Source organism: Streptomyces rimosus (assembly GCF_008704655.1).
GTDB lineage: Bacteria > Actinomycetota > Actinomycetes > Streptomycetales > Streptomycetaceae > Streptomyces > Streptomyces rimosus.
This window is the reverse complement of the sequence record NZ_CP023688.1, coordinates 8,522,013-8,579,683: the sequence shown is the minus strand read 5'-3', so window position 1 is coordinate 8,579,683 and position 57,671 is coordinate 8,522,013. Positions and strand designations below refer to the sequence as shown.

The window sequence follows — 57,671 nt, the reverse complement described above, 5'->3', positions numbered from 1 at the left end:
AAGGGACTGGTCAGGGACATCGGGACGGGTCGCGGGGGTGCGCGCCGTCCAGGGCGAGGGGGTGCCCGAAGGCGCCGGGCAGGGTGCAGACGGCCGCCGCATACGTGGCGGCGTACCCGGCCGCGTCGGCGAGTGGGCGGCCCCGGTGGAGGGCGAGGTGCAGGGCGGCGATGAAGGAGTCGCCGGCGCCGAGGGTGTCGGTGGCCCGGACGGGCACGACCGGCTGGTGGTGCGTGGTGCCCCCGTACGACAGCAGCGCGCCCCGGGCGCCGCGCGTCACCACGGCCAGCTTCGCGCCGAGGCGGTGCGCGCGGGCCAGCAGCCCGGCGGCCTCGTCCTCGTCCGCGTCGGGCCGGGAGAGGACGGCGCTGCGTACGAAGGGCAGCAGCGGTTCGGCGTAACTCCAGGGCCGGTCCGAGAAGTCGAAGCTCACCGGGCAGGCGGCGGCCAGCCGCGGCAACTGCTCCTCCATGCCGCTGCAGTCGCCGGTGTGCACCAGGTCGAAGCCGCGCAGCCAGCGCAGGTCGGCGTCGTCCAGGGTGAACAGGGAGATCGTCTCGTCGCAGTCGCCGAAGGTGCGGTTGCCGTCGTCGTCGAGGTGGACGGTCGCGTAGGCGTTGGGTCCCGCGGCGATACGGGCCCGTTCCGTCGATACGCCTTCGGCCGCCAGGGCCGCCCGTACGTGCCGGCCCGCCGCGTCGCTGCCGGTGACGCCGAGGTACGCGGCCTCGGCGCCGCAACGTGCCGCGTGCACGGCGACGTTGAGGGCGTTGCCGCCCGGGTACATCAGTCCGCGCCGGGGGTAGCGATCGACGACGTTGTCGCCGAGTCCGCAGATGCGCATACCGCTCTTTCCTCCAGTTGGCTCCGGTGGGGGCCGGCCCGGCGCGCGGGCACGCGCCGGGCCGGGCGGGTACGGAGCGGACTCAGTACTCGACCTGGAACATGTAGCGGCGCTTGTCCAGGTCGTGGCCGCGCACGGACTCGTAGTGGCGGGCCAGCCGGGTGCCGAAGACGTCCAGCGCGATGGGCGTGATGTCCCCGCGCAATTCCTCGGGCACCCCGGGCAGCGAGAAGATCCGGGAGTCGACGTAATGCGCCTTGCGGGTGTACTTGTCGAGGAACCGCCGGGTGCGCTCGGCCATCGGGCGGGTGGCGTCCTCGCCGAGGAAGAGGATCACGGGCTGGTCCTCGGTGACGACCTCGAAGGCGCCGTGGAAGAACTCACCGGCGTGGTAGCTGCCGCCGTGCTTCCACTGCATCTCCATCAGGTAGCACATGGTGAAGCCGTAGCCCGCGCCGTAGTTGGGGCCCGCGGAGAGCACGTACGTCACCGGCTCGTCGGCCAGTGCGGTGGCGATGGAGTGGGCGAGCGCCTCGCCCTCCTCTTGGGCGGTGTAGAGGGCGTCGGGCAGCGCTTCGTACGCCTTGCGGATGGCCGCGTAGTCGCCTTCCACGCCCGTCTTCTCCAGCAGCGCGTACGCGAGCTGCCCGAAGAGCACGCCCTTGGGGGCGACGACGGTGTCCTCGCTGCGGTACGTGAAGGCGATGTCCGCGGCCTGCGCCAGCGGGCTGTCGTCGTCACGGGTCAGCGCGGCGACCTTGGCGCCGGTGGACTTGGCGTAGTGGGCGGCGGCGACGGTCTCCTTGGTGGTGCCGGTGTGCGAGGAGACCAGGACGAGGGAGCCCTCGCCGAGCAGCGCGGGCTTGCGCAGGTTGAACTCGTCGCTGTTCATGTGGAAGACCGGGAAGCCGGCGCGGGTCTCCAGCAGGAAGTGCACCGGGTAGGAGGCGGTGAGCGAGCCTCCGCAGCCGACCAGGAAGACATTGCGCAGGCCGCCTTCGACGACCTCGGCCACGAAGGCGCGGGCCGTTTCGTGCTGGCTCAGGGCGAAGGCCACGGCCTCCTTGAAGTCCTCGGTGATGGGCTTGAGGGGCAGGGTTGCGGTGGTCACGCGGATCCTCTCCGAGCAGGTTGGGAACGTTCCCAATGCAGACCGGGAACGCCCCTGGACGCGAGATTGGGAACGTTCCCATCGGGAATGCTGGGAACCTTCCCACCGTCGTGGGCGGAGCGTCAATACCCCTGCACAGCCGATAGCCTGGCGGCGCCATGACGACGAACCGACGCAGCGGCCCGCACCGGCCCGCCACCATCCCCGACGTCGCCCGCGAGGCGGGCGTCTCCCGCTCCACCGCCTCGCGGGCCCTGGCCGACTACGGCTCCGTCAGCCCCGAGGCCCGCGAACGCGTACGGGCCGCCGCCGAGAAGCTGGGCTACCGCCCCAACCAGCTCGCCCGCTCCATGATCACCGGCCGGACGCACACCCTGGGCGCGGTGATCGCCGACATCCAGAACCCGTTCTTCGCGGGCGTCACCCGCGGCATCACCGACGCCGCCCGCGCCGCCGGCTACCAGATCCTGCTGGCCAACACCGACGAGGACCCGGCCGCCGAGCGGGCCGCCGTCAAGACGCTGCGCGACAAGCACGTCGACGGCCTGATCGTCGCCCCCGCCTCCACCACGGACACCGGCCACCTCAGCGCCGCGCACGAAGGCGGCTGCCCGGTCGTGCTCCTCGACCGCCGCGTGCCCCGCCTCGGCCTGGACTCCGTCACCGTCGACAACCACGGCGCCGCCCGGGACGCGGTCCGCCGCCTGCTCGCCATGGGGCACCGGCGCATCGCCCTGGTCAGCCTGGTCGGCAACGACGCCACCGACGACCCGGTGGACCCCGGCTCCACCGGCCTGGCCCGTATCGAGGGCTACCGCGCCGCGCTGCGCGAGGCGGGCGTCGAGGACACCGAAACGTACCTGCGCACCGGCGCCTTCCACGGCCAGGACCCGGCCGTGCTCGCCCGCGGCCTGCTGGACTCCCCCGAGCCGCCGACCGCCGTGTTCGCCACCGACAGCCTGATCGCGCTGGGCGTCCTGTCCGCCGCGCGCGAGCTGGGACTGCGTGTTCCGGAGGACCTGTCCGTGGTCACCTTCGACGACACCGACTGGGCGCGCGCCCTGCGTCCCCGGATCAGCGTCGTCGCCCAGCCGGTCCAGGAGCTGGGCGCCACGGCCGTACGGTCCCTGATCGCCCGCGTCCAGGGCGGCGGCCACCGCCCCGAACACACCACACTGCCCACGGAGTTCATCGAGCGGGAGTCGGTGGCGCGGGCGACGCAGCAGCGGAAATAGCCTCACGGGGCAGGGCAGTTGGGTCCGATCTTCGGAGGAATTCCGGTCGCCACCGTCCCGTCATGGCCATGATGTACGGCATGAAGCCGGTCAAGCGGTGTCTCCTGCTCGCCTTCCTGGCCGCCGTCGCCGTCGGCTACGTCCAGCTCCTGTGGTACGGGCCCTGGTGGATCGACGGGGCCCATCTGCGCACCCGCGATCTCCAGGCCGCCGACGGTGTGGTCATCACCGGCTTCCGCACCGCGCTGGTCGCCCTCGGGGCCGGGCTCATCGCGGCGGCCGGCCTCCTCTACACCCACCGCACGCTCCAGCACACCCGGGAGAAGGACCGGGAACAGGCGGAGATCGCGCGGGAGGGGCAGGTCACCGACCGGTACGTGGAGGCGATCAAGCTGCTCGGCTCGGCGAACCTCACCGAGCGGCTGGGCGGGATCTACGCGCTGCAACGCATCATGCACGACTCGCGCAAGGACCATCCGACGGTCGTCAACGTGCTGGCGGCGTACGTCCGTACGCACAACGCGGCCCCCGGCGACGGGACCGGCGGGCACCAGGACGCGGACCGGGCCGGGCCCGGCCACGCCCACCCGCTGCCCGAGGACCTCCGGACCGCCCTCGCCGTGATCTCCGGCCGCCCGGCACGCGAGCTGCCCGACGAGCGCGTGGACCTGCGCGGCATCGACTTCCGCCGGGCGGACCTGCGCGGCATGAACTTCGAGAGAGTGGACCTCGGGGGCGCGGACCTGCGGGAAGCGGATCTGCGCGGGGCCTCGCTGCGCGATGCCGACCTGTCCGGTGCGGGCCTTCGGGAGGCGAATCTGCGGGGCGCCGGCCTGGTACGCGCCCGCCTGGCGAAGGCCGACCTCCAGGAGGCGAACCTGCGCGACGCCCTCCTGTGGTTCGCGGACCTGCGGGACACGAACCTCCAGGCCGCCGATCTGACCGAGGCCGACCTCGAAGGCGCCGACCTCACGAGGGCCAACCTGCGGGGGGCGAACTTCCTCTACGCCGACCTGAGCGAGGCGGAGCTGGAGGCCGCCGACCTGCGCGGTATCGATCTGGAGAACACGGACCTCAAAACGGTGCCGCTGTCGGACCACGGCTACCTGGCCGCCGACCAGCTCGCACGGGCGCGCCTGCGCCGCTCGACCCGGCTGCCTCCGGAGCTGGCCAGGGACGCCGGGGTACTGGCCCGCGTGGCGGCGTGCGAGGCGGCCGGGCGGGTGTGAAGTCGGTGGGGCGGTGAGCGCCGTACGACGCGGGTGTGAAGCCGGTGGGGCGGTGGACGCCGTACGACGCGGCCGGGGCCGTACGCGTACCCGTCAGGCACCGTACGCGTACCCCTCAGACATCCGCCTCGATCTCCCGCGACGACGGCGACCGCTTCCCCTTGCCCACACCCGCCGCTTCGGCCGCCGCGTGCAGCGAGCGCAGGGCCAGCAGGAGCACCCCGATGTCGTCGAGGAGGACCGGGTCGGGCAGCAGATCGACCGGGGAGAGCACATAGAGCAGCGCTCCCCAGTACGCGAGCTTGTTCTCCAGCGGTACGCCCGCCTCGCGCAGGACGGCGCGGGCACGGACCACCTTGACCAGGAGCACGATCGCCGCGCCGACCATCACCGCCAGCAGGACCGCGACGATCACCACGACCGCCCACATCTCACCGCTCATTCCTGACGTCTTCCCTCCCTCGCCCGTGGAATACCGGCCGCGCCCGGCATTCTTCCGCCGGCACGGACGGCACCCATGTCAACGAGTGATCAGGGATGGCGAAACGGCTCGCGGGACGTACGGGGCCAGAGTTTCCCACGGGCCCGACGGCCGCCCCGGTCGTCAGTGCAGCAATTCCGGATCGGGTTTCCGCTCCTCGCGGATGATTTCCCGTTGTTTCGCCGGTGGCGCGCCGGACATTCTGCCCCGCGAGTGGAATCGCATTTCCTCCACGCTCTTCTGCATGGACACCCGGAGTTTCTTGCCCAACGGCCTTTCCACGAGCCGGTGCACCGCCCAGGAAAGGGCCAGCATGAATGCCACGATCCCGGGCAGCAGCACGGCCGCGGGCACCCGGCTGCGCAGCAGGTCGATAAGGGTGAAACCGACATACATGTGGAGCAGATAGAGCGGATAGGTGAGCGATCCGGCGGTGGACAGCCAGCGCCACTGGAGTTTGTCGAACCACCCCAGCGCGATGGCGGCCATCAGCGCGAAGGCCAGTAGCACGGCCAGGCGTACCGGCCAGCCGTGCGCCATGTCCGCCTTCGCGCCGAGATTCATCACCAGCCGCCCGCGCAGATAGTGCTGGGCGAGCAGGAAGGAGACCGCGACGATCGCCCACAGCAGGACGGTGGGCCGGAAACGGTGCATGAGGTAGAAGGCGATGCCCGCGATGAAGTACGGGGAGTACGGCGCTATGGCCCACACCGACAGCAGGTCGCTGTTGGACTTCAGCGCCACCACGCCGGCCACCGTCCACAGGCCGCAGAACAGCACACACCTGCGGTAGGTGACCCCGCGGAACACCACGATCGCGAACAGCAGATAGAACTTCAGCTCGATGAACAGCGTCCAGTAGGCGTCGTCCACGTCGGGGACGCCGACCCCCTGCTGGAGCATGGTGAGATTCGTCAGCACCGTCTCCCAGTTGTCCGCGCTGCGGACGTTCGGCCACACGGTCAGGACCGCCGCGGTCAGCAGTACGGCGACCCAATAGGCCGGATAGAGACGGGAGACGCGGGATGTCACGAAATCGCCCAGGGAACGCCCCCAGGCGCTCATACAGATGACGAATCCGCTGATCAGGAAGAAGACTTCGACGCCGAGCCAGCCGTACTCCGACAGGTGGTAGACGACCGGGGAGAAAGCGTTCGGGTCGTCGCCCCAGCCGTCGCGCAGGGTGATGTAGTGATAAGCCAGGACCATCAGGGCGGCCAGCAGCCGCAGTCCGTCGAGGACACGCAGTCTGGGCCGCCGCGCCTCCCCCTGCGGGCCGGGAGGGTGTTCTGGCGCGGCGTAAAGCATCCGGGTCCTTAACGACGGTGCGGCGGCAGCCTGTCCGAGTTTCACGGTAAACGACGGGAAATGCGCGAACGGATCGCGGAGTTTAGCGTACGACACCACACCTGCCCCATGTCCACAACGTCGACGAACTTCCTGAAGTCGCCTTCCTGCACAGGTCAGCGCGGTATCGCCGGGCAGCGCCGGTGGCGTTCGTGAGAAAAGGATGAGAAATCGGGGCGGCGGCGAACCGTACGGACGAAAAAGGAGTCGGGGCGGAAACCGGCACGCTCCGGCAACGCGCGCCCCCGGCATGCCGATCCGCACTGCGGCGTGCGCCGCCCGGGCTCCGCCCGCCCCGCCCCGGGCGCCCCCAGGTGCTCCCCCGCCCCGGCCGCCCGCCGCCCGAACCCGGAGCGGCTCCTTCCAGTTATGGCGAAGTTGTTGCCAGCAGCCTCAGTTGCCCCAACAATGCGCACGTCAAAGCCGAAGGAACTTCGGCCACAGATTCTGAGAGGACCCCCACATGAAAAGCCCTCTCGTCGGTGCCCTGGCCACGGCCGTCCTGGGTACCGCCGCCCTCGTGGGCACCGCCGGAACCGCCGGCGCGGCCACGATCACGGACGCCACGGCCACCACGGCCAAGGCGATCCCCAGAGCCGTGAACTATGCCGGCACCGTGGCGCTCAGCAACTGTTCCGGATCGATCGTGCGCATGCCCACTTCGACCGACAACGATCCGGCCCTGGTCCTGTCCAACGGCCACTGCCTGGAGAGCGGCATGCCGGACGCGGGCGAGGTCATCGTCGACCAGCCCTCCAGCCGCAGCTTCACCGTGCTCAGCGCCTCGGCCGGCAACCTCGGCACGGTCCGCGCCACCAAGGTCGTCTACGGCACGATGACCGACACCGATGTCTCGCTCTACGAACTCTCCTCCACCTACGCCCAGATAAAGCAGCGCTACGGCATCACGGCGCTGGACATGGCCACCACCCACCCGGTCAAGGGCGCCGCCATCGCCGTCGTGTCCGGGTACTGGAAGAAGACCTACAACTGCAACGTGGACGGCTTCGCCTACCGGCTGAAGGAGGGCGACTGGACCTGGAAGGACTCGGTCCGCTACACCTCCCCGTGCAACGTCATCGGCGGCACCTCGGGCTCCCCGGTGATCGACGTCGCCTCCGGCAAGGTGGCGGCCGTCAACAACACGATCAATGAGAGCGGCCAGCGCTGCACGCTCAACAACCCGTGCGAGGTCGACGCCAACGGCCGCGTGAACGTGCGCCGCGGCATCGGCTACGCCCAGGAGACGTACGAGATACCCAAGTGCTTCGGCACCGGCAACAAGCTGGACCTGAGCCGCCCGGGCTGCGTCCTGCCCAAGCCGTAGTCCGCGCACCGGCGGGCACCCCGCGTGCCCGCCGGTCCGGCCCCTTCCTCCCCCGCCGGGCCCCCTCCGTACGCCGGACGGCCGCCGTGTTCACCCGGCGGGGTGAGGCACCCCGGGGTCCGTCCGACGCGTCCGCCCGCACGGGCGGTGGTGTGGCACGGTCGGACCATGAACGCGGCATCCGACATCCGGTCCCAGGCCACCACCCTCGCCCGCGATCTCGGCGGGACGTGGCAGCCGGACGACGCCGACCGCAATCTCGCCCTCACCCTGGTCCTCGCCCGGGACGACAACGGCGGCCGGCTCACCGCCCGGATCATCACCCACATCCTGCTGAACGCGTCGTGGGGCCTGAAGCCCATCGGCGCCATGTACCAGCTGATGGCCTGCACCGCCGAATTCCTCGACGACCCCGGACAGCGCGAGTCGGACACCGGCCGAGAGGCCCTGGACGAGGTCAACCGCCTCCTCGACAGGGTCGCCGCGCTGCCCCCGGACGGCATCTGACCGCAGCCGCCGGATCTGACCGCAGTGCCGCCGGATCTGACCGGAGCGCTACGGTTTCGACCGGACGACCTGTACGGCGGCCCCGGTGGCCCGTAGGGCGGCGACTTCCCCGGCGGGGGTGGCGGTGTCCGTGACAACCGTCCCGTAACGGGCGGCGGTGCCGTACGCGTACGTGGCGCGCTTGCCGAACTTGGCGTGGTCCACGAGGAGTACGGCCTCCTCGGCGGCGGCCAGCATGGCCTCCTTGACCTCGACGTACTCCCGCAGTGGATGGAACAGCCGCCCGTCGAGGACGGCGGTCGCTGACGTCAGCACCAGATCGGCGTGCAGCCGGGCGAGGGCGCCGCCGACCTCCGGGCCGGTGCAGGAGTTGAACTCGCCGTGGTACCGGCCGCCGAGCAGGGTGACGTCCACGCCGGGCACCGCACCCAGGCGCTGGGCGAGGCCGACCGAGTTGGTGAGGACCGTGATCCCGTCGGCCGGGTCCCGCCGGGCCAGCAGGCCGGCCAGCGGGTAGAGCGTGGTGGAGTCGTCCATCAGCACGGTGCTGCCCGGCGTGATCCGCCCGGCCACCGCGGCACACAGCGCGGTCTTGGCCGCCAGCCCCGCGCCCTCCCGGAAGCGGGTGGCGGTCTCCATGGTCAGCGCGGGGAAGGCCACGGCCCGGCCGCGCTCTTTGCGCAGCAGATGGCGGGCGGCGAGGTCGTCGAGGTCGCGGTGCATCGTCATCAAGCTGACGTCGAAGCGGTCGGCGAGCGCGTCGATGCGCAGGGCGCCGTGGTCGGCGACATAGCGCAGGACGGCCTGCCGCCGCTGTTCGACGCCGGCCTGCGACAGCCGTGCCTTGGCGGCCATGCGGCGCTCCTCCTTCTCCGTGCCGTGGTGCCCGGCGCTCAGCCGGACCGCGGGCACACCACGGGCTTGATCGTCGTACGGTCCCGGGCGGCCGCGGTGAGCGCCTGCTCCGCATCCGCCAGGCCGTACCGGTGGGAGACCAGCCGGTCGAGCCGTACGTCGCCGGAGGCGGCCAGCGCGATGGCGGCCGGCCAGGTGTTGGCGTACCGGAAGGTCCCGGTGACCTCGATCTCGAAGTTTTGCACATGGGCCAGCGGCAGCGGCACGGTGTCGCCGCCCATGCCGACCAGCACCGCCCGGCCCGCGCGCCCGACGGAGCGGATCGCCTCGTCGGCGACGGCCGGGACGCCGGAGCACTCCAGGAGGACGTCGGGTTCGTAGCCGGTGTCGGCGAGCCGGGTGCTGCGTACGTCCACCGTGGCGGTGGCGCCCAACTCTCGCGCCAGATCGAGCCGTTCGGGGGCGATGTCGGTGACGACGACCTCGACGGCACCGAAAGTGCGGGCCGTCTGGACGGCGACGAGCCCGATCGGCCCGGCCCCGGTGACCAGCACCCGCGCGCCGGGCCCGATCCGTCCCTTGCGCGCCGCCCACACGCCGACGGACAGCGGCTCCAGCAGGGCGGCGGTCTCGGCGGTCAGGGTGTCGGGGACGGCGTGGGCGAAGTGCTCGTCGATGGCGACGTACTCGCACAGCGCGCCGTCGACCGGCGGGGTGGCGTAGAAGGACACGTCGGGGCACAGGTTGTAGCGGCCGTGGCGGCACTGCCCGCAGGTGCCGCACGGTACGCCGGGTTCCAGGGAGACCACCTGTCCCGGCCGATGGCGGGTGGCGCCGGGGCCGAGGGCGACGACCGTGCCGCCGGGCTCGTGGCCGAGGACCATCGGGGCGCGGACGACGAAGTCGCCGATCCGCCCGTGCTCGTAGTAGTGCACGTCCGAGCCGCAGATGCCGACGGCTTCGACGCGGACCAGCACCTGCCCCGGCCCGGGGCGCGGCACCGGCCGCTCCTCGATCCGCAGGTCCTTGGGCGCGTGCAGGACGGCGGCACGCATGGTTGCGGGGACGTGGTCGGGCAGCGGAGCGGGCATGGCGGCGTCCCTCGGGAGTCGGCGGGCGGGGCGTACGGATGACGGTCGCCCAGCATTCTTAGCAGATCTCTCCAGCATTATTAACACAAATTGCGTGATGTTTCCGGAGTGCGGTACGGATCGCCCACGGCGCCGTCACGTCCCTCGCCCCCCTATCCGATCCACAACGGTCAAACCGTGCTCGGCTTCTTGCGCTCGGGCACAGAGCGGCAACGTCATCGGGCAGTACCGGTCACATCCGGCGGTGATCGCCTGCGCCCTGATAGACAACAGCGGTCATGAGGCAGGCTCCTCCGACCGGCCGGGTGCGGACATGCCGTCCGCGCGCTGTCCGGAGAACCCGTGGGGCGGCCACGGGTGCCGTCGAGGAAACGACGAGGTGCCATGGTCCGGTGTGACAGCGGTGCGACCGGTTCCCGCCCGGAGGAGAGCGGACGCGCGCCCGGGGCCGCGTTGAGTGCCGTACGTGTCGAGGAACTTCTGATCAAGCACCTGGGGTGCGACGAAGCCCAGGCCCGCGCCTGCGCGAGCGGCCTGCTGGGCACCCCGGCGGCGGATGCCCCCGGCCTGCTGCCCTCCGCCCGGACGGTGTACGGCGCCGGCCGCCTGACCGGGGCCGTCGAGGACCGCGCCATCCGGACCACCGGAGTGAAGGCCCGTGCGGGAACGGTCCCGCACGACTTCGGGCCGTACGACGGCACGGCGGACCTGGCGGCCGCCCGTAACCCCGTCGAGCTGGCGCAACAGCTCCTTGAGCGGACCGAGGAAACCGGCGCCACGGCGGTGCTGCTGGCCGTCGTGGACGAGGACGGCGGACTCCGGACGAGCGGGGCCGCCGGGTCGGCGGCACGGACGGACAGCGACTGGTCGCAGATACCTCTGCACTGCATACTCCCGCTGGCCCGGATGTCCGCGGCGGACCAGCAGGTATGGCTCGACGACGAGGCCGGTGACCGCAGCCTGACCTGGGTGTCGGCGGGCCGCGACCGGCCGGGCGGGCCCCGCGCCCCCGGAAACGGCGGCAGACCGGGCACCGCGGTGTGCGTGGTCAGCGTCATCTGGTCCGGCCCCGAGCGCCCGGCGCCCACGGCCCGCGACCGGCTGGAGGCGCTGGCCGACCGCGCCGGGCAGCGGCTGCGCGGGCTGGCCGCCCTGAAGCCGCCGGACGAGGGCGTACGGACGGCCTGGCTGGACGCGGTCATCGACGCGGTTCCCGTACCGGCCGCGCTGCTCCGCCCACTGCGCGACGGGCTCGGCCGGGTCGTGGAGTTCACGATAGAGCGCTGCAACGCACGCGCCATCGACATCCTGGGCCGCACGCCGGACCAGATCACCGGCAGCCGGCTGCTGGAAACCTTCCCCGGCATGATCCTTTCCGGGATCTTCGACGCGTATGTGGCGGTCCTGGAGACCGGCGTCCCGCTCGACCGGGGACCGTTCTCGTACGAGGAGCCCTTCCAGGGCGTCACGCGTCCGGCCGTACTGAGCGTGCGGGCCCAGCGTGCGGCCGGCGGCCTGCTGGTGACATGGCAGTTCCACGACGGGCAGACGCACACGAGCACCCGGATCGACGACGACGAGCGGCTGGTCAACCTCGGCTGGGCAGAGTGGAAGCCGGCCACCGGCGGCGTGACGTGGTCCCGGCGGATGTACGACATCCTCGAACGGCCGCCGGAACTCGGCCCGTTGCCGCTGGACGCACTGTCCGGGTACGTCATCGAGGAAGACCTGCCGACCGTCGTGAAGGCCGTGCAGTCACTGGCCCGCGCCCCCGGACCGGTGCGCTTCGAGGTCCGTACGCGCGCTTCCGACGGCCCGCGCCACGTGAGCGTCAGCGCCGAACTGCTCCGCGACAGCCTGGGCAACCTCGTGGCCCTGCGCGGTGTCGTCCAGGACGTGACCGACGTCCGGCGGACCGAAGCGGCGCTGGAGGCGACGCGGCGGGAGGCCGAGAGCCAACAGCTGCGGATGGCGGAGGAGCTGCAACTGGCGCTGCTGCCACGGGCGCACACCACTTTGCCGGGGCTGCGGGCGGCGATCCGGTACCAGCCCGCCGAGAACTGCGCCCGCGTGGGCGGCGACTGGTTCGAGGCCACGCCGTTGCCCGACGGCCGGGTACTGATCGCCATCGGCGACGTGCTCGGGCACGGCCTCCAGGCGGCCGCCGGCATGGCGCAGCTGCGCAACGCGCTGCTCGGGATCGCGTACACCGGCGCCGACCCGGCCCGTATCCTCGACTGTCTGAATCTCGTCGCCTTCCACGGCCACGACGAGTCGCTCAACGCGACCGCGGCCGTAGGCCACTTCGATCCGCAGCGACGTACCCTGACCTGGGCCCGCGCCGGTCACCCACCGCCCGTCCTGGTACGCGGCGACCGGGCCACCGAGCTGGTCACCGACGACGGGACCTCGCTGGGCGCCAGCCTGGACCCCGGTTACGCGTGCAAGACGCTGACGCTGCGCCCCGGCGACCGCGTGATCCTCTACACCGACGGCCTGGTCGAGCGCCGCTCCGACCGGTCCGGCAACCGCGAGGACCTGCTGCTGTCCGCCGCCCGCCAAGGCGCGCACGGCGACCCCGAGGCGCATTTGGAGACATTGCTCTCCGTTCTGCACACCAATCCGGAGGACGACACGTGCGTCATCGTCCTGCATGTGGGGAGTTGAGCGGGGGCGCCCGCACGGCTGCCGCGGACCCGTCAGGGCGAGGGGTTCGGCCAACCTTCGCCGACTTCGGCAAGTTGGCGTTTTCGATCGGCTGTTCGCGGCTAGGTTGTGCGGTGGGTCCGATGCCGCATTCCCCCGTGTGCGGCATCGGACTCGCCACGCCCCGGGCGGCCATGGGCCGTCAACCGCACGCGGCCTCCCGCAGACCGGACTTGACCGGTCGGGGCCTTCGGGCCGCCGCCCGTGCTCGGGATCGACTTGACCGTCCTGCCGTCCCGCACCACCGTCATGGTCTGCGTGTTCATGTCGACGGTGGAGACCTGCGAGCGGCCGACGGTGAAGTTCACCGTCTTGGACTGCACACCGGTGACGCCCTGGCCGCCCTCGACCCCGTCCAGGTCGATCTTCAGCATTCTCACGAGAGCTCCACACCAAGAGTCGACAACGAGCTGCCACAACGGCAGCCGCCGACCGTACGCACCTCTCCTGAACCCGCCCCCACGTACGGGCTCTCCTGTGGCCGCTTCGCGAACTCTGGTCAATCGTCTAGCAATCAATCACCTGTCCGTACATCATCTTGACTGGTTCAGACCAAACGGGTTGAGTACCTGCACCTGTCGATCGCGTCCGCCAAGCGGAGCGTGATCCTCGATGCCCGTCGCGCGTCGGACCGTCCGTCGCCGATCCCACGCGGCCCTGCCGCACTGAGGAGTGATCAGGTGTTGCTGAAACAGCGTGTCGCCGCCGTGCTCTCGGCCGCCTCCTGCGTCACCGCTCTGTCCGCCGCCGCCCCGCACGCCGTCGCCGCGCCCGTCTCCGGGGCCGCGGCGTCCGTCGCGAGCTGCAACTTCACCATCTGGACGGCCGGTAAGCCGTATGTCACCGGCAACATCGTGAAGTACACGAACGGCCAGTACTACCGGGCCACGCACGACAACCCGGGTTACGACCCGGTCATCAGCACCTGGTACTGGGAGCCGTACAACTGCGGCGGCGGGACCAACCCGTCCGGCGACTTCGTGGTGAGCGAGGCGCAGTTCAACCAGATGTTCCCGAACAGAAACCGGTTCTACACGTACAACGGGCTGAAGGCGGCCCTGAGCGCGTACCCCGGCTTCACCAAGACCGGGAACGACACGATCAAGAAGCGGGAGGCCGCCGCCTTCCTGGCCAACGTCGGCCATGAGACGGGCGGTCTGGTCCACATCGTGGAGCAGGACACGAACAATTACCCGCACTACTGTGACCCGAACCGGCCGTACGGCTGTCCCGCCGGACAGGCGGCCTACTACGGGCGCGGGCCGATCCAGCTGAGCTGGAACTACAACTACAAGGCGGCGGGTGACGCGCTCGGCATCGACCTGCTGCACAACCCGAACCTGGTGCAGAACGACGCGGCCGTGGCCTGGAAGACGGGCATCTGGTACTGGATGACGCAGCGCGGCCCGGGCTCGATGACGCCGCACGACGCGATCGTCAACGACCGCGGCTTCGGCGAGACCATCCGCAGCATCAACGGCTCCATGGAGTGCAACGGCGCCAACCCCGGTCAGGTACAGAGCCGGATCAACTCCTACCAGAAGTTCACCCAGATCCTGGGCACGAGCACCGGCGGCAACCTGAGCTGCTGATCCCGTCCCGGCACGGCTGACTTCCCGCCCGCCTCGTCCGTCCCGCCCCGGCCGGCCGGACGGGGCGGGCGTGTTCGATGGCCTCAGCGCTCCTCCAGCACCGCCCGGATCACATGCCGGGCGTTGCCCGCCATCGCCGGGTTCGTCTCCCGGTAGTACGGCAGCGCGATCAGCGCCTGCGAGAGCGTACGGGCCCGGCCGCGCGCCCACGTCGCGTCGTCCACGCCCAGCGCCTCGCGGAAGACCTCCCGTGCCCCGGCCGGCAGCAGGTTCCACGCCGGGAACAGATCGCAGGCCGGATCGCCCGCCCCCGTACACCCGAAGTCGATCACCGCGGTCAGCCTGCCGCCGCCCACCAGCAGATTGCCCGGCATCAGATCGGCGTGCAGCCACACCGGTGGGCCGTCCCAGGCCGGGGCCCGCACCGCGTCCTCCCACACGGCGGTCACTGCATCGCAGTCGACGCCCTCCTCCGGGATTCCGCGCAGCTCCTCGATCGCCGCCCGCGTCGGCGCGTCGAGCGCGGCGAGCGGCCCGCCGCGGTAAGCCGCCGGGGCCCCGGGCAGCGCGACGCCCCGCATCGCCGCCACGAATCCGGCCAGGTCCTCGGCCAGGAACACGGGTTCGTCCAGCGCCCCAGCGACCGGGTTCTCCCCGGCCAGCCAGCGGTACACCGACCACGGCCACGGATATCCCTCGGCGGGCTCCCCGGCGGCGAGCGCCTCGGGGACGGCCACCGGCAGCCGGGGCGCGAGGCGGGGCAGCCACTCCTGTTCCAGCGATACGTCCGCGGCGCCGCCCCGCGTCAGCGGCAGCCGTACGGCCATGTCGTCCCCCAGCCGGAACATCGCGTTGACCGTGCCTCCGGATGGGAACCGCCGCACCGGCAGCTCCGCCCATCGCGGGAACTGCCCGGCGACCAGCCGCCGTACGAGGCCGTCGTCGACGGGGTGCGGACCGGGAGGCGTCTGCCCTGGGCTCATGGGGTGCTACCCGATCACCGGACGCCCTCCCGCGTCAAACGTTTTTTCGGCCCATACGTGCAGCTCAGAAGCCGTTAGGGCTGGCCGTGGGCGCTCGGCGTGATCTTCACTCACATGGGTACGAATGCGCGCTGCTCCCATCCGCCGCTCCGGCGCCTCGCGACACTGGGGAAGCCACTCGGTGTGACGGCAGTGGAAGGTGGTGGCGACTGTGACGACGGAACAAGATTCGAACAACCGGGACCGGGGCCCGATGGTGGCCGGTGTGCGCAACGAGGTGTCCGCGCCGGTCGAGGGCCATGTGGTGCAGGCCGGCGTCGTCCACGGAGACGTCCATCTGCACCCCGTACGCGAGCGCGGGCCCGTACCGCACCAGCTGCCCGCCGCACCGCGCCGCTTCACCGGCCGGACCGGCGAACTGACCGCGCTGACCGCCGCGCTGGACGAGGCGGCGGAGTCGGGCACCACCGTGATGATCTCCGCGATCGGGAGCACCGGCGGCATCGGCAAGACCTGGCTCGCCCTGTACTGGGCACATCAGCACGTCGACCGGTTCCCCGACGGCCGGCTGTTCGTGGACCTGAGGGGCTTCACCCCGCTCGGTGAACCGATGCCCACGGCGGAGGCGGTCCGCGGCTTTCTGAACGCCCTCGGTGTGGACCCATCCGGCGTACCGCCCGACCTTGACGCGCAGGTGGGCCTCTACCGCAGCCTGGTCGCCGACCGGCGCATGCTCATCGTGCTGGACAACGCCCGCGACACCGCCCATGTGGCCCCGCTGCTGCCGGGCGGTCCGGCCTGCACGGTGCTGGTGACCAGCCGCCGTCACCTGGCCGGGCTGGTCACCACCCACGGCGCCCGCTCCCTGGACCTGGACGTGCTGTCCGAGGCCGAGGCCCGCCAGTTGCTGGCCGATCACCTGGGAGCCGAGCGGATCGCCGCCGAGCCCGAGGCGGTACGCGCGTTCCTGACGTGCTGCGACGGGTTGCCGCTGGCGCTGAGCATCGTGGCCGCCCGTGCCACCACCCACCCCGGCTTCCCGCTGAGCGTGCTCGCCGAGGAGCTGCGGGACCACGCGACCCGGCTCGACGAACTGGACGCCGGCGAGATCCCGCTGAACCTGCGCGCCGTGTTCTCGTCCTCGTACCACGCGCTGTCCTCCGAGGCGGCCGTGCTGTTCGGGCTGCTCGGCCTGGCACCGGGCCCTGACATCAGCCTGCCCGCCGCCGCTTCCCTGGCCGGGCTGCCGACGGCTCGGGTCCGCGCGCTGCTGCGGGAGCTGGAAACCGCCCATCTGGTGTCCCAGCCGACGCCCGGACGCTACCGGCTCCACGACCTGATCCGCCTCTACGCCTGCGACCAGGCCCACCTCCACCAGGCCGAGGACCACCGCGACAGCGCGCTGCGGCGGCTGGTGGAGTTCTATCTGCACACGGCCCACACCGCTGACCAGCTGCTCGATCCGCACCGCGAGTCGGTCGTCCTAAGCCCGCCCGCCCAGGGCTGTCTGCCCCACCCGCTGCATGACAAGGCCAAGGCGCTGGCGTGGCTGGACGTCGAGCACCCCTGTGTGATGGCCGCTCAGCGTCTGGCCGTCGAGCGTGAGTGGCACACGCTGGTGTGGCAGCTGGCGCCTACCCTCCACACGTACCACTGGCGGCGCGGCCTTCTTCCCCATCAAGTGGCCGTCGCGCAGGCGGGACTGACCGCTGCCCTGCGCCTGGACGATCCGGCCGCCCAGGCGCCGGCGCACCGCCTGCTCGCCGAGTCCTGCGCGCTGGTGGGCCGGCACACCGAGGCGCTCGAACATCTCCAGGAGTCCCTGACCTTGGCCGAGAGCGCCCACGACCTGCCGAGCCAGGCCCATACGCACCGCGTGCTCGGCTGGTCCTGGGGGCAGCAGGGCCGTATCGGGCCCGCGCTGGACCACGCGACCCGGTCCCTGGGCCTGTTCCAGACGATCGGCGACGAGGAGTGGGAGGCCCGCGGGCTCAACCAGTCCGCCTGGTATTCCGCGCAGTTGGGCCACTACGAGCAGGCGGCGGCCTACGGCGACAAGGCGCTGCTGCTGCACCGCCGCCACGACAACGGCAACGGCGAGGCCCTGTCGCTGAGCGTCCACGCCTACCTGGGCCTGTGCACGGGCCGGTACACCGACGTACTGGAGAACGGCCGGCGCGCCCTGACGCTCTTCCGCGAGATCGGCAACACCTTCCACGAAGCCGTGCTCCTCGAAGGCATCGGCCAGGCGCACGCCGCCCTGGGCCAGGCCGTGCAGGCCGCCGAAGCCTGGCAGCAGGCGTTAGAGCTGTACCGGACCCAGCACCGTTCGGACGAGGCCGAGCGTCTGCAACGCCAGCTCGCCGAGCTCGCCGGGCGGGAGACCGGAGGCGCGAACGGGAGCGCCACCGCAGACCACCGTCCGCCCCGGGGCACGTAAATCCGCCCCCAAAGCGTCAACAATGAGCAAAAATCCGGGCGGGACCGAAGGATGCCCCACCGGGTCGACGCAACACCCCGCCCCGCCGGGCGAGATGACGGCGCAACCCCGCTCCTTACTGGGCTGTACGCCTCCTTCCGCCGAGCGCACCGCCCGGAAGCGGAGACTCCCCTCCCCTGCTGAACGGCCGGTTCCGCCACCGGTATTCACGGGAGTTGACTTTTCAAACACCGCGATCGCTGGAAAAGATCTTGTAGCAACAGGTATCTTTTCGGCAAGGCGTCGCCATCGCGGTTCTACGGGGGACAACGGGGCGGCCTACGGGGGAACGGAACGGGGGAACTTCCAACTCTTCTGCATGCCTTGATCACCACGTGTGACCACGATTCCGCATGCGTTTTCACCGGACGAATCCGGCAGCTGCGCATGCCCGCATTCCAGCACCTTGGATTCCAGTGATAGCAGAAGAAGTGTACGACCTGATCCCGGATGATCTCTTCATCCGGGCCGACGAACTGGTACCGGGAAGCTCGGTCTTCCTGAAAATCGAGGGCCTCAATCCGGCCGGCTCGGTGAAACTCAAGACGGCCGTGGCGCTCGTCGCCGAGGCCGAGAACACCGGCCGTCCCTTTCCCGCCACCCGGCTCATCGAATCCACCTCCGGAAATCTCGGGGTGGCGCTCGCCATGGTATGCGCGGCGAAAGGGTACGCCCTGACGTGCGTGACCGATCCCAACGCCAACGCCCAGTCCGTGCGCCTCATGGAGGCACTCGGCGCCGAGGTCGTGGTGATCGACGTACGCGACGGCAACGGCGGCTATCTGCAATCCCGCATCAACTACATCCACGAACGCCTGCGGCGGGAACGGAACACGTACTGGCTGAATCAGTACGCCAATCCGGCCGGCCCGCGCGCCCACCGGGAGCGGACCGGGCGCGCGCTCGTCGAGGCGCTCGGCCCGGTCGACTACGCCTTCATCGGCGCCGGGACGACCGGCACGCTCATGGGCTGCGCCGCGTACCTGCGCGACCACAGCCCGGCGACCCGCGTCATCGCGGTCGACTCCCTGGGGTCGGTCTCCTTCGGCGGCCCGGCGGCCCGGCGGCACATTCCGGGGCTGGGCACCAGCCGCCGCCCGGAGATCCTCGACGAGAAACTCGTGGACGACGTGGTGCTCGTCCCCGAGGACGAGGCCGTGGAGATGTGCCGCCGCTTCGCCGGGCAGCGGGGGCTGCTGCTCGGCGGCTCCACCGGCACCGTACTGGCCGCGGTACGCAAAGCCGCTCCGGACATTCCGCCGGGCAGCGTCGTCGCGGCGCTCTCCCCGGACTTCGGGGAACGGTATCTCGAAACGCTCTACGACGACGTATGGGTGGCCGAACGCTGGCCGCACCTTCTCGATCCGGAAACGGAAATGGACCAGGCGCGCGCCTGAGAACAGGACTTTCGGCATGTTCACCTTCGACGTGGTGCCGGGCGACTCCGTACTGAAGATCCTGCGCGACCGGCGCGGCGAGGTCCTGGACCTCGTCGCCCGGACCTACCGCAGTCATGAGGCCGGTGCGACGGTCAACCCGGACAGTTATTTCCTGCGGTTCCCCGAGAAGCCGGACTCGCGCATCATCGCGCTGCCCGCCTTCCTGGGCGCGGACGTCCAGATGGCCGGCATCAAATGGATATCCAGCTTTCCGCGCAACACGGAGAACGGGGTGCCCCGCGCCTCGGCCGTGCTCATCCTGAACGACTACGAGACGGGTTATCCGATCGCGATCCTGGAAGCAGCGAACATCAGCGCCGCCAGGACCGCGGCCTCGGCCGCCGTCGCGGCGACGGCCCTGCGCCCGGACGGGTACGAGGGCAGCCGTATCGGCGTCGTCGGCGGCGGCGTCATCGCCCGCAACATCTGCGACTACCTGCACGCCGCCGGCTGCGCTCCGGACGCCTACGTGGTCCACGACCTGCACGAACCGTCCGCCCGGGCGCTCGCCGGGCACATCGGCGACACCCAGGGACGCCCCGCGACCGTCACCGGTGACCTGGAGACGGCGCTGGACGCGGAGACCGTGGTGTTCGCGACGACCGCGCTGGAGCCGTACGTCCACCGGCAGTTCGAGGCCGGGCAGCTGGTGCTGAACATCTCGCTGCGCGACCTGGCCCCGGACGTGATCCTGGGCGCGCAGAACGTCCTCGACAACGTCGAGCACTGCATGAAGGCCAATACGTCGCCCCACCTGGCCGAACAGCTCACCGGCAACCGCGACTTCGTGGCCGGGACGCTGGCCGGGGTGCTCGACCAGCAGGTGAAGCTCACCGCGGACCGGCCCGTGATCTTCTCGCCGTTCGGGCTCGGCGTCCTCGACCTGGCCGTGGGCGCCTTCGCCCTCCAGCAGGCACGCGCCGACGGTACGGCCGTCAGCGTGCCCAACTTCTTCGGGGAGACGCGCCGGTGGTGACTTCCGCACCCACACAACGCCCGCCCGTCCTCGCCGTCGTCGGCATGGGCCCGCGCGGCCTGGGCGTCCTGGAACGCCTGGTCAGCCACTGTACGGAACGGCCCTTCCCGGTCACCGTCCACCTCATCGACCCCCAGCCGCCGGGCCCGGGGTTCCACCTCGCCGACCAGCCCGACCACCTGCTGCTGAACACGGTGTGCTCGCAGGTCACCGCGTTCGCCGATCCGCGCATGGTGGACGGCCCGACCGCGACGACCGGCCCTGGCCTGTACGAATGGTGCCGGTCGCGCGACCTGCGCCTGGCGGCCGACGGCTACACCGTACGAGAAGGCCGGGGCCGGGAGATCGAACCCAACGACTACCTGCCCCGGCGGCTTCTGCACACCTACTTGACCTGGGCCACCGACCGGATCCGGGCCGCGGCGCCCGCATGCATGCGGCTGGTGTGGCACCGGTCCACCGCGCTCGACATCCGGCCGGGCGCGGCCGGGCGAGAGAGCGTCCTGCTCCCGGACGGCACGGCCATCGACGCCGACGCGGTCTTCGTCACCGTGGGACACCACTCCCTGTACCACCCGGAGCGGACCATGGCGGAACCGCGCCTGGTGTCCCGGCCCTACCCGCTGCCCGATGTGCTCGACGGCATCGCTCCAGGTGAGCGGGTGGCCGTCCTCGGCATGGGGCTGACCGCGATGGACGTCATCGCGTCGCTGACGCTCGGACGCGGCGGCCGGCACGAGCGGATATCCACCGCAAGCAGCGGTCTTCGGTACATACCCGGCGGCCGGGAACCGCTGATCGTCCTGACGAACCGTACGGGCCTGCCGTCCCGCAGCCGCCCGCACCTCAACCCCGGCCGGCTGCGCTTCGTACCGCTCGCACTGACCGAGGCGGCACTCGACGCGCGGCGGGCGGCCCGGCCCGGCGGCCGGCTGGACTTCGCCGAGGACGTCCTGCCGCTGATCGAGGCCGAGATGGAGCTCGCCTACTACCGCACGGTGGCCGGCGGGCAGCTGGACGACTTCGCCGCGGCGGGCGCCGAGTTCGCGCGCCGCGCCGAGCGCTCCGGCTGGCGGGCGCTGCTCAAGGAGAGCCGCGAGCGGTACGGGCCGTACCCCCTGCGGGGCGTGCTCGGCGTGCGGGCGGCGGAGGGCCCGTGGGCCGACACGCAGGAGTACGCGCGGTGGTTCGCCGGCCAGGTGGCGGACGACCTCGGCGAAGCCCGTACGGGACTGGGCCGCAGCCCCCTCAAGGAGTCCCTGGAGGTGCTGCGCGACCACCGCGACGTGCTGCGCGCCGTCGTCGATCCGCCGGGGCTGGACGACGCCTCGCTGGACCTGTTCTTCGGCACGTTCACCGCCACCGTCAACCGGCTGGTGATCGGCCCCCAGCTGGACCGCTCCGCCGAACTGCTCTCGCTGCTCGACGCGGGGGTCCTGCGGCTGGGCCCCGGGCCGCGCCCCAAGGTCCTCGCCCCGTCCGGCAACGCCGCGTCCTGGCGGCTGGAGTCCACCTGCCTGGAGCGGCCCGAGACCGTCGAGGTCGATCATGTGGTGGCGGCGCACGTCGCCGAACCGCCCGCCGACCAGTTGCCCGGCTCGCTGCTCGGCACGCTCGTCGCGGCCGGCCGGGTCGTCACCCTCGCCCAGCGCGGGGGCAGCGCCACCGGCCTGCACGTCACCCGGGACGGCTGCGGCATCGACCCCGCCGGAAGCGTGCAGCCCCGGCTGTACTTCCTCGGCCCGCACACCGAGGGCTCCAGCTACTACAACCACTACGTTCCGTCCCCCGGCGCCCCTTCGCGCGCGCTGCGGGACGCCGAACTCGCCCTGCGTACCGCACTCGACCAGCTGACTGCGAGGCCCTGATGAACGTCCGTGACACCTTCACCCCCTGGCGGCAGGACTACCGCCCGGCGACCCGCGCCGCACAGGGCGACGGCTGGCGCTCGCCGGCCACCGGGTCCATTCCCCCGCCCATCGAGCTGGGCGCGACGTTCGCGCGCGACGAGCGATACCGCTCGCCCGCCGGGCTGGCGTACCTCCGCGACCAGGGGACGCCCGGCTACGAGCAGGTCGAACAGGTCGTGGCGGGCCTCGAAGGCGGCCGGGACGCGATGGTCTTCTCCTCCGGCATGGCCGCCGCGACCGCGGTGTTCCAGGTGCTGCCCGCCGGTGCGCGGGTCGTGGTGCCGCGCACCATGTACTTCGGGCTCACCAAATGGCTCGCCGAGTTCGGCGGCCCGCGCGGGCTCGATGTCGTATCCGTGCCGATGGACGACCTGGACGCGGTGGCCGCCGCGGTGGCGGCGGCGCCGACCGCGCTGCTGTGGGCGGAGTCCCCGGCGAACCCGACGTGGCTGGTCACCGACCTCGCGGCCTGCGCCGACATCGCGCACCGCGCCGGGGCGCTGTTTGCCGTGGACAACACCGTGCCGACACCGGTGCACACCCGGCCCTTCGAGCTGGGCGCCGACTTGATCATGCACTCGGGCACCAAGTACCTCAACGGCCACACGGACGTGGTGGCCGGATTCCTCGTCGCCGCGCCCCGTCCCGACGGTGCGGCCGACGAGGCCCGGGAGGCGCTGTGGGAACGGCTGCGCCTGCACCGCCGGCTCACCGGCCCGATCCTCGGCCCGCTGGAGACGTACCTGCTGATGCGCGGCATCCGTACGCTCTTCCCGCGCATGCGGCAGATATCGGCCACCGCGCAGGCGCTGGCCGAGCACTTCGCCGAGCATCCGCACGTCAGCCGGGTCGCATACCCCGGGCTGCCCACCGATCCCGGCCACGTGATCGCTTCCCGGCAGATGCGCGGCGGCTTCAGTGGCATGCTGTCCCTGCACGTCAACGGCGACTGGCAGCGTTCCCTGCGTACGGCAGAGAACTGCGAACTCTTCATCCGGGCAACGTCCTTGGGCGGGGTGGAGAGCCTGGTGGAACACCGTTACACCTTCGAGGGGCCGGGCAGCACCTCCCCGAAGGACATGATCCGCCTGTCCATCGGCCTCGAAGACGCGGCCGACCTCGTGGCCGACCTGGAACAGGCACTGGAACGCGCCGCAAAGGAAGAGCGTTGAGTTCGGACACCACAAGCTCGGACACCACAAGCCCGGGCACCACAGGCTCGGACACCACCGGTTCGGGCACCACCCCCCACACCCAGCCGACCGGCGACGGGACCGCCACCACCACCGGTGGCCCGCCGCCGGACGGCGCACCGGCAGCACGGCCGAAACTGTTCCGCGACGCCTCGCTGTCGGCGGTGCTCGCCGGATTCGTGGCCGTGGTGGTGTCCTACTCGGGGCCGCTGGTCATCGTACTGGCGGCCGCCAACGCGGGCCACCTGGACCGCGCCCAGACCAGTTCCTGGGTGTGGGCCATCTCCATCGGCAGCGGCATCACCTGCATCGCGCTCAGCCTGCGCACCCGTATGCCGGTCATCACCGCCTTCTCGACCCCCGGCGCGGCGCTCCTGGTCACCAGCCTGGGCGCGTACTCGTACGCGGAGGCCATCGGCGCCTTCCTCGTCACCGGGGCCGTCATCACGCTCGTCGGGCTGACGGGCGTGTTCGGGCGGCTGATGCGGCAGGTGCCGACGGCGGTGGTGTCGGCGATGCTCGCGGGCATCCTGTTCTCGTTCGGCACCGGGGTGTTCACATCGCTGAAGACCGCGCCGTGGATCGCCGGCGCGGTGCTGGTGGTCTACCTGCTGGCCAAGCGCTGGATCGCGCGGTACGCGGTGCTGCTCGCGCTGGCCGCCGGGGTGGTGTGCAGCGCGGTCACCTCGCGGCTGGACATCCATGTGGACCACATCGAGCTGGCCAAGCCGGTGTTCACCACTCCGGCGTTCTCGGTGGGCTCGCTCATCGGCATCGCCGTACCGATGATCCTCGCCACCCTGGCGTCGCAGAACGCGCCCGGCATGGCGGTGCTCAGCGCGTCCGGTTACGAGCCCAAGGACCGGCTGCTGATCGGCTCGACGGGCCTGGCGTCCACGGCGCTGGCGCCCTTCGGCTCGCACGCGATCAACCTGGCCGCGATCACCGCGGCGATCTGCACCGGCCCCGAAGCACACCGCGACCCGCGCCGCCGGTACGTGGCCGGTGTCTCCTGCGGCTTCTTCTACCTCCTGATCGGTGCGTTCGGCTCAACGCTCGTGGTGCTGTTCGCGGGCCTGCCCAAGGAGCTGGTCGCGGCGGTGGCCGGTGTCGCGCTCTTCGGCGCGCTGGCCGGGGGCCTGACCGGCGCGGTCAAGGAGGAGAAGGACCGCGAGGCGGCACTGATCACGTTCCTCGCCACCGCTTCCGGCGTCACCATCGCGGGGATCGGGTCGGCGTTCTGGGGGCTGGTCTTCGGCGTCGTGGCGCACCTGGTGCTGACGCGGATGCGTACGGGGCGGAAGGCGGCGGCTTAGCCTACGGGGGGCGTGGGGCGCGCGGGCACGTACGGAGCGTACGTACGGCCCGCGCACCACCGCCGTGCGTCCGCGCACCCGGCCGCCGCCCTGGCCCGCAGGGCCCTCTGGCCGTATGGGCGGCGCGATCTCATCATGGGTCCCATGGGAGACGACCGCGACAGCACGCTCCTCGAAGACGCCCGGCGGCTCCTGCCGCGGATCACCGCCGTACGCCGCGAGATCCACCGGGCGCCGGAGCTGGGCACCACCCTGCCCCGCACCCAGCAGACCGTCCTGCGCGAACTGTCCGGCCTGCCGCTGTCCGTCGTCCCGGGCGACCGGCTCACCTCCGTCACCGCCACGCTGACCGGCGCGCGGCCCGGCCGGACGATCCTGCTGCGCGCCGACATGGACGCCCTGCCGCAGACCGAGGAGACCGGGCTCGACTTCGCCTCCGCCACACCGGGCGTCATGCACGCCTGCGGGCACGACACCCACACCGCCATGCTGCTCGGCGCGGCCCGGCTGCTCGCCGCGCGCCGGGAGCGGCTGGCGGGGCGGGTGGTGTTCATGTTCCAGCCCGCCGAGGAGATCTGCGAGGGCGCGCTGCCCATGATCGAGGACGGGGTGCTGGAGACGCCGGAGGGCCGGCCGGTGGACGCGGCGTTCGCCCTGCACATCACCACCCGGCATCCGTCGGGCACCGTCCACCTGCGGCCCGGCCCGCAGTCGGCCGCCGCGGACATGCTGCGGATCACCGTACGCGGCCGGGGCGCACACGCCGCCGCGCCCTACCGCGGCCTCGACCCGGTGCCGGTGGCCTGCGAGATCGTCCAGGCACTGCAGACGATGGTGACGCGTACGGTCAACGTCTTCGAACCGGCGGTACTCAGCGTCACCCGCGTCACCGCCGGTACGGCGTCCAACATCATCCCCGACACGGCGGAGATCGCCGGCACCTTCCGCACCCTGTCCGACGCCACCCGCAAGACGGTCCGCGACGGCATCCTGCGGGTGGCCGACGGGGTGGCGGCGGCCCACGGCCTGACCGCCGACGTGGAACTGCCGGACGTCACACCCGTGGTGAGCAACGACCCGGACTTCACCGGACTGGTCACCCGCGCGGCGACCGCCCTGCTCGGCCCGGAGCGGGTCCGTACGCTGCCGCACCCGATCATGGGCGCGGAGGACTTCGCCTTCGTACTGCAACGCGTACCGGGAGCCATGGCGTTCCTCGGCGCCTGCCCACCCGGCCAGACTCCCGGCCAGGTCCCTGACAACCACTCCAGCCGGGTCGTGTACGACGAGGCGGCGCTGGCTGTGGGGGCGGCGGTGCATGCGGGGGTGGCTGTGGGGTGCCTGCGGGGGTAGTGGGGCGTACGACTCGCGTACGGCCTGACAGCCGCTACCCGCCCAACACCTTGGCCACGTGGGCCGCCAGGTCCGCCCGCACGCGTTCACCCGTCAGCCCTTCCGTACCGGCCAGGTGCTCGACCAGGTCGGCGCGGGTGGCGGCCAGCAGGGCATGTGCGGTGAAGCCGCTGTCGGCGTGGCCGGGCAGGCGGTCCAGGGTCTGCCGCAAGGTGGTGTGCCACCACCTGTAGTACTCCGTCTGATACGGGCTGCCGCTGCCGGCCTCCTCCAGCGCCAGGGAGAGGTGCCGGTTGGCCAGTTTGAATTCGAGGATGGCGTCGAGCAGGGCGGGGACGCGTTCGCGCGGCGGAGTGCCGGGCCCGAGCGGCGCCGGGCCTTCCTCGACGGCCTGACGCAGGGGCTCGATGCGCGCCTCGACAACCGCCCGGATCAGACCGGTGCGGTCACCGAAGCGGCGGAAGAGCGTGCCCTTGCCCACTCCGGCCGCCGCCGCCACATCGTCCATGGACACGCCGCGGGGGCTGTCGCTGCGGGCGAAGAGGTCGTCGGCGGCGGCCAGTACGGCCTCCCGGTTGCGTACGGCGTCCACGCGTTCCTTGCGTGCGCGCACGGCCTCGTTGCTGGTCACCACGTCACCCCTTGATAAGCGGACCGATAGTCCGTATGTTGTGCGCAGGTTGAAACGGACCCGCGGTCCACATCGTAGAGGAAGGGATCCTCATGCCCGATTCCGCACCCGCATCCGCACCCACTTCGGCACCCGCACCCGCACCTTCTGCGCAGCTCCCCGCATCCGGCCGCCCCTACGGGCCGCTCTCCCCGGCCGACCTGTTCCACCACGCCACGCGCCTGCTGCTGGCCAAGGACATGGACGGCTGGATCGCCCTGTGCGCCGACGATGTGCTGGTCGAGTTTCCGTTCGCGCCGCCCGGCTATCCGACGAAGCTGGTGGGGCGCGCTGCCCTGGCCGACTACCTGGGCGACTACACGGAGCACATCGATCTCCGCGACATCCCCCACCTGAAGATCCACCTGACCGACGCCCCGGACACCGTCATCGCCGAAATGCAAGCCACCGGCCACATCGTGGCCACCGGCGATCCGTACGACCTCTCCTACATCGTCGTCATGACGGCCCGGAACGGCCGCATCACCCACTACCGCGACTACTGGAACCCGCTCGCCGTACCGGCCTCCATGAATGCGGCGAAGTCGTCGCCCACCGAGCCCACCGCACCGTGAGGAACCCCTTCATGACCACAGCCGAGACGCACCACCACCACCCCACTGTCCTGGTCATCGGCGCCTCCGGCACCACCGGCAGCCGGGTGGTGGCCCAACTGGCCGCACTGGGCTGCGAGGTCCGGGCCGCGAGCCGCCGGGCGGCTCCGCGGGAGGCTGCGCGCCGGGCGACTCCGCAGGGCGGCATCCGACCGGCCCGATTCGACTGGTACGACCCGGCCACGTACGCCGAGGCCCTGCGCGGCGCGGATGCCCTCTACCTCGTACCGCCCATCGGGGACCCGGACCCGGCGGCCGTCATGCTGCCCTTCCTCGACCGGGCCCGCACGGCCGGGGTGCGGCGCGTGGCGCTGCTCAGCTCCTCGGCCATCCCCCGAGGAGGCCCGGCCGTCGGCCGGGTGCACGACGCGCTTCCCGGACTGTTCGACGAGTGGGCCGTGCTGCGGCCGTCCTGGTTCATGCAGAACTTCACCGGGGACCACCTGCACGCCCGCAGCATCCGTACGGGCGGCGTCATCGCCACCGCGACCGGTGACGGCCGCGTCGGATTCGTGGACGCCGACGACATCGCGGCTGTCGCCGCACGCGCCCTGACCGACCGGACCGCGCCCAACACCGACCTGGTACTCACCGGCCCGGAGGCCCTGAGCTACGACGCGGTGGCCGCCATCATCACCCAGGTCACCGGCAGGCCCGTCACCCACCGGCGACTCAGCGTCCAGCAGGTGCGCGACCACCTCGCCGCCGACGTACCCGCGGACTTCGCCGCGCTGCTGGCCGACCTGGACCGCTCCATTGCCGAGGGGGCGGAGGACCGCACCACCGATACGGTCGAGCGCATGACTGGCCGACCGCCCCGGAGATTTGCCAGGTTTGCGGAGGTGGAATTGGCGAAGGCGGCGGAGCTGAAGACGCGGTAAGGAGGCCGGGGCGGGCTGGGCTCCGGCTTTACGGCTGGCCGCCTCTGTGCCCAATTGGATTGCCGTCGGCCGTCCCGGTCGGATAGGAAACTCGCATGCTACGAGGCAACAAGGTCGGGCTGCGGGCCCGGCACGAGGACGACATACCGGTCCTGCGAACCGAGTTGTACGACGACGTGGTCAACTCGTCGCGGGCCGAGGGCGGGCCATGGCGGCCGATCACGCCCGGCTCGAAGGACCCGCGGCTCGTGGTAGACGACAAGGAACAGGGCCACGTCCCGTTCTCCGTGGTCGAACTGGACGGCAACACGCTGATCGGATCGGCGACGCTGTGGGACATCGACACCCACAACCGGTCCGCGCACGTCGGACTGGGCCTGCTGCCGGCCTGCCGCGGCAAGGGATACGGCACCGACGTGGTCGCGGTGCTGTGCCACTACGGTTTCGTCGTACGCGGCCTACAGCGCCTGCAGATCGAGACACTCTCGGACAACACCGCAATGCTGCGCTCCGCCGAACGCAACGGCTTCGTCCGCGAGGGCGTACTGCGCTCATCGGCGTGGGTGATGGGCGAATTCATGGACGAGGTGCTGCTGGGGCTCCTCGCCCAGGACTGGAAGCAGGAATCGAGGGCTTAGCCGCTCGCGTTCCGGCTTTTATCGGGGGCGTGGAGCTGCATCTGATCAGGGCGTGAAGCTGCACCTGGTGGGCGCTACGGCTCGGGGGGCGGCAGAAGCACGGTCGAGGGTGCGGGCGTCCGCGTACCTCAGGAAGCCTTGGCCATGATCTGCGTGCGCCATATCGGCACTACGTCATCCGTCGGTTGGGGAGGCGCGCCGTACCGGTCACAGTCATTCATTTGGTGGCCATGGCGTGGTGCCTATGCCGTACTCAGATGCGCTGCCAGCGGCAGCTCGAACCCCCGGCCCAACGGTCCGAACTCCACGCGCCACGATGCAAGATCGTTCCAGGCCCGCGCCGACGGATCCCTCAATCTGCCGGATCGGGCGGCCAAGGCCCCAGTTCCGGCAGGCGGGGGTCGGTCGTGCTCAGGCCCGCATCGACACCGCGCCCAGCCATCCAGGCCGCAAGGTCACGCACCGCTCCGGAGACCTCAACGGCCCTCCCTCTGCCCAGAACTTGGGTGAACTCCTCGTCCGTGGCCCGCAAGACCAGCCGCATACCGGCCGGGGTACGCCCCGACAGGAAGTCCAGAGCGTGCAGGGCGAAGTCCACCGACCAGTCGCGAGGGCGATAGCCGACCCGGAGGTCAACGGCATGGATCTCGGCCTCCCGCCACCGCGCCGGCGCGGTATCCAGCACCGTGGCACGGCGGAACCGGACCGCGCGTCGCCAGTCCGCTGCCGTCAGCCGACTCCACACATCTTCCAGAGCCCGTTGCGCCAGTTCGAGTTCCTCATACAGCTCCGCCAAGGGCCGTGCCGCACCCCGCTCGATGGACCGGTCGCGCCCTGCCTGGCCGCCGTCATACATGTCGACCACCTCACCCTGCACAGCTGCCAGCGCCTGCCGCTCGAAGGCACGGGCGTTGTCGGCGAGATGCTGGAGAACATGTCCCCGGCTCCACCCCGGCAGGGCAGAAGGTGCGTCTTTCTGCCGGTCATCGAGATGATCGACCAGTTCAAGCACCCGGGCATGCGCTTGCGAGACTCGAAGCACCCATTCGTCAGGATCGATCAGCGAGTTGGCCACTGTCGCAGCCTAGCTATTGATCCACTTCCGATACACGCCCTAGCTGCCAGCGTTGGACGCTCCGATCTCGGCGCCCGTCGCCTCCAGAGCCTTGGTCACCGGCTGGAAGAAGGTCTCCCCTCCCTGTGTGCAGTCGCCACTGCCGCCCGAGGTGAGCCCCACGGCAGCGTCCTCGGAGAACATCGCCCCGCCGCTGTCTCCGGGCTCCGCGCATACGTCCGTCTGTATCAGCCCGTTGACGATGTCGCCGTTGCCGTAATTCACCGTGGCGTTCAGGCCGGTGACGGTGCCGCCCGACAACCCGGTCGTACTGCCGGACCGCTGCACCCGCATCCCCACGGCGGCCTCCGCGGCCCGCGCTATTCGCTGCCTGCTGCCGTTCTGGAGATCCACCGCGCTCTCCGGTCGGGCGCCCGGATCGTCGTACTTCACCAGGGCGAAGTCGTTCTCGGGGAACTGGGCGTCGGCCACTGTACCCAACCGCTGCGTCCCCGCCTGATCGGCCGACCAGGTCGCGGAACTCTTCCCGCAGTGCCCCGCCGTCAGAAACGCCGGAGCACCCTGAACGGTGACGTTGAACCCCAGCGAGCACCGAGCATTTCCCCCGAAGATGGCACTGCCCCCTACGGGCAACGCGCCGCCCTCACCCCCGCCGCCACCTCCCCCACTGTCGCCGCCACTACCACCGGCCGCACCACCATCGCCCCCTCCAGCCCCACCGTCGGTGCCTCCGATACCCCCACCGCCCCCACTACTCCCCCCGACTCCTCCGTCGCCACTCCCTCCGGCCCCGCCGGCTCCCCCCACACTTCCGCCGCCGTCATAGCGCCGGAACTCCCCCGACGACCGCTTCACGCTCGCCACACCACCGCCCAGTGTCTCGACGGCCTTGGTGAGGGCGGCCAGCTTTTCGCCGGTGACCGTGCGATCGGCGGTCACCGAGACGCGGTTCGTGCGTGGGTCGATGGACCACGCGGTGCCGGGTATGGCCGCGCTGTCGCGCAACGCCCGTGTCGCGGCCTGAAGTTCACTCATACTGTTCCGTACGACCTTCGCCACCGCCCCTTCCGCCTCGACACGCCTCGCGTCCTCCGCCGACAGGACGTTCATGACGAGCCGCCCTTTCCCGGCGTCCAGGTACCAGCCCGCTGTCCGGTCAGCGCCGAGGTCCGTCTTCAGCGACGACGCGACCCGTGCGGCCGACTCGGAGGAGAAGGTGCGCGGTGACCGCGGCTGCTCCGGACTCGCGTTGGCCTGCGGCAGCACGATCGCCGCCGCCAGGAGGGCGGTCGCCGCGCCGCCGACGAGAACGCCGGTCCGCTTGTTGACGTGCCGATGGCTCTTGCTCACGTATCGGTGGCTCACTTCACTGACCTCCAGCTGGACCGCGGGGGGAGCACACAGGAGAGAGCGCGGAGATGGCGCGTGGTGCCGCGGTCGGCTCCCGTGCACGGTGGGCACCCAGTTCTACGGAGGCCGCGATGGCCCGGCTCAACCCTCCTCGTAACGCAATGAATTCCGCTCCTCCAGCACACCGGCCCCTTACACTGCCCCGCGCCCCGGGCTCTCCCGCTCGCCAAGCGCCTACCGCTCGGCGGCATCCAGAAGTATTCGTGCCAGCTCATCCGGCGCGGAGAGCATCGGCCAGTGTCCCGTCTCCAGTTCGACCAGCCGCCACTTCTCGCTGCTCAGAATCTCGGCCTCGACCGGAATCAGCTCGGGTCCGTCCAGCACGCACTTGATGTATGTCGCCGGAAGCTCGGCGAGAGGGCCGGCCAGTTCGGCGGGTTCGGTCAAGGTGGCGCCCGGATGCGGCGTCACGCTGCCCACTATGCGCTCGATCTGCTCGTCCGTAAGCCCGTGACCGGCAAATTCGGCCGGGGGCGGCGGGGCCCAGAAGCCCTCGTTCTCGGCCATCGACGCCTCCACCGCGGGCCGGAAGTCCGGCCAGCGGGAGACGAACGACTCGCCGTCGACCGGCACGTCGGAGTCGACGAATATGACGTGCCTCAGCCGCTCGCCGATCCGCTCGGCGGCCTGACCGACCGGAATGCCCGAGTAGCTGTGTCCGACCAGAACGACGTCGTCGAGGCCGAGTCGGTCAACCTCACCGACGATGTCCTCCACATGCGTCTGCTGACCGGCCGGTACGCCCCGCTTGTCCGCGAGGCCCGACAGTGTCAGCGGATACGCGCCGTGGCCCGCCGTGCGCAGCAGCGGGACCACTTCATCCCACGCCCACGCTCCGAGCCATGCTCCTGCGGCAAGTACGTAGTTCACCATGCCCGAACCCTAGCCGAGGGGTCTGACAATCCTCTGCGACCACGGGCTCCGAACAGCCTGACCACGCCCCGGTTCTCCCGCCAGGCCGGCGCACGCAAGCAAGTGCGCAGGCCAGCGAAAGCGCGGCAGGCATGATTACGGGCGTGAAGACGCCACAATCTCTCGTCGCACCACCCGTTCGTACCGGCGCGGAACAGCTGCCCGACGGCAGGATCCTGGGCTGGGCCGAGTGGGGCCCAGCCAACGGCATGCCCGTCCTCTTCTCGCCCGGCGCGGCCACCAGCCGTCATCTCGGCTTCGGGGCGGAGGCCGTGCACGACCTCGGAGTCCGGCTGATCTCGCTGGACCGGCCCGGACTGGGTGCCTCCACTCCGGCCCCGGGGCGCACACTCCAGGATTTCGCCGAAGACACCCGCATACTCATCGAGCGCAAGGGCCTCGACCGGCCACCCGCCATGGTCGGCAATTCGCAGGGCGCGCCGTTCGCCCTGGCCTGCGCGGCCGCCCGTACGGTCGATGCCCTCGCGCTCGTCTCCGCGGCCGACGAAATCGCCGAGCCACGCTTCAGTGACGTACTGCCGCGTGAATTGCAGCAGTTGGCGGACCTTTGCGTACGAGCGCCGGAAGAAGCCGCGGATTTCTTCGCCGGATTCACCCCGCGGACGATGTGGGACATGGTGATGGGCAACAGCCCCGCCTGCGACCTGGCCGTCTATGAGCGGGAGCCGTTCGCCGGTGCGTACCGGAAGGCGCTGGAGGAGGGTTTCGCCCAGGGGGCGGCCGACGGTTACGCCCGGGACGCCGTCCTGGCGATGGGGCGGTGGGGGCTCGACCTCGCCGCGATCGGAATTCCGGTGGACGTGTGGTACGGCGCGGAAGACAGCAGCCACTCGCCCGACCAAGGAGCTGGCCTGGCGGCGCGTATTCCCGGAGCCGTACGGCATATCGTGCCCGGGACCGGCGGCGCCGTCCTGTGGACGGCAGCCGACCAGATCCTCCGTACCCTTCTGGACCGCTCCGGGGAGCCGCCCCGATAGCAGTGACACCCAGCCATTCAGGGTGGTCAGGGGCGTCCGGACTTACAAGTTGTCGCCCCATCCACCCTGAATCATGGTCTGGAAAGCCCACTTCCCGTCCCGGCGGATCAGGATGTCGGCATACCGCAACTGCGTGGCCTCCCCCGCGTGCGTCATGGTCGAGTCCGTGAAGACCACGGCCATCGAGGCCGAGAGGAATACGGGCGTCCGGGTGGACTCGAAGGTGATGTCCTCGTTCCCCTCACCCATCACCTGCGTCATCGTCGCGACGAATTGTTCGCGGTCCCACTGCGCCGAGCGCCCGTTGCCGGCCGCATCGTCGCTCACGAGGTTCAGCGGAAACACCGCCATGTCCGCCATACGCTCGACATTCCGCTTCGCGCTCTGCGCGTCGTACTCCGCGAACCAGGCATCCAGGCTCGTACGGTCCTCATCGGTCGGCACGTACCCGGTGTCAGGCAGAAAGGTCACGCGAACTTCTCCTCAGGTCCTCGGTCGCACACCCATCAGGCATGACTGTGCGAAGAAGAAGGTACGCGCCGAGGCGTCACTAGTCAAGCTTGATTAGTTGGAGCGTCGAGGGCCGGTCCGGCGCTCTCGGGTCCCGGTTCCGGTGCTGTCGCCCCGCTCACGGCCCGGCCGGAGGCAGGAGCCTATGAGAGCCCGGTCACCCGATGACGAACGGCAGTTTCGCGGCCAGCTCGCCCAGTTCGGCCTTCTCGGTCTCGGTCGGCGTGCGTCGTCCGGTGCCGATCAGCAGTGCGTCCTTGTCGGAGAACGACGAGGGGAATGTGGTACCGGCGATCTTTTCCAGCATTTCCCGCGTTCGGGCCAGGCCCTCTGTGGGCGGTTCCGCAGCGTTCGGGAGGTGTGCGATCAGGTCGAGGTGGTGCAGCGTCCATTCCAGTACGTACGCGGAAAGGTAGTCACCCGTGGTGAGTACGACGTCTCGGGTACCGACCCTGACCGTGGGGTCCGCGAGTTCGGCGGCGCGGCCGGCAGCAGAGCCCAGGTCGTCCAGGTGGAACTTGAGCAGCCCCGGGTCCTCGTACGCGGCGGCCAGGCGGACGATCAGCGCGTCGAGCGGGTCGTCACCGGTCGGCGGCGTTTCGGCGACCTCCCAGTAGGTCACCGCGTCGCGGGTCGGTTCCGTGTCGGCGGGGGTGACGAGGGTGATCAGGACGTCCTGGGCGTCGATGATCAGATGGCACACCAGGTCCCGTACGAGCCAGCCGGCGCAGCCCGACGGCCGCGCGAAGTCCTCGTCCGAAAGCTCGGCGACCGCGGTGCGCAGCGCTGTCCAAGAACGTGAGAAGAGATCCACGGCCGCAAGCTAGCAGCGCCCGGCACCGGCCGCGACCGGATTTCGTCCGCCCGGGCCGTGCAAGGTGGGGCGGTGGTGGCGGGAGTGTGCGTGTGGATGCAGTTGAGCTCGGCTCCGTCGGGGCGGAGCCGAGCTCAACAGTGATTCGCCGGGCACAACAGCGGCTTACTGCGTTCAGGTGCGCTTCTTATTCGCCTTGCGCTCCTTGGCCGCTGCCCGGCGGGCCTCTTCCTGCTCCCACAATGCCTTGAACTCCAGCGTGCGTTCATCGAGTTCGAGCGGCTCGTCCTCTTCTTTCCACAGCCCCTGATCCTTCAACTGCTGGGTGTGGACCTCCACGGGAGGCTGGGGGTCGAAATCGCTGGGCCGCGGGCCCTCCGGGCCGCTGGGGCCGATCCTGACCAGCCGCTCCACCCGCGTAATACGGAACCGGCGCCCATCGACGCTCAGACCGTTGCTCCGCTTCTCGTCCAGCGCATCGGCCGCTCGCGCGTACTCCGCCCGCTCCTCTTCCGACAGCCTCATATTGAACGGCGCCATCACCCGGAGCCATGCGGCCAGCCCGTCCCTGGCGCCTTGCGGAGTGGAATCCGAAGCCCCCGGATTCTGCGCCCTCCACTGCCCGTCCACCCGTTCCGAGGTCATGAACACTGCCGGCAGCAGCACACCGCCCGGGTATTTCTCGGCGGCGCGCAGGGCGTCGATGCGTACCTCCGCGGGCGTATTGGGAGAACCCCCGACGAAGTGAACGAGATCGAGTTTCAGAAGGCCGTCGGACAGGCCGGTACTGACGTAAGGATCAACAACGAATCCCTTGGTGCGGGACGGCACGCGCAGCGCCTCGCCGACCTCCGCGGGGTCGGGGTCGGAGGGGCGGGGCGGTTCGGGTCCGCTGCGGCCCATGCGGATGAATTTCGACGCCCGTACGATACGGAATCGCTCACCACGGACACAGATCTCGTCAACGACCTCCCGGTCCATGCGCAACGCCGCCGCCATCCACACCTTCTGCGCCGCCGCGTCACCGGATTCGTCGGCCTGTTTGGCCCGCAGGCGGAAGTGCGACCCCAGGGAGTCCCTGGCGCCCTGCGGTTCGCTGGCGCCGTACTCGGACAGTTCCCAGCCGCCGGTATCGCGCTCCTTCGCGTGGAAGAACTCCGCCAGCCCCACCCCCAGAAGTTCCGGGTAGCGCTCGCGCGCCTGCCACGCCTCCAGGTCCGCCAGGGCGGCGATGGGCCCGTCCTGCGGGGCCACCCGGAAGGTGAGGTAGCCGGGCACCCTGTCCTCGTAACCGTTCATGCACCGAATGTGCCGGAAGCGGTGGCGGCTCCGCCGGAAAACCGGAGAAACAACCCTGTCGCGCATGGTGAGCGTGCAGGTGTGTGATATGGGCACAAAGGAGTTCGGGGCGATGGGCCGCAGCGTTCGGCCCGGAAGCCGGGTGGCACAGGGAGGCAGGGAGGTCGCGCAGGGATCGGGGGCTCTCACCGCGACGGGCTGCGTGGGCACCAGCTCAGATAGACGGGCCCCACCCGGAGCCCGCCAATCGGGCAACTCGGGTCGAGCGGCGCCCCTTCGGCGCGCCCCCTGAGGTTCGTACCGTACGGATGGGCCCGTCGCGCCTCGCACCGCAAGCGATACGCCCCGCCGCTCGAAGCCCCGCCTCTCGAAGCGCAGCCACTCGAAGCACGGTCCCCCGAAGCGCGCCCCCACACCACTCCCCCGCGCCCCTCCCCGCATCACCCCACCAAGAACACCCCCACAATCCCCACACCAATTCCGTTGACCCCTCAACCGTTCAGCGGACCGGGCCCCCTCGCCGAATACCCCGCAGCCCCGAGATAGTTCACTGCGAAATCACCATTGGTCCATATCAATGCCCCGGCGTACAGCCCGAATTAGCCCCGGAGCACCGGTCATGGCATGATCACCCAGCTCCCATTCCGCACATCCGCACTTCTTCGCAACCGTCCCATTGTTGTGAGGCGCCGTTTTCGGAGGCGACTTCGCCACGGCGTGCCCCACCCCACATTCTCTAGGGCTCACCTTGCGTACGATCACCAAGCAGGCGCTCATACCTGCCCTGACCGTCATCTCCCTGCTGGCCTCCGGCTGTTCGTCGGGCAGTGGCGCCGGTACCGACGCCGGCACCGGCGAGTCCGTCGAACCCGGCGCCGGGGCGACCGCCGCCCAGGCCGCCGAGGGCCATGACGCCGCCGACGTCACTGCCGGCAAGGGCGGCAGCGGCGGACAGCGGCTGGCCGTCGGTGCGGCTCCCTCGTCGTCCGGCCCTGCCGGTGCGGCGGCCGTGGCCCGCCCGTCCGGTGACGGACGCCCGCAGTACAAGTCCGCGGTACGGGTCGCCTCGTACGACCGCCGCAGCGGCCGCGCGGTCGTCGTCAGCCCGGCGAAGCACCTCCCGAGCCCCTCCCCCTCGGGCTCCGCATCCACCGCCCCCTCCCCCACTCCCTCCGCCTCCGCTCCCGCGAAGAACTCGGCCGTGGCCGTCGGCGACGTCATCGCGAGCGCGCCCGCTCCCGGCGCCCCCAGCGGTGTCCTGGCCAAGGTCACCGCCGTACGGGGCACGACGGCGAAGGGCACCGAGGTCAACACCGCGCCGGCCACGCTCGACGCGCTGCTGGGCAAGGGCAAGGCCGACGGGAAGGTGCCCGTCGATCCGGCTGCCGTCTCGGTCGAGCCGCTGGTCAAGGGGGTGAAGGTTTCCTGGGCGAAGAACGGCGAGCGCCGCTTCGGGCCGCACGGCGCCTCGCTGCCCCTCGGCAGTCTGCGCCTGGACGTCGGCGCTTCGGTCGCCACCGCGGAGGACGCCCCGGCGAGCGCCGCGGCCTCGGTCGCCGGCTTCGTGCAGCTGTCGCCCAAGGTGGAGTTCACTTACGACGGCAGCCGCGGGCACGCCACGCCCTCCCCCGCACCCGCCAACCACACGGCACCCGGAGGCGCGTTCATCGGGCTGTCCGGTGACTGGTCCTCCCAGTGGCGCTTCAAGGGCCAGGCCGCCGCCTCCACCGCGAGCGGCAAGCCGATGCGGGTGCCGTTCGCCAAGCTCCACGCCGATCCGGTCATCCAGGTCGGCCCGGTCCCGGTCGTCGTCAATCTTGACCTCACGTGCTACCTCGCGGTCGAGGCGGACGGCCGGGTCAGCGTCGACATCAAGCAGGACCTCAAGGGCGACTTCCGGGTCGGCGGCAGCTACTCCTGGGCCGGGGGCTGGAAGCCCGTCAGCGAATCCGGCATGCACTCCACCCCGGTACAGGCGGCTGTGACGGCGTCGGGCCAGGCGAAGGCCACGCTCGGTACCGAGGCGAGCGTCGGCCTGTACGGTGCGGTCGGTGTGAGCGCCGATCTCGCTCCGTATCTGCGCGGCGAGGCCAGTGCCGCGGCCATCGGTTCCTCCGACGGAAAGGGTTCGGTCACGGCCGACTGGAAGGCTTTCGGAGGGCTGGATCTGAGCGGCTCACTCCAGGCCCAGCTGACGATCTTCGGCACTCCGCTCTTCCAGAAACGCATTCCGCTGGGCACCCTGCACCGCGAATGGAAGCTCGCGTCCGGCCGGTTCTCCTCCGCCACGTCGCAGCCGCCTGCCGGCTGAGCCCTCCGCCACATAGCGCCAAAACCGAAACCGAGGCCGTGCGGACCCGGTTCCCCAGCGCCAAAGCCGAAGCCGTACGGACCCGGTCCCCACCGGGTCCGTACGGCTTCGACGTTCCCCCGTCTCATAGCCCGTCCCGCCATATGAACAGGGCTGTCCGCTCGGGCCCCGCTCGATCTACTGTGTCCGGTGCAGCTGGTTCGCCCTGCCCGCCAGGCAGACGCGTCGTAAGAGGGAACCCGGTGGGAATCCGGGACTGCCCCGCAGCGGTGAGCGGGAACGACCGCCGTCATACGCACTGGATCCGGGCCGCGGATCCGGGAAGCGACGGCCAGTAGGTGCCCGCCGGGAGAGCCCGGCAGGCGTGCCCGCGAGTCCGAAGACCTGCCCGTTGCCCGCGCGCGTCCATGCGTGCGCGGTCTTCCCGGAGACCTCGAGGGCGGGTTGGGAGCGTTCCGGACATGGTCCGGAACCGTACATGTCAGGCGGGCAGAAGCGTCGGCGCACGCTTCGCGGCTCGTCCGACGCGTCGTTCCTTCGCGTTCTCGTCCCGTTTCCGGGACGTACTCAAGAACACTTCCGCGAAGGAGAGTTCCGTGACAGCGAAGCCCGCAGCCGCGGCAGCACGGGCCACCGTGTACGGCTACCCCCGCCAGGGTCAGCACCGGGAACTGAAGAAGGCCATCGAGGGCTACTGGAAGGGCCGCGTCACCGCGGACGCCCTGATGGAGACCGCGCGGGGCCTGCGCCGTGCGAACTGGCGGCAGCTGGTGGACGCCGGTGTGCACGAGGTGCCGACCGGTGACTTCTCGTACTACGACCACGTCCTGGACACCAGCGTCATGGTCGGTGCTGTCCCGGACCGGCACCGCGCCGCCGTCGAGGCCGACGCCCTGGACGGCTACTTCGCGATGGCGCGCGGCACGCAGGACGTGGCGCCGCTGGAGATGACGAAGTGGTTCGACACCAATTACCACTACCTGGTGCCCGAACTGGGGCCCGACACGGTCTTCGCCGCGGACTCCGCCAAGCAGGTCGGCGAGCTGAAAGAAGCGCTCGCCCCCGGGCACACACCGCGTCCGGTGCTCGTCGGCCCGGTCACCTACCTCCTGCTGGCCAAGCCCGCCCCCGGAGTCGCCGCCGACTTCGAACCGCTGACCCTGCTCGATCGGCTGCTGCCGGTGTACGCCGAGGTCCTGGGCGATCTGCGCGCGGCCGGGGCCGAGTGGGTGCAGCTGGACGAGCCCGCCCTCGTCCAGGACCGCACCCCGGCCGAGCTGAACGCCGCCGAGCGCGCCTACCGCGACCTCGGCGCCCTCACCGACCGTCCGAAGCTGCTGGTCGCCTCGTACTTCGACCAGCTCGGTGAGGCCCTGCCGGTCCTGGCCAAGGCTCCCGTCGACGGTCTGGCGCTGGACTTCACCGAGGCCGCCGCCGGCAACCTGGACGCGCTCGCCGCCGCGGGCGGCCTGCCCGGCAAGCGCCTGGTCGCCGGTGTCGTCAACGGCCGCAACATCTGGATCAACGACTACGAGAAGTCGCTGGCCACGCTCGGCACCCTGCTGGGGCTGGCCGACCGGGTCGACGTGGCCGCCTCCTGCTCCCTGCTGCACGTGCCGCTCGACGCCGCCGTCGAGCGCGACATCGACCCGCAGATCCTGCGCTGGCTCGCGTTCGCCAGGCAGAAGACTGCCGAGATCGCCACGCTCGCCCGCGGCCTGGCGCAGGGCACCCACACGATCGCAGCCGAACTGGCCGCCAACCGCGCGGACCTGGCGTCCCGCGCCGGTTCCGCGATCACCCACGACCCCGCCGTACGCGCCCGCTCCGCCGCCGTCACCGACGCGGACGGCCGCCGCTCGGCACCGTACGCGAAGCGCGCCGCCGCCCAGCGGGCCCACCTGGGCCTGCCCCTGCTGCCGACCACCACCATCGGCTCCTTCCCGCAGACCGGCGAACTGCGCGCCGCCCGCGCCGACCTGCGGGCCGGACGCATCGATACCGCCGGCTACGAGGAGCGCATCAGGAACGAGATCCGCGAGGTCATCGCCTTCCAGGAGAAGGCGGGCATCGACGTCCTGGTGCACGGCGAGCCCGAACGCAACGACATGGTGCAGTACTTCGCGGAGCAGCTGACCGGCTACCTCGCCACGCAGCACGGCTGGGTCCAGTCGTACGGCACGCGGTATGTGCGTCCGCCGGTCCTGGCCGGTGACATCTCGCGGCCCGAGCCGATGACGGTGCGCTGGACGACGTACGCCCAGTCCTGCACCGACCGGCCCGTCAAGGGAATGCTGACCGGCCCGGTCACCATGCTCGCCTGGTCCTTCGTACGCGACGACCAGCCGCTCGGCGACACCGCCCGCCAGGTGGCGCTGGCCCTGCGCGACGAGGTCGCCGATCTCGAAGCGGCGGGCACCTCGGTCATCCAGGTGGACGAGCCCGCCCTGCGCGAGACGCTGCCGCTGCGCGCCGCAGGTCACGCCGCCTACCTCGCCTGGGCCACCGAGGCGTTCCGCCTCACCACGAGCGGCGTGCGGGACCGTACCCAGATCCATACGCACATGTGCTACGCCGAGTTCGGCGACATCGTCCAGGCCATCGACGATCTCGACGCCGACGTCGTCAGCCTGGAGGCGGCCCGCTCTCACATGCAGGTCGCCCGCGAACTGGCCGCACACGGCTACCCGCGCGAGGCCGGCCCCGGGGTGTACGACATCCACTCGCCCCGCGTGCCGAGTGCCGAGGAGGCGGCGAGCCTCCTGCGCAAGGGCCTCGACGCGATCCCGGCCGAGCGCCTGTGGGTCAACCCGGACTGCGGCCTGAAGACCCGCGCCTGGCCCGAGACCCGCGCTTCGCTGGAAAACCTGGTCGCCGCCGCGCGGACCGTTCGGGCGGAGATTCCTTCGGCCTGATGTCCGGGGGCTGGTGACAGGTGGTGATCGATTATGGCGGGCACCGGTGACGACCGGTGATTGGTTACGGCCGGAACCTGTGACAGCCGGTGATTGATTACGGCCGGAACCTGTGACGGCCGGGAGGGCGCACGCCCGAGCGTCCTCCCGGCCATCCACCACCACCTTCCGGCGCCACGCCCCACCGGTATCCCCACGAGTGGTTACGAACCCTCCCCCCTGCATCTACACTACGTCCTCCTGCACCTCGTCTGACCTGCGTAAACAGCGCCGTTGAGCCGGTTCCGGAGAGTGAGGAGAGGCCCTGTGTTCTATCAGGTGCTCAAGTACGTGATCCTGGGGCCGTTACTGCGGCTGATCTTCCGACCGCGGGTGGAGGGGCTGGAACATGTGCCCTTGCAGGGCCCGGCGATCATTGCGGGCAACCATCTGTCGTTCTCGGACCACTTCGTGATGCCGGTGATCGTGCCGAGGCGGGTCACGTTTCTGGCGAAGTCCGAATACTTTACGGGGCCCGGGCTGCGCGGACGGCTGACCGCGGCGTTCTTCCGTGGCATCGGACAGATCCCCGTGGACCGCTCCGGCGGCAAGGCGGCCCAGGCGGCGTTGCGGTCCGGGCTGGCGGTGCTGCGCAAGGGGCGGGTCCTGGGGATCTACCCGGAGGGGACGCGGTCGCACGACGGGCGGCTCTACAAGGGCCGTACGGGAGTGGCCGCGCTGGCGATGAAGGCCCAGGTGCCGGTGATCCCCTGCGCGATGATCGGTACATTCGAGGCCCAGCCCACCGGCCGCCGCCTGCCCCGCGCCATGCGCATCACCATCCGCTTCGGCAAGCCCCTGGAATTCAGCCGCTTCGCCGGCCTGGACGGCGAACACGCCGCGCTGCGCGCCGTCACCGACGAGATCATGTACGAGATCCTGCAGCTCTCCGGCCAGGAGTACGTGGACGAGTACGCGAACGAGGCGAAGGCGCGGCAGCAGTCGCAGTGGGGGTTGGTGCGGCGGTTCCGGTGAGCGCAGGGTGGTGGGGGCGGAAAACCGCCGCGCCGATTTCCCATCGTGCTCGACGCCGCACAGGACGCCGGGCAGGCACCGGTGCGGAGGCCAGGGCCTCCCGGGCCGCGTCGGGGTTCTGCGGCTCGTATCCAGTCCGCACGTTCCGGCGGATTCATGGGCACGCGGATCTACGCGTCCGCGTCTCCAACCGGCGCCGGCCTGTCCGCGGGCAGCAGCCTCCGTACGGCGGCGGCCTCCGGGGAGCCCAGCGTCTCGTACGTCTCCAGGGCTTTGTGCCAGCAGACGCGGGCGCGGTCCGCGTGCCCGGTTCGCCGGAGGGCGTGTCCGAGGGTGGTGAGGGCGTTGGCGCGGGCCCATTGGCCACTGGGGCCCTGCAGGATGGCGAGGGCCTCTTCGGCCCGTCCCGCGGCCTGCGCCGGCCGGTCCGCGGCGAGATGGGCTTCCGCCATCCGCCAGTACGTCATCGCCTCCCACAGGCACTGCCTGCTGTCCTGGAAGATGACGACGGCTTGTTCGAATTGCTGTAAAGCGTCCTCCGGGCGCGCGGCCTGTGTCAGCACCACGCCGAGTGAGTAGTGTCCGGCGGCCAGGCGCGTCGTCGCGCCGATTTTCTGGTAGAGGGCCAGGCACTGCTCGGCCAGGCTCACGCCTTCGGTGATACGGCCGGTGTCCACGTAGAGGAGAGCGAGGTTGGCCAGCGCGCTGGCCACGCTGTTCTGGTTCCTGTAACTGCGGAAGGCGGCAAGTGCCTGCTGCAGGAGGGATTCCGCGTCTTCGTGGCGGCCCTGCAGACTCGCGATGATGCCGCTTTCGTTGAGGGCGTTGGAGGAGAGAACGGGATCCGCGCAGTGGCCCCGGAGTGCCATGGCGGCCTGGGCCTCGCGATCCGCCTCTGTGAGACGGCCGGCCATGATGTGGAAGTGGATCATGAGCAGGCGCAGCCGCCCCTCGGCATGGGCGTCCTGCGCTTCCCGCGCGGCCGTCAGCAGGTGCACGATCGTCTGCTCGTACTGCCGGGCGCCCGTGCCCGAATCGGCCAGGTCCTTGGTCACCAGCATGAGGTCCGCCGCACGCCGCAGCGTGGGCCCGCGGGCCGAGGCGCGGGCGCAGGCCAGCAGGTTTCCGGCCTCCGTGTACAGCCATTCCAGCGCGCTTTCCCGGTCATCGAAGGACAGGCCCGGGTACTGGGTGGGCTCGATGTGGTCCGCCAGGGGTTCTCCGGGCCGGTTCATCGTGTAGACGCGGGCGGCCGTGGCCAGGTAGTGGTCCAGCAGCCGTGAGCGTGCCGCCTCGCGCTGCTCCGGGGGATCGTCACGTTCGGCGCGGGCACGGGCGTAGAGGCGTAGGAGGTCGTGGTAGCGGTAGCGGTCCGGCGCGGGGGATTCCAGCAGTGAGGTGTCCACCAGGAACTCCAGCGTTTTTCCGGCCTCTTCGGTGCGCAGGCCGAGTACGGCCGCGGCGGCGCCGAGCGAGATGTCCGGCCCGCACGGCAGGGCCACCAGCCGGAAAGCGCGCGCCTGCCGGGCGGCGAGCTGCCCGTATCCCAGCTCGAAGGTGGCGGCGATGCCGAGGTCGCCGGCCTGGAGTTCGTCCAGCCGACGGTGCTCGTCGGCCAGTTTGCGTACCAGGTCGGCGACGGTCCAGGTGCGGCGGGCCAGCAGGCGGGCGGCGGCGATCCGGATGGCCAGCGGCAGACAGCCGCACGCCGCCACCACCTTCCGGGCGTCCTCGCCTCCTTCGCCGGTGATGCGGGTGAACAGGGCGAGGGCTTCTTGGGGCCGCATGACGTCCAGGGCCACCGCATGGGTTCCCGCCGGGTGGGCCAGCCGGTTGCGGCTGGTGACCAGGGCGGCGCAGCCGTCCGTGCCGGGCAGCAGGGGACGGACCTGGGCGGCGTCACGGGCGTTGTCCAGCAAGGCCAGGACGCGGCGGCCGTCGAGTACGGACCGGTAGAGCGCGGCGCGCTCGCTCACCCCCACGGGGATGGCACAGTCCGATACGCCCAGGGCCCGCAGGAAAGTCCCCAGTACGGACTCCGGCTCGACCGGACACGGTCCGCAGCCCCGGAGGTCGACGTACAGCTGCCCGTCCGGGAAGAACGGCCGGACCGCGTGCGCGACATGCACCGCCAAAGCGGTCTTGCCGACGCCACCGATCCCCCCGACCGCGCTCAGGGCCACCCCGCGCCCCCTGCCCGGACCGAGGTACGCGATCAGCTCCTCGACCAGCGCCGCTCGCCCGGTGAAGTCCCGGGTGTCGGGGGGCAGCTGAGCCGGGCGGACCTGTGCCGCGCCCTCACCCGCATAGCGCGGGCGCCCCCCTTCGGGAGCGGGCAGGCGGGGATCGGCCCGCAGGATACGCCGATGCAGTTCGGTGAGACCGGGTGAGGGAGCGACGCCCCGTTCCTGGGCGAGCAGGCGCCGGGTGTCGGCGTAGGCGGCCAGCGCCTCGGTCCGCCGGCCGCCGCGGTACAGCGCGAGCATCAGAAGTTCCTTCAGTCGCTCGCGCAGCGGATGTGCGGCGGTCAGCGCCGTCAGCTCCGCCACCACCTCCGCGTGCCGCCCGGCCTCCAAGTCCAGGGCGAGGCGGGTTTCCACCAGACTCAGGCGGTGCTCTTCCAGGCGGACGCGCCAGGCCGCACCGTTCGGGCCCGGCACGCCCTCCGGCGGGTCACCGGTCCCCAGCTCCATGGCCCGGGCCAGCAGTTCGCGGGCGCGGGCTGGGTCGCCTGCACGACGGGCCTGCTCGGCCTCGGCCACAAACCGTTCGGCACGTTGCAGATCGAGCCCGCCCTCACCGACGTGCAACGCATAGCCGTCGGACTCGCTCACCAGCATGTCGGCGTCCGGCCCCAAGACCGCGCGCAGCCGGCATACATACGTGTGCAGGACGGCCCTCGCATCCGGCGGCGGGTCCTTACCCCACAGAGCACGGATCAACTCCGGCGCCGATATGCCACGCCCGCCCTGCACCAACAGAACGGCGAGCAGCGACCGCTGCCGCGGCGAACCGGCATCGAGCTGCCGCCCCCCGCGCCAGATCGCGACCGGCCCCAGCACCGTGAACCACAAGTGCCGCTCGTCCCCCGCAGCGTCGGCCATGGACGCCTCACATCCCGCATTCGGTGCTTCGACTTGCCAGTCTTCCATGCGAGCACCCGAGAAGCCACGTAACGACAGCTGATATGAACGCGACGTGAAGTAGAGGCCGGAGCATTCGGATGGGAATGCCGCTGCGCCGTGGTCGGCCGGTGAATGCGGAAGAGAGAAGGCAAGGAAAGAACCATCGACGACGCTAAAACATTGGGCCCATCGCCCACCGTGGCTCCCGCGCTCCAGCTGTTGCGACAGAACCCTGTGTGCCGCATCCCACCGAATGCGGGCGTGGGGGCTGGAGTTCCGTGCCCGCCGCTCGCATCCCGGCCTCACTCGCCGAGTCGCCGAACAGGGCCTGAACTGGTGATTCGCTGGCGCGATCGGTGGCATCCCATAGCCGGCCCGACCACGGGGTTGCAGTTGGGGTATCGGCACCGGGTTCTCCCGAGAACGGCAGGGAGGGGTATGAGCACATGGTCGCCCCTTCCCGCCCGGCTCTTCGTCCAGTCCCCCGGCCCCAGCACCTCCGTGACGTTCTTCGAGCTTCAGGAGTAGTCCAGGCCCGGCCTGCCGAGTGGTCCGGATACGGGGTCCGGTTTTCCCGACATCTGGGGCCTGCCCCTGCCGGCGCCGCAGCGCCGTTCCCGGCCGGAAGCGGCGTTCGGCCACCTGAGGATCGACCCGGGTCTCCCCCACCCCAGCCTCACGCGAACGAGTGACCCCTCCCCCGGCTCCCTCAACCGGATCAGCCATCCCGCAAAAACAACCCAAGGCACGATCCCACCTGTTGCCATTGAGGCGAGAGAGCATTTCAGCAACTGCCGATGCGCATCTCCGCAATTAATTCCGACTCCCCGCCGAAATGAAGACATATAAACCTACCGCCCGCCACCCCCGGCAACCCTCAACCAGCCACACACCCTCCACCCTCAAAACAAACTTTACTTGACGTTGAACGCCAGCTTACGCATACCCTGAATTCAAGTGACGTGGCGAAGTGTGCACGGGAAACATCCTGCAACGGAAGGCGATGAGCGCTGCCATGAATGCGATTTTCAGCGAAGGGCGCTGGTCGTCGGTTGATCGGGTGGCCGATGTGCTCAACCCGTACACCGGGGAGACGGTAGGGCACATGGCGCGGGCCGGGGCGGGTCAGGCGGTGACTGCCGCGCGGGCCGCCGGCAGGTTTCGGTGTGAGGCGCCGGCCCATGAGCGCGGTGCCGTTCTTCTGCGTACCGCGGATGAGATCCAGAATTCTGCCGAGGTTTTCGTCCGGTCGATTGTCGAGGAGACCGGAAATACCCACAAGGACGCCGTGAGCGAGGTGCGGCGCGCGGTCGCGCAACTGCGTTTCGGTGGCGAGGAGGCGAAGCGGCTGACCGGCGAGAGTATCGCGACGGATGTCACGGATTACACGGCCCGCAGACTTGCCGTGACGCTGCCCGAACCGCTCGGGCTGATTTGCGCGATCACTCCGTTCAACCGTCCGCTCAATCAGGTCGTCACCAAAGTGGTGCCCGCCGTGGCGGCAGGCAACAGTGTGATCGTCAAGCCGTCGGAGAAGGCGCCGCTGACCGCCGGGCTGTTCGTCCGGGCGCTGCTGGACAGCGGGCTGCCGCCCGGGATGATCGCGCTGGTCACCGGGGACCCGCTGGAGGTCGGCGAGGCGCTGGTGAGCTGTGAGTACGTCGACATGGTGACGTTCACGGGCAGCGCCGCGGTCGGGCAGCGGATCGCCCGCCGTATCGGCATGATCCGCAGCGCCTTCGAGTTGGGGGACAGCGGGGCCTTGATCGTGGCCGATGATGCCGATCTGTCCGCGGCGGTCAGCGCCGCCGCTGCGGGGGCGTACGCGACGGCGGGGCAGTCGTGCCGCGGGGTGAAGCGGATCCTGGTGCAGGAACAGGTCGCGGACGAGTTCGCCGACATGCTGGTAGAGGCGACCGAGCGGCTGGTGGTGGGCGACCCCCGCGACCCCGGCACCGACATCGGCACGCTGATCGACGAGCCGGCGGCCATACGGGTGGAGCGGCGGGTGGCGGAAGCAGTGGACGGCGGTGCGCGGGTGCTGGCCGGGGGGCGGCGCCGTGGGGCGCAGTTCTGGCCGACGGTGCTGGATCACGTCGACCGCGGCGCACCGCTGGTGTGCGAGGAGACCTTCGGGCCCTGCGCCCCGCTGGTGCGGGTCAAGGACCTTGCCGACGCGGTCGACTACCTGAATGCCGGCCGGGTCGGCCTCCAGGCCGGGGTGTTCACCCAGCGGATCGACGACGCGATGCGGGCCGCCCGTGAGTTGCAGGTCGGCGCCGTCATCGTCAACGGCGGCCCGCAGTTCGAGTCGCCCAACATCCCCTTCGGCGGGGTCAAGGACAGCGGCCACGGGCGCGAGGGCGTGCGCTACGCCATGCGGGAGATGACCCGCCTCAAGACCCTGGTGCTGTAACCGGCGCCGCCGCATCACCGGAGACATCCGTCTTCGCGCCAACGCTCAGTGAGGTGATGCCGTCATGCCTGTCGTCCTCTATACCGACCCCGCTTGGGTGATCGGCCCCGATGGTGCCGTGGACTGCGATCGCGCCGACGTCGAACGCGAGGTGTACGGCACGGACATCCAGATGCGGTTCGGTCCGTACCGGGACGGTGCCTTCGATGTCTCCGGCGACGCGTTCCTGGGTGCCCTGCGCGGCGCCGACGCGGTCGCCATCTACCGCGCGCAGATCACCCAAGAGGTCGTCGATCTGCTGAAACCCGGCTGCCGGGTCGTCGCCCGCCAGGGCGTCGGTACCGACAATCTCAACGCCGGTCTGCTGGAACGCCACGGCATCCTCGGTTTCCACGTGCCCGACTACTGCGTCGACGAGGTCAGCAGCCACACCGTGGCCATGCTGCTGGCGCTGGAACGCAAGCTGATCGCCCAGGACGGTCTGGTCAAGGAGGGACGGTGGAGCATCCACGCCGGTGGCGTCCCCCGGCGTACCGGTGACCTCAGCGTCGGCATCGTCGGCTTCGGGCGCATCGGCCGGGCCACCAGCCGTAAACTCCAGCCGCTCTACCGGCGGGTGCTGGCCTACGACCCCTACGTACACGACGACCTGATGCGCGGCTACGGGGTCCAGGGACGGCCCTCGCTGGCCGAGCTGTTCTTCGACGCGGACGCCGTCGTGCTGCACGCCCCGTTGGACGACAGCACACGGCACATGATCAACGACATGTCGCTGCGGCCCCTGCGGCGCGGTGCCCTGCTGGTCAACACCGCGCGGGGCGGACTGGTACAGCCCGAAGCGGTGCTGGAGCGCCTGCGGGACGGGCGGCTGGGCGGTTACGGCTCGGACGTGTTCACCCCGGAGAACCCCTGCGACCACCCGGTGAACAAGGAAATCCTCACCTCGCCCCACACGGTGGTCACCGCGCACCGGGCGTTCCTGTCGGACGCCTCGGAGCGCAGCCAGCGGCTGCGCGTCGCCGAGGAGATCCGGCGCGTCCTGCTGACCGGACGGCCGCCGCTCTTCGGCCGCCTGGCCTAGCGGGCGCTGGCGGCGAGAGGAGCATCGTGGCGATCACCGAACTGCCCCACCGGGAAGCGGACGTCCGGCAGCTGCTGGAGTCCGCAGACCACTCCGTGGCTCTTCCCGTGCCCCGCTACGTGCCGACGCAGGTGGTTTTCGGCCGCGGCGCCGCCCACACGCTGGATACGGTGATCCGGCATCGGCTGGGAGTACGCGGCTTCCACCGGCCCATGGTGCTCACCGGCCGGGAGGCGGCCGTCAAGCCCTGGCTGGCGGCGGTGGTCGCGGCCTGCCGACGTCTGGGGACGGCGGTGGTGGTGGAGAATCCGCGCGCCAATCCGACGCCGGAGAGCATGCAGCACGTACTCAATATCGCGCGGCAGCACCGGGTCGACGGTGTGGTGGCGATCGGCGGCGGCAGCGTACTGGACACCGGCAAGGCCGTGGCCCTGCTGGCGGCCGGTGAGCGGTCCGTGGCCGAGGCGGTTGACCAGAAATCGGGCTCCGACGCCGCTGGTCGCGGCGGGCCGCGCGGTACCGGGCTGGTCGCCGTACCGACGACGGCGGGCAGCGGTGCGGAGGTCACCCGTACGGCGACCGTGTGGGACGAGCGTGAGCAGCGCAAACGGGCGCTGGACCAGGCGGCGCTCTTTCCCGACCTCGCGATCGTCGACCCGCTGCTGACGATGAGCGCGCCAGACGGGGTGTGGCGCAGTTGCGGCCTGGACGCGCTGGCCCAGGCGGTGGAGTCCAGTTGGTCGGTCGCTGCCGACGCCGAATCGCTGCGCTTCAGTTTGCCCGCCGTCCGTTTGGCCGTCGAGGGGCTGGAGGCCGTACTGGCGGATCCAGGCGACGAGGCGGCGCGCACCGTACTGAGCTGCGCGAGCGTCTTCGCCGGGCTGGCCATCGCCGGCACCCGGACCACCGTCCCGCACGCCGTCTCGTATCCGATGACCCTGCGCCACGGCGTCCCGCACGGCCATGCCTGCGCTCTCACCCTCGGTGCCGTCCTGCGGTTCAACGCCGTCGTCACGGCGCAGGACTGCCGTGATCCCCGGGGCCCGGAGCACGTGACGCGTGTGCTGCGTTCCGTGTGCCAGCGGCTCGACGCGCGGGACCCGGCCGAGGCGCACCAACGCCTGGACGTACTCCTGAGACGGCTCGGACTTCCCGCCTTGCGCGGGCTCGACCACATCGACGTACGCGTGCTCGCCGACGACGTGGTGACGTACAACCGCTTCGACAACAACCCCCGGCACATGAGCCGTGACCAGCTCACCGCCTTGCTGCGCGCGGAGAGTACCAGCTGATCAGAAAACAGCGACCGGTGACAGCAACCAGGACCCAGAAAAAAGGGAAACAGGAACCCGGAGGCCATCGTGCCGAATCCGCCCACCATCGATCCGTACAAGCTCATGCACTGGCTCAACGCCCGCAAACTCACCCCGGAACACGTGCGGGACCGTACCGGCATCGCACTCGACCTGCGCCCGGACACCGTGGAAGAGAGCCTGGAACTCTCCGGGGCCGAGGTCCGCAAGCTGGCCGATTCTTTGGATGTCCCCGTCGAAGAACTCGCCGTGGGACGGGCGCGGCAGCCCGCCGCCCTTTTCCAGAGCCGCGCCGACACGGCTGCGACCCGGCGCGCGGTGCAGCGCGACGGCTTTCATTTCTACAACTACTATTCGCTGCCGGCTCCCTCGGGGTACATCGCTCCCGTAATCCTGGACATTCTGTGTCCCGAAGGGCGGCTGCCGAAGCTCAACAACGGCCATCTGGAACCGGCCATCACCGTGAACATCGGGCCCGGCGATATTCACGGCCGCTGGGGCGAGGAGATCAACGATCTGACGTGGGCCGTGCTGAAAGCCAATCGGGCCCCCGAACACGCCTGGATCATCGGCGACTCCTACCTCGAACCCTCCTACCGGCCGCACAGTTACTCGCTGGCAGGCCAGGAACCCGCCCGGATCATCTCCTACACCTGCAAGTCGAACCTGCACGCGCTGCTTTCTCGGGCCAACGAGTGGACCGACGCCTCCTACGACCGGTTCGTCGAGGACTGGTCCGCCGACGGGCAGGCCGCCGTGCTCGCCATCGCCCTGCGCCGCAGGGCGCACACCGCCGCCTCGCTGGCCACCGCCACCGGCATCCCGAAACAGAAGATCGCGGCCTGCCTGTCCGGTGACGGCGACGCGCTCGGCCTGGCCGACCTGCGGCGCATCGGTCCCGTGCTCGGCGTCGACCACCGGCTGCTGCTGCCTGCCGAGCCGGTGCACGACGAGATCGGCAAGACGTGGTGCTCGGTCGAGGACGGTGTCGCCTCCATCCGGGAATTCGGCGCCTACCGCGCCGCTTCCATGGCCGGCGCGCCCCAACTGCCCGACATCGTGGGGCTCTACCTCTCCGTGGACCGTGCCGACACCCGCGCGCTCGACCTGTTCGACCACGGGGCCGGCCACTATCTCGCGACCCACGGGGCCCCGATCGCCTGGTGGGCCGACGAGCACGGCACCGTACACGAGCAGCAGCTCGCCCCCGACGACAGCCTGTGGGTCGGACCGTGCGTGCCCCACGGATTCAGCGGCACCGGCGCGCTGATCAAACTCGGCAACGGGGAGGGCTACGGCTATCTCGAACACCTGGAGCTGACCCAGACCGTCCGGCGGCCGCAGACCCTGCGCCGCGCCCGGCGGGACCGCGCGGGCTGGGGTTACGAGCCCACCACGACCGCCTGACACCACCCCTGACATCACCGAGAACGCAGGCGTCCGCAGGTGCTCCGGCCCGTGGGCGACACCGGAGGCAGCATCCAACGGGAGGACCTCATGCACCACAACCACCACACGCCCACCACCGCCAAGACCACCATGATGCGCGAACTCCTGCGTTCACGGAGCCTCGGCTTCCTGATGGAAGCGCACAACGGCCTGTCCGCCCGCATCGTGGAGGACGTCGGGTTCCCGGGGATCTGGGCCTCCGGCTTCTCCATCTCCACCGCGCTCGGCGTACGGGACAGCAACGAGGTCAGCGCGGGCGAAGTGCTCGACACCGTCGCCTACATGGCCGATGCCACCCGCATCCCGATCATGGTCGACGGGGACACCGGGTACGGCAACTTCAACAACGCCCGGCGCTTCGTACGGCAGCTGTGCCGGCTGGGTGTGGCGGGGGTCTGCATCGAGGACAAGCTGTTCCCGAAGACCAACTCGTTCATCGGCGACCGCCAGCCGCTGGCGGACACCGACGAGTTCCGCGGGAAGATCGCCGCGTGCAAGGACAGCCAGACCGACGACGACTTCTGTGTCATCGCCCGGGTCGAGGCGCTGGTGTCCGGCTTCTCGCTCGCCGAGGCGCTCGGCCGGGCGGAGGCGTACCGGCAGGCCGGGGCGGACGCCGTCTTCATCCACTCCAAGCGCAAGGACGGCAAGGAGGTACTGGCCTTCGCCAGGGAATGGGGACGCAGGTCCCCGCTGGTCATCACGCCCACCACCTACCACCGGTCGGTCGGCGTCGACACCTTCGAGCGGGCCGGCATCTCGACGCTGATCTGGGCCAACCAGAACATGCGCGCCTCGATGCGCGCCATGCGCGAGGTCAGCGAGGAGGTCTTCAAGAAGCGGCGGGTCAGCGACGTCGAGCAGGACCTGGTCCCGGTGCAGGAGGTCTTCGACTTCCTGGACTACGGCGAACTCGACGACGCGTCCCGCCGGTATCTGCCGGCCGACCCTGCCCCCGCCTCCAGGAGGGACGCCTCGTGATCCGGGCCGGGCAGTTCCTCGACGCGGCCCAGCGCCGCGGGCTCGACTTCTACACCGGAGTCCCGTGCTCCTTCCTCACCCCGCTGATCAACGGTGCGATCAGCCGCCGCGAGCTGCGCTATCTGGGCGCCACCAGCGAGGGCGAAGCCGTCGGACTCGCCGCCGGCGCCTGGCTGGCGGGGCGGCAGCCGGTGGTGATGTGCCAGAACTCGGGGCTCGGCAACATGGTCAACCCGCTGACCTCCTTGTGCCACCCGTTCCGCATCCCGCTGCTGCTCGTGTGCACGTGGCGCGGCCGGCCCGGCGTCAAGGACGAACCCCAGCACGAGGTGATGGGCCGCGTCACGCACGACCTGCTGACCGTGATCGGCATCTCCCACCGTCCCTTCCCCGACCGGCCGGAGGAGATCGAAGGCTCGCTGGAGGAAGCCGGAAAGCTCATGGCCGCCACCGAACTGCCCACCGCGCTGATCATGGAGAAGGGCACGGTGGCCGCGGACGGACCACTCGACCAGCCCCCGCCCGCACGCCATGGCGACGGGGCCGCACCGGCGGACCACACCCGCGGTGCCCGGCGTCCGACCCGCGCGAACGTGCTGGAATCCGTACTCGCCACCGTTCCGCCCGAGGCGGCGGTCATCGCCGGTACCGGCAAGTGCGGACGCGAACTGTTCACCCTGGCCGACCGCGAACAGCACTTCTACCTGGTCGGCTCCATGGGGTGCGCCGGCGCGCTGGGCCTGGGCGCCGCGCTGAACACACCGCGGCCCGTCGTCGTCCTGGACGGCGACGGGGCGGCGCTGATGAAACTCGGCGCCATGGCCACCGTCGGCGCCGCCCGACCCGATAACCTCGTCCACGTGGTGATCGACAACGAGGTCCACGACTCCACCGGCGGCCAGGCCACCGTCTCCGCCGGCGTCGGCTTCGCCCGCGTCGCCCTCGCCTGCGGCTACCGGCACGCCGCCGTCAGCGACGACCTGCGGGGCTTCGCCGAAGCGTTTTCCCGTGCGCTGGCCTCCCCGGGACCACACCTGATCCACGCGCGGATCAGTCCGGGCTCCCGCACGGATCTGGGCCGGCCCACCGTCACACCGTACGAGGTCGCCCGGCGCTTCCGTCGCTTCCTCGGCACGGCGGCCTGATGACGGTCAGCGCACTGACCGTGACCCTGGTGCTGACCAGCGGCGTTCTCGCCGGAATCATCAACACCATCGTCGGTTCCGGCACCCTGCTGACCTTTCCCGTGCTGATCGCCAGCGGTCTCCCGCCCGTCCTGGCGAACATGTCGAACACGGTGGGCCTGGTGGCCGGCAACTTCAGCGGAGCCTACGGCTACCGCCACGAATTCAAGGGCCGGCGCCACCGGATCACGCTGTTCGGCGCCGTGTCCCTCCTGGGGGCCGTCGTCGGCGCGCTGGGACTCGTCGTCCTGCCTGCCGCCGCGTTCAACGCCATCGTCCCGGCCCTGGTACTGGTCGCCAGCCTGATGGTCATGGCCCAGCCCTGGCTCAAGAAGAGACTCGCCCGGTCCGCACGGACGGTGGACCGCGACGGGGGCGAGGCCCATCACGGCGACCGGGGAAAGTGGCGGGCCGTCGCCGCCGAAGGCGGGCCCTTCCTGTGGGCGGGCATCTTCGGCGCGGGCGTGTACGGGGGCTACTTCGGCGCCGCGGCCGGCGTCGTCCTGCTCGCCCTCTTCGGTCTGCTCCTCGACGAGGACATCCAGAGCCTCAACGGCATCAAGAACATCTGCATCGGCGTGATCAACGCCGTCGCCGCTCTCCTCTTCATCCTGATCGCGCCGATCGCCTGGCTGCCGGCCCTGCTCCTGACGGCCGGGTCCCTCCTCGGCGGCCAGATCGGCGCCCGCCTCGCCCGGCGGATGCCGCCCACGGTCCTGCGCGCGTGCGTGGTGGTCATCGGGCTGACCGCCGCCACCGTGCTGATCGTGCGGTACTGGACGTGATGCGACGAGGTCGCCGTCGACGATCGGGGCGATGTCCTTCGGCCTGCTCGGCGCTTATCGGGCGGAGCCGGCCGGGCCAGACTGGCTGACGTAACCCCCGCCCGACGGAAGGGACCACACGATGGACGCAGACCTCGCACCGGCTGCCATTCGGGTCCTGGTCTTCGGTGCGGCCCTGCGCACCGGCTCCACCAACGCGCGGCTGGCCTCCCTGGCGGCGGGCCTGGTCGCGGACAGCGGTGCCGAGGTCGACCTGGCCAGGATGCGCGATTTCGCCATGCCCCTGTACGACGGTGACGTGGAGGACGCGGAAGGGCTGCCTCCGGGGGCACTGGCCCTGTCCGAGCGGATCGGGCAGTGCCACGCGTTCGTCATCTCCTCCCCCGAATACAACGCGTCGGTCCCGGGACCACTGAAGAACGCCATCGACTGGGTGTCACGGGTGCGACCACAGCCGTTCAAGACCAAGCACGCGCTGCTGCTGTCGTCCTCGCCCTCGATGATCGGCGGCAACCGTGGCCTGTGGGCGTTACGGGTGCCGCTGGAGCATCTGGGGACACGGGTCTACCCCGACATGTTCAGCCTCCCCCGCGCGCACGAGGGCTTCACCGACGACGGCCGCCTCGCCCACCCCGGAGCCCAGGAACGGCTGGCCGAGACCGTCTCCGGCTTCATGCGCCTGGTCTGCGCCGATGTGCGCTTCGTCTGCCTGCATCGCCGCTGGTACGAATTCCCCGGCGACCGTACGGATGCGCCGGTGACCCAGCGCGTCGAGGACTGAGCCGGGCTGGGGCGGGCCCGTACGGCCGTGGGTCATGGGTCGCTCTCACGGCCGTACGGGATACTGCCGACCTTCCGGTCCGCGATTACGTCTTCGGGTTGAGCTTCAGGCCGAAGTGGTTGAAGATGTCCGTCGCCTCGGTCCAGTACATGTAGCTGCCGGCGTTGGTCTGGTACGGGCTTGCCAGTGCCGAGACGATGCCGCGTGCCTGGCGTGCGGAGCCGTTTGACGTGTAGACCATCGAGCCGCTGTCGCCGTGCGCCACGGTCCAGGGGTTGCCGGGCAGCCGGGTTCCTTCGACGCCGCGGACCTTCCAGCCGGTGTCCAGGGTGTAGGTGATGTCGTCATTGACGACCTTGATGCCGCAGACGGTTTCCTGCTTCATGAAGAAGGACGCGGCGCCGTTCTGGCAGACGAAATCACCGTTGTGCGAGTAGGCGACACCGGTGACGGGCTTATAGCCGGTCGTCTCGCTCACGTCGGCGTTGTTGTCGGTGCCGATGAGCTGTTCGGCGTCCCAGTTCGTCGATACGCCGTTGACCGTGCCGACGTAATTGCCGAGCTGGCCGTTGAGTCCGTCGTAGAACTTGCCGAAGGTGGGGGTGGTGCCCGATCCGGTGTATATCTTCAGGCCGTTGGCGAAACAGTGGGCGGCGGTCACCATGACCGGCTTGTTGTCGCTCTTGCGTACGGCCGGGAGTCCGGCCGAGCAGTACTGCGAACCGTCGGTGAGCACGTCACCGGCGATGAACGGCGTGCCGTCCTTCCACCTCACGTCGGCCCAGGTCCGGGCGGCGGGGGATATCCGCTGTCCCTGCTTGAAGGCCACCGGGACGTCGGTCGCCGGGGCGAGGCTCCGCGCGTCGGGGTTCCGTCGCGCGGCGGCCGACGTCTTGGCCGCAACGTCCGGCTTGTCCACCGCTACTTCCAGTGTCGACGCGTCGGCCGCGACCGCCACCGTGTGGATTTTGTAGGGCAGTTTCCCGGCCTTTTCCTGGGCGAGCAGGCGGTCACGGACTTCGTGCATCTCCTGCCGGGTGTGGCCGGCCTTCACGATGGTGATTTTGCCGGTATCGATCCGGCGGTCCAGGGCCGATGCGGCTTTGATGAACTTCGCGGCCCGGGACAGGTCGGTCAGATAGACGTGGACGGTTTCCCGGGGAGCGTCGATGCGTACCCCGGCGTAAATGTCCGCCTGGCTTCCCGAACCGGCGCGGTCGGCCGCGTCGGCTATCGCGCGCAGGGGCGCGAGCAGTTTCTCCTGCTTTTCCGGGGTCATGCCGGCTATTTGGGCCTCGGTGTAACGCGCGTGCGGCGACGCCGGGGCGGCGTTGGCTGCGGGCGCCATGGTGGCGACCAGCGCGATTCCTGCCGTGCCCAGCGTCAAAGCGGTCTTCGTGGGTCTCTTCACTGGCCCCCCAGCTCGATGACGTGACCGACTCACCCCATGCCCCGGCGCCGTGCTGCGTCACGGCGGGGACGGAAGTGGTCGCGTGGTGACAGCGGGAGCATATAGCAATAAAAGAATGTACGTTCGAGCATTTCTGGGGGAAAGGGAGGCCGGTGGACGACTGACCCTCGGCTGTCTTGAGGGTGATGACGGCGCCGGGTGTCTTGAGGGCGATGACGGCGCCGGGCCGCGCCGGACGCCAGGTCGAGCCGGAGTCCCTCCGCGCGGATGCTGCGTGCAGTACGTGCGCGGCGAGTTCGGCGGACCTCATCTCCATGGGGTGCCTGGTGCGTCCGGCATCGTTGGTTCTGGTCAGCGCCGCCGAGGACTTCAAGCTCGTAGGCGATTCGACCCACTATGCACGAAAGCCGATGATGCCGAAGCCGGGCCGGGCCTGTGCGTGCCGCATCCAGCCGAGGCACTGCATGACGGCGTCCACGACCTCGGGCTCCAGTGGCGGGGCCTGCCCCGATTCATCGACCGCGCGCTTGGTGGTTTCGAACTGCTCCAGCGCCTGGGCTATGTGATCGGGCGTCCACTCCCCACAGCCCGGGGTGTAGGAGTAGGGCAGTGGAGCGGGCGGGGCGCCGTGGCTGAAGGCTTCCACGGATACGGCGGTGATGCCCAGGGCTTTCAGCCCCTGGTCGACGACCGACAGCCAGTCGCCCTTGTGCGGTGTGAAACAGTCGTTGGGCAGGAACGCGCCGGTGAGCGAGCACAGCCGCTTGTAGGCGTAGCCGTACTGGAAAGCATGGTCCCGGTTCTCGCTGAAGGGCCCACCGTGGATGACCGCGTGCAGGGCCTCGTCCGAAGTGGGGGCGCCCTGTTCGATCGCGTCGCTGTGATAGTCGTCGTCACGCGCCAGGTCGTCGCCGAACTCGGCGCGTATCACCTCCAGCAGCTGGTTGTCGCCGGATCCGACCAGGGCACGCGTAGCGGTCACGTCGAGCAGGTGGACGCTCAGGGAAGAACTCATACGACGAATCTAGGGCCAGCCACTGACACGGCTCCGCGCCAACGCCGGTCGGTGCGGGCCTGCCGCTCGCGGCCACGCCGCGTCCAACGGACTCA

Annotated in this window: 45 protein-coding genes, 1 pseudogene and 1 riboswitch; of the genes and pseudogenes, 28 read left to right on the top strand and 18 right to left on the bottom strand. The window is 70.6% G+C overall.

Annotated features, from left to right (window positions below):
* Window positions 1-10 precede the first annotated feature (10 nt).
* Together CP984_RS37600 and CP984_RS37595 are read right to left on the bottom strand one after the other, a co-directional pair.
* A complete protein-coding gene (locus CP984_RS37600) occupies window positions 11-844 on the bottom strand; it encodes a PfkB family carbohydrate kinase (protein WP_003985173.1) in 834 nt (277 codons plus the stop codon).
* Window positions 845-926: 82 nt separating this feature from the next.
* Window positions 927-1,955, bottom strand: a complete 1,029-nt coding sequence (locus CP984_RS37595; RefSeq protein WP_003985174.1) for an SIS domain-containing protein — start codon at window positions 1,953-1,955, stop codon at window positions 927-929.
* A gap of 158 nt (window positions 1,956-2,113) precedes the next feature.
* On the opposite strand from CP984_RS37595, the gene CP984_RS37590 reads away from it, so the two are divergent.
* Both CP984_RS37590 and CP984_RS37585 read left to right on the top strand, forming a co-directional pair.
* Window positions 2,114-3,190, top strand: coding sequence for a LacI family DNA-binding transcriptional regulator (locus tag CP984_RS37590; RefSeq protein WP_030177635.1), 1,077 nt, complete (start codon window positions 2,114-2,116; stop codon window positions 3,188-3,190).
* 62 nt (window positions 3,191-3,252) lie between these two features.
* A complete protein-coding gene (locus CP984_RS37585; protein WP_003985293.1) occupies window positions 3,253-4,419 on the top strand; it encodes a pentapeptide repeat-containing protein in 1,167 nt (388 codons plus the stop codon).
* 115 nt (window positions 4,420-4,534) lie between these two features.
* Here the strand turns inward: CP984_RS37585 and CP984_RS37580 are convergent, their stop codons facing one another.
* Together CP984_RS37580 and CP984_RS37575 are read right to left on the bottom strand one after the other, a co-directional pair.
* Window positions 4,535-4,861, bottom strand: a complete 327-nt coding sequence (locus tag CP984_RS37580) for a YkvA family protein (protein WP_003985292.1) — start codon at window positions 4,859-4,861, stop codon at window positions 4,535-4,537.
* A 162-nt stretch (window positions 4,862-5,023) separates the two neighbouring features.
* On the bottom strand, window positions 5,024-6,208 hold the full coding sequence (locus CP984_RS37575) for an acyltransferase family protein (RefSeq protein WP_003985291.1): 1,185 nt from the start codon (window positions 6,206-6,208) through the stop codon (window positions 5,024-5,026).
* A 502-nt stretch (window positions 6,209-6,710) separates the two neighbouring features.
* Here CP984_RS37575 and CP984_RS37570 point away from each other — a divergent pair.
* A complete protein-coding gene (locus CP984_RS37570; protein WP_003985290.1) occupies window positions 6,711-7,574 on the top strand; it encodes a S1 family peptidase in 864 nt (287 codons plus the stop codon).
* Between the two features lie 168 nt (window positions 7,575-7,742).
* Window positions 7,743-8,081, top strand: a complete 339-nt coding sequence (locus CP984_RS37565; protein WP_003985289.1) for a hypothetical protein — start codon at window positions 7,743-7,745, stop codon at window positions 8,079-8,081.
* Window positions 8,082-8,129: 48 nt separating this feature from the next.
* Here the strand turns inward: CP984_RS37565 and CP984_RS37560 are convergent, their stop codons facing one another.
* Window positions 8,130-8,936: a DeoR/GlpR family DNA-binding transcription regulator gene (locus tag CP984_RS37560; RefSeq protein ID WP_030177641.1), complete on the bottom strand. Its 807-nt coding sequence runs from the start codon at window positions 8,934-8,936 to the stop codon at window positions 8,130-8,132.
* 38 nt (window positions 8,937-8,974) lie between these two features.
* Window positions 8,975-10,027 (bottom strand): NAD(P)-dependent alcohol dehydrogenase, encoded by a 1,053-nt coding sequence (locus CP984_RS37555; protein ID WP_003985287.1) that lies wholly within the window; start codon window positions 10,025-10,027, stop codon window positions 8,975-8,977.
* A 453-nt stretch (window positions 10,028-10,480) separates the two neighbouring features.
* Between CP984_RS37555 and CP984_RS37550 the strand changes: the two genes are divergently transcribed.
* Window positions 10,481-12,694 carry a PP2C family protein-serine/threonine phosphatase gene (locus CP984_RS37550; protein ID WP_129820917.1) on the top strand — a complete coding sequence of 738 codons (2,214 nt, stop codon included), beginning with the start codon at window positions 10,481-10,483 and terminating at the stop codon, window positions 12,692-12,694.
* 218 nt (window positions 12,695-12,912) lie between these two features.
* On the opposite strand, the pseudogene CP984_RS37545 reads toward CP984_RS37550, so the two are convergent.
* Window positions 12,913-13,104, bottom strand: a pseudogene (locus tag CP984_RS37545) (hypothetical protein); the annotation flags it as partial.
* Window positions 13,105-13,416: 312 nt separating this feature from the next.
* Between CP984_RS37545 and CP984_RS37540 the strand changes: the two are divergent.
* Window positions 13,417-14,325 carry a glycoside hydrolase family 19 protein gene (locus tag CP984_RS37540; RefSeq protein WP_030177644.1) on the top strand — a complete coding sequence of 303 codons (909 nt, stop codon included), beginning with the start codon at window positions 13,417-13,419 and terminating at the stop codon, window positions 14,323-14,325.
* 83 nt (window positions 14,326-14,408) lie between these two features.
* Here CP984_RS37540 and CP984_RS37535 read toward each other — a convergent pair whose 3' ends face one another.
* Entirely contained in the window at window positions 14,409-15,308 is a 900-nt protein-coding gene (locus tag CP984_RS37535) for an aminoglycoside phosphotransferase family protein (protein ID WP_003985283.1), read from the bottom strand.
* Between the two features lie 211 nt (window positions 15,309-15,519).
* On the opposite strand from CP984_RS37535, the gene CP984_RS37530 reads away from it, so the two are divergent.
* From CP984_RS37530 to CP984_RS37500, 7 genes are all read left to right on the top strand, one after another.
* Complete coding sequence (locus CP984_RS37530; RefSeq protein WP_003985282.1) at window positions 15,520-17,748, top strand: ATP-binding protein; 2,229 nt, start codon at window positions 15,520-15,522, stop codon at window positions 17,746-17,748.
* A 470-nt stretch (window positions 17,749-18,218) separates the two neighbouring features.
* Complete coding sequence (gene sbnA / locus CP984_RS37525; protein ID WP_003985281.1) at window positions 18,219-19,184, top strand: 2,3-diaminopropionate biosynthesis protein SbnA; 966 nt, start codon at window positions 18,219-18,221, stop codon at window positions 19,182-19,184.
* 16 nt (window positions 19,185-19,200) lie between these two features.
* Entirely contained in the window at window positions 19,201-20,202 is a 1,002-nt protein-coding gene (sbnB, locus tag CP984_RS37520; RefSeq protein WP_003985280.1) for a 2,3-diaminopropionate biosynthesis protein SbnB, read from the top strand.
* Window positions 20,199-22,070 (top strand): FAD/NAD(P)-binding protein, encoded by a 1,872-nt coding sequence (locus CP984_RS37515; RefSeq protein WP_226048746.1) that lies wholly within the window; start codon window positions 20,199-20,201, stop codon window positions 22,068-22,070. The genes sbnB and CP984_RS37515 overlap by 4 nt, the downstream gene beginning before the upstream one ends.
* Window positions 22,070-23,284, top strand: coding sequence for a trans-sulfuration enzyme family protein (locus CP984_RS37510; RefSeq protein ID WP_030177649.1), 1,215 nt, complete (start codon window positions 22,070-22,072; stop codon window positions 23,282-23,284). Before CP984_RS37515 ends, CP984_RS37510 begins: the two co-directional genes overlap by 1 nt.
* Window positions 23,281-24,621: a benzoate/H(+) symporter BenE family transporter gene (locus CP984_RS37505; protein ID WP_003983071.1), complete on the top strand. Its 1,341-nt coding sequence runs from the start codon at window positions 23,281-23,283 to the stop codon at window positions 24,619-24,621. Before CP984_RS37510 ends, CP984_RS37505 begins: the two co-directional genes overlap by 4 nt.
* A gap of 144 nt (window positions 24,622-24,765) precedes the next feature.
* Window positions 24,766-25,974 (top strand): M20 metallopeptidase family protein, encoded by a 1,209-nt coding sequence (locus tag CP984_RS37500; RefSeq protein WP_100246608.1) that lies wholly within the window; start codon window positions 24,766-24,768, stop codon window positions 25,972-25,974.
* Between the two features lie 34 nt (window positions 25,975-26,008).
* On the opposite strand, the gene CP984_RS37495 is transcribed toward CP984_RS37500, so the two are convergent.
* Window positions 26,009-26,587 carry a TetR/AcrR family transcriptional regulator gene (locus CP984_RS37495; RefSeq protein WP_030177660.1) on the bottom strand — a complete coding sequence of 193 codons (579 nt, stop codon included), beginning with the start codon at window positions 26,585-26,587 and terminating at the stop codon, window positions 26,009-26,011.
* Between the two features lie 110 nt (window positions 26,588-26,697).
* Here CP984_RS37495 and CP984_RS37490 point away from each other — a divergent pair, with 110 nt between their 5' ends.
* From CP984_RS37490 to CP984_RS37480, 3 genes are all read left to right on the top strand, one after another.
* On the top strand, window positions 26,698-27,219 hold the full coding sequence (locus CP984_RS37490; protein ID WP_003983074.1) for a nuclear transport factor 2 family protein: 522 nt from the start codon (window positions 26,698-26,700) through the stop codon (window positions 27,217-27,219).
* Between the two features lie 11 nt (window positions 27,220-27,230).
* The gene (locus tag CP984_RS37485) at window positions 27,231-28,139 is read left to right on the top strand and encodes an NmrA family NAD(P)-binding protein (protein ID WP_003983075.1); all 909 of its coding nucleotides are present in this window, start codon (window positions 27,231-27,233) and stop codon (window positions 28,137-28,139) included.
* Between the two features lie 95 nt (window positions 28,140-28,234).
* Complete coding sequence (locus CP984_RS37480) at window positions 28,235-28,777, top strand: GNAT family N-acetyltransferase (protein WP_003983076.1); 543 nt, start codon at window positions 28,235-28,237, stop codon at window positions 28,775-28,777.
* 352 nt (window positions 28,778-29,129) lie between these two features.
* On the opposite strand, the gene CP984_RS37475 is transcribed toward CP984_RS37480, so the two are convergent.
* From CP984_RS37475 to CP984_RS37465, 3 genes are all read right to left on the bottom strand, one after another.
* Window positions 29,130-29,852, bottom strand: a complete 723-nt coding sequence (locus tag CP984_RS37475; RefSeq protein ID WP_030177662.1) for a maleylpyruvate isomerase family mycothiol-dependent enzyme — start codon at window positions 29,850-29,852, stop codon at window positions 29,130-29,132.
* 39 nt (window positions 29,853-29,891) lie between these two features.
* Window positions 29,892-31,202, bottom strand: coding sequence for a S1 family peptidase (locus tag CP984_RS37470; RefSeq protein ID WP_306464362.1), 1,311 nt, complete (start codon window positions 31,200-31,202; stop codon window positions 29,892-29,894).
* Between the two features lie 234 nt (window positions 31,203-31,436).
* Window positions 31,437-32,135 carry an alpha/beta fold hydrolase gene (locus CP984_RS37465; protein ID WP_030177664.1) on the bottom strand — a complete coding sequence of 233 codons (699 nt, stop codon included), beginning with the start codon at window positions 32,133-32,135 and terminating at the stop codon, window positions 31,437-31,439.
* 248 nt (window positions 32,136-32,383) lie between these two features.
* Between CP984_RS37465 and CP984_RS37460 the strand changes: the two genes are divergently transcribed.
* The gene (locus CP984_RS37460) at window positions 32,384-33,172 is read left to right on the top strand and encodes an alpha/beta fold hydrolase (RefSeq protein WP_003983080.1); all 789 of its coding nucleotides are present in this window, start codon (window positions 32,384-32,386) and stop codon (window positions 33,170-33,172) included.
* A 42-nt stretch (window positions 33,173-33,214) separates the two neighbouring features.
* On the opposite strand, the gene CP984_RS37455 is transcribed toward CP984_RS37460, so the two are convergent.
* From CP984_RS37455 to CP984_RS37445, 3 genes are all read right to left on the bottom strand, one after another.
* The gene (locus CP984_RS37455) at window positions 33,215-33,643 is read right to left on the bottom strand and encodes a DUF4440 domain-containing protein (RefSeq protein ID WP_003983081.1); all 429 of its coding nucleotides are present in this window, start codon (window positions 33,641-33,643) and stop codon (window positions 33,215-33,217) included.
* Between the two features lie 196 nt (window positions 33,644-33,839).
* The gene (locus CP984_RS37450; protein WP_003983082.1) at window positions 33,840-34,496 is read right to left on the bottom strand and encodes a maleylpyruvate isomerase N-terminal domain-containing protein; all 657 of its coding nucleotides are present in this window, start codon (window positions 34,494-34,496) and stop codon (window positions 33,840-33,842) included.
* A 174-nt stretch (window positions 34,497-34,670) separates the two neighbouring features.
* Window positions 34,671-35,795 carry a DUF5954 family protein gene (locus CP984_RS37445; protein WP_003983083.1) on the bottom strand — a complete coding sequence of 375 codons (1,125 nt, stop codon included), beginning with the start codon at window positions 35,793-35,795 and terminating at the stop codon, window positions 34,671-34,673.
* A 748-nt stretch (window positions 35,796-36,543) separates the two neighbouring features.
* On the opposite strand from CP984_RS37445, the gene CP984_RS37440 reads away from it, so the two are divergent.
* From CP984_RS37440 to CP984_RS37430, 3 genes are all read left to right on the top strand, one after another.
* Window positions 36,544-38,106, top strand: a complete 1,563-nt coding sequence (locus CP984_RS37440; RefSeq protein WP_003983084.1) for a hypothetical protein — start codon at window positions 36,544-36,546, stop codon at window positions 38,104-38,106.
* A 179-nt stretch (window positions 38,107-38,285) separates the two neighbouring features.
* Window positions 38,286-38,512, top strand: a riboswitch (cobalamin riboswitch).
* Window positions 38,513-38,702: 190 nt separating this feature from the next.
* Complete coding sequence (gene metE / locus CP984_RS37435; RefSeq protein ID WP_003983085.1) at window positions 38,703-41,021, top strand: 5-methyltetrahydropteroyltriglutamate--homocysteine S-methyltransferase; 2,319 nt, start codon at window positions 38,703-38,705, stop codon at window positions 41,019-41,021.
* A 306-nt stretch (window positions 41,022-41,327) separates the two neighbouring features.
* Window positions 41,328-42,035, top strand: coding sequence for a lysophospholipid acyltransferase family protein (locus tag CP984_RS37430; RefSeq protein WP_003983086.1), 708 nt, complete (start codon window positions 41,328-41,330; stop codon window positions 42,033-42,035).
* A gap of 170 nt (window positions 42,036-42,205) precedes the next feature.
* Here CP984_RS37430 and CP984_RS37425 read toward each other — a convergent pair whose 3' ends face one another.
* Window positions 42,206-45,139 (bottom strand): AfsR/SARP family transcriptional regulator, encoded by a 2,934-nt coding sequence (locus CP984_RS37425; RefSeq protein WP_003983087.1) that lies wholly within the window; start codon window positions 45,137-45,139, stop codon window positions 42,206-42,208.
* Between the two features lie 1,024 nt (window positions 45,140-46,163).
* On the opposite strand from CP984_RS37425, the gene CP984_RS37420 reads away from it, so the two are divergent.
* From CP984_RS37420 to CP984_RS37385, 8 genes are all read left to right on the top strand, one after another.
* Window positions 46,164-47,576 carry an aldehyde dehydrogenase family protein gene (locus CP984_RS37420; RefSeq protein WP_030177667.1) on the top strand — a complete coding sequence of 471 codons (1,413 nt, stop codon included), beginning with the start codon at window positions 46,164-46,166 and terminating at the stop codon, window positions 47,574-47,576.
* A gap of 64 nt (window positions 47,577-47,640) precedes the next feature.
* Window positions 47,641-48,657 (top strand): C-terminal binding protein, encoded by a 1,017-nt coding sequence (locus CP984_RS37415; protein ID WP_003983089.1) that lies wholly within the window; start codon window positions 47,641-47,643, stop codon window positions 48,655-48,657.
* Window positions 48,658-48,683: 26 nt separating this feature from the next.
* Window positions 48,684-49,949, top strand: a complete 1,266-nt coding sequence (locus tag CP984_RS37410; RefSeq protein WP_003983090.1) for a phosphonoacetaldehyde reductase — start codon at window positions 48,684-48,686, stop codon at window positions 49,947-49,949.
* A gap of 69 nt (window positions 49,950-50,018) precedes the next feature.
* Window positions 50,019-51,377, top strand: coding sequence for a cupin domain-containing protein (locus CP984_RS37405; protein ID WP_003983091.1), 1,359 nt, complete (start codon window positions 50,019-50,021; stop codon window positions 51,375-51,377).
* Between the two features lie 51 nt (window positions 51,378-51,428).
* Window positions 51,429-52,400, top strand: coding sequence for a phosphoenolpyruvate mutase (gene aepX, locus CP984_RS37400; RefSeq protein WP_003983092.1), 972 nt, complete (start codon window positions 51,429-51,431; stop codon window positions 52,398-52,400).
* Entirely contained in the window at window positions 52,397-53,545 is a 1,149-nt protein-coding gene (gene aepY, locus CP984_RS37395; RefSeq protein ID WP_003983093.1) for a phosphonopyruvate decarboxylase, read from the top strand. Before aepX ends, aepY begins: the two co-directional genes overlap by 4 nt.
* The gene (locus CP984_RS37390) at window positions 53,545-54,369 is read left to right on the top strand and encodes a sulfite exporter TauE/SafE family protein (RefSeq protein ID WP_003983094.1); all 825 of its coding nucleotides are present in this window, start codon (window positions 53,545-53,547) and stop codon (window positions 54,367-54,369) included. Before aepY ends, CP984_RS37390 begins: the two co-directional genes overlap by 1 nt.
* Window positions 54,370-54,490: 121 nt before the next feature.
* Window positions 54,491-55,150, top strand: a complete 660-nt coding sequence (locus CP984_RS37385) for an NADPH-dependent FMN reductase (RefSeq protein ID WP_003983095.1) — start codon at window positions 54,491-54,493, stop codon at window positions 55,148-55,150.
* Window positions 55,151-55,235: 85 nt separating this feature from the next.
* Here the strand turns inward: CP984_RS37385 and CP984_RS37380 are convergent, their stop codons facing one another.
* Both CP984_RS37380 and CP984_RS37375 read right to left on the bottom strand, forming a co-directional pair.
* On the bottom strand, window positions 55,236-56,561 hold the full coding sequence (locus CP984_RS37380) for a S1 family peptidase (protein WP_226048744.1): 1,326 nt from the start codon (window positions 56,559-56,561) through the stop codon (window positions 55,236-55,238).
* Between the two features lie 394 nt (window positions 56,562-56,955).
* A complete protein-coding gene (locus CP984_RS37375; protein ID WP_003983097.1) occupies window positions 56,956-57,576 on the bottom strand; it encodes a DUF7691 family protein in 621 nt (206 codons plus the stop codon).
* Between the last annotated feature and the right edge of the window lie 95 nt (window positions 57,577-57,671).

What these genes read in the sequence shown, in the direction of transcription:
- CP984_RS37600 (WP_003985173.1), bottom strand. Translation starts at nt 844, where the DNA reads ATGCGCATCTGCGGACTCGGCGACAACGTCGTCGATCGCTACCCCCGG.
- CP984_RS37590 (WP_030177635.1), top strand. Translation starts at nt 2,114, where the DNA reads ATGACGACGAACCGACGCAGCGGCCCGCACCGGCCCGCCACCATCCCC.
- CP984_RS37585 (WP_003985293.1), top strand. Translation starts at nt 3,253, where the DNA reads ATGGCCATGATGTACGGCATGAAGCCGGTCAAGCGGTGTCTCCTGCTC.
- CP984_RS37580 (WP_003985292.1), bottom strand. Translation starts at nt 4,861, where the DNA reads ATGAGCGGTGAGATGTGGGCGGTCGTGGTGATCGTCGCGGTCCTGCTG.
- CP984_RS37575 (WP_003985291.1), bottom strand. Translation starts at nt 6,208, where the DNA reads ATGCTTTACGCCGCGCCAGAACACCCTCCCGGCCCGCAGGGGGAGGCG.
- CP984_RS37570 (WP_003985290.1), top strand. Translation starts at nt 6,711, where the DNA reads ATGAAAAGCCCTCTCGTCGGTGCCCTGGCCACGGCCGTCCTGGGTACC.
- CP984_RS37565 (WP_003985289.1), top strand. Translation starts at nt 7,743, where the DNA reads ATGAACGCGGCATCCGACATCCGGTCCCAGGCCACCACCCTCGCCCGC.
- CP984_RS37560 (WP_030177641.1), bottom strand. Translation starts at nt 8,936, where the DNA reads ATGGCCGCCAAGGCACGGCTGTCGCAGGCCGGCGTCGAACAGCGGCGG.
- CP984_RS37555 (WP_003985287.1), bottom strand. Translation starts at nt 10,027, where the DNA reads ATGCCCGCTCCGCTGCCCGACCACGTCCCCGCAACCATGCGTGCCGCC.
- CP984_RS37535 (WP_003985283.1), bottom strand. Translation starts at nt 15,308, where the DNA reads ATGAGCCCAGGGCAGACGCCTCCCGGTCCGCACCCCGTCGACGACGGC.
- sbnB (WP_003985280.1), top strand. Translation starts at nt 19,201, where the DNA reads ATGTTCACCTTCGACGTGGTGCCGGGCGACTCCGTACTGAAGATCCTG.
- CP984_RS37510 (WP_030177649.1), top strand. Translation starts at nt 22,070, where the DNA reads ATGAACGTCCGTGACACCTTCACCCCCTGGCGGCAGGACTACCGCCCG.
- CP984_RS37500 (WP_100246608.1), top strand. Translation starts at nt 24,766, where the DNA reads ATGGGAGACGACCGCGACAGCACGCTCCTCGAAGACGCCCGGCGGCTC.
- CP984_RS37490 (WP_003983074.1), top strand. Translation starts at nt 26,698, where the DNA reads ATGCCCGATTCCGCACCCGCATCCGCACCCACTTCGGCACCCGCACCC.
- CP984_RS37485 (WP_003983075.1), top strand. Translation starts at nt 27,231, where the DNA reads ATGACCACAGCCGAGACGCACCACCACCACCCCACTGTCCTGGTCATC.
- CP984_RS37480 (WP_003983076.1), top strand. Translation starts at nt 28,235, where the DNA reads ATGCTACGAGGCAACAAGGTCGGGCTGCGGGCCCGGCACGAGGACGAC.
- CP984_RS37465 (WP_030177664.1), bottom strand. Translation starts at nt 32,135, where the DNA reads ATGGTGAACTACGTACTTGCCGCAGGAGCATGGCTCGGAGCGTGGGCG.
- CP984_RS37460 (WP_003983080.1), top strand. Translation starts at nt 32,384, where the DNA reads ATGCCCGTCCTCTTCTCGCCCGGCGCGGCCACCAGCCGTCATCTCGGC.
- CP984_RS37445 (WP_003983083.1), bottom strand. Translation starts at nt 35,795, where the DNA reads ATGAACGGTTACGAGGACAGGGTGCCCGGCTACCTCACCTTCCGGGTG.
- CP984_RS37425 (WP_003983087.1), bottom strand. Translation starts at nt 45,139, where the DNA reads ATGGCCGACGCTGCGGGGGACGAGCGGCACTTGTGGTTCACGGTGCTG.
- CP984_RS37420 (WP_030177667.1), top strand. Translation starts at nt 46,164, where the DNA reads ATGAGCGCTGCCATGAATGCGATTTTCAGCGAAGGGCGCTGGTCGTCG.
- CP984_RS37415 (WP_003983089.1), top strand. Translation starts at nt 47,641, where the DNA reads ATGCCTGTCGTCCTCTATACCGACCCCGCTTGGGTGATCGGCCCCGAT.
- CP984_RS37390 (WP_003983094.1), top strand. Translation starts at nt 53,545, where the DNA reads ATGACGGTCAGCGCACTGACCGTGACCCTGGTGCTGACCAGCGGCGTT.
- CP984_RS37385 (WP_003983095.1), top strand. Translation starts at nt 54,491, where the DNA reads ATGGACGCAGACCTCGCACCGGCTGCCATTCGGGTCCTGGTCTTCGGT.
- CP984_RS37375 (WP_003983097.1), bottom strand. Translation starts at nt 57,576, where the DNA reads ATGAGTTCTTCCCTGAGCGTCCACCTGCTCGACGTGACCGCTACGCGT.